The organism is Embleya sp. NPDC001921, from assembly GCF_053594475.1.
Window position 1 is genome coordinate 1 of sequence record NZ_JBSFEO010000060.1, and the last position, 57,671, is coordinate 57,671.

Genomic DNA, 57,671 nt, shown 5'->3' on the forward strand with positions numbered 1-57,671 from the left:
GCCTCCCCCCCCCCCCCCCCCCCCCGGGCGGGGCCCCCCCCCGCCCCCCCCCCCGGCTCGATCCGCGGTACTACGGAGCCGGCACCGAGGACAGCTCGTCCGCCAGATCGTCGAGCCCCAGCGAACCCTGCGACAACGCCGCCATGTGCCAGGCCTTCAAGTCGAAGGCCGCGCCATGGGCCTTCCGGGCGTTCTCGCGACCCAGGAGCCAGACGCGTTCGCCGAGCTTGTAGCCGATGGCCTGGCCGGGGATGGTCAGATAGCGGGTGAGCTCGCTCTCCACGAAGTCGGCGGGCCGGCTGCTGTGCATACCGAAGAACTCCTGCGCCAGTTCCGGGGTCCAGCGCTCGCCGGGGTGGAACGGGGAGTCCGCGGGGATCTCCAGCTCCAGATGCATCCCGATGTCGACGATGACGCGGGTGGCGCGCATCATCTGGGCGTCGAGGTAGCCCAGGCGCTGCTCGGCGTCGGTGAGGAAGCCGAGTTCGTCCATCAGGCGCTCGGCGTACAGTGCCCAGCCCTCGGCGTTGGCGCTCACCCCACCGATGGTGGCCTGGTAGCGGGACAGGTTGCCCGCGACGAGCGTCCACTGCGCGAGCTGGAGGTGGTGGCCGGGCACACCCTCGTGGTACCAGGTCGACACGAGGTCGTAGACCGGGAATCTGGTCCGGCCCATGGTCGGCAGCCACGTGCGGCCCGGACGGGAGAAGTCCTCGGACGGCGGCGTGTAGTACGGCGCGGCGGCGCTCCCGGGCGGGGCGATGCACGACTCGACCTTGCGCACCTGCGGCGCGAGTTCGAAGTGTGTGCCGTCGAGGCGGTCGATCGCCTGGTCCATCAGGCCCTGCAGCCAGGCCTGGACCTCGTCGACGCCTTCGATGTGTGTGCCGTGCTCGTCGAGGTGGGCGAGCGCGACCCACGGCGTCGCGGCGCCGGGGAGGACCTTCTCGGCCTCCTCCCGCATCTCGCCCAGGATGCGGTGGTACTCCGACCAGCCGTAGGCGTAGGCCTCGTCCAGATCGAGGTCCGTGCCGTTGAAGAAGCGCGACCACAGGGCGTACCGTTCGCGCCCGACGATGTCGGGCGCGTCGGCGATGGTGGGCGCGTACACGTCCCGCATCCAGTCGCGCAGCGCCGTGACGGCGGCGGTGGCGGCGCGTGCGGACTCGTCGAGTTCGGTGCGCAGGGCCTCGGGTCCGGCGGAGGCGAAGTCCTCGAACCAGCCGCGGCCGTTGCCGTCGGTGTCGGCCCACTCGCCGAGCTGCTCGACGCACGTCGCGGTCGGGCGAGGGCTCGCGTACAGCTTGCGCTCCAGGCCCAGGGCGAGCGAGGCGCGGTAGCCCTCCAGCGCGCCCGGCACCGCGCGCAGGCGCTCGGCGATCGCGGCCCAGTCCTGCTCGGTCTCGGCGGGCGTCACCGGGAACACCTCGCGGACCTCGTGCAGCGGCGTACCGAGGTTGCCGACGGTGCGCAGGCCCTCGCCGGCCTCGTGCACCGCGAGTTGCGCGGTCAGCCGCTCGCGGAGCAGGCGCGCGCAGCGCCGCTCGATGTCGTCGTCCGCGCCGGGCAGTTGCTCGGCTTCGGCGAGCCTGGCGAGGGTGGCCCGCGCGAGTTCGGCGCGCGCCTCCTGGCCGGCGGGGGAGAGATCGGGCAGCTTGGCGGAGCTGGCCGGGACACCGAGGTAGGTCCCGATGACCGGGTCGAGCGCGATGAGTTCGTCGACGTACGCGTCGGCGACCTGACGGGGCAACGAGGGGCTGTTGTCTGACATGTGGACATCCTCATACGGCGAGGGCACCGACGTCACGCGGAGTTCCCATCCCATCCGCGATCACCCGTGCCCCAGGGGCACGCCGAGATGCTCACCAACCGTGAGCGTCTGGACGCGCTCGCACACTCCGCCCTATCGTGTCGTCGCTACGACGACACGATGTGGCGTCACCGAGGAGACGACTCCGACCGAGGAGACGACTCCCTCGGGGCACCAAGAGGATGGGGCGCGAGGGGACGGGGCACACGGACATGGGGTACGACGAGCGCGACCCGGGGCCGACGTTCGGCACGGCATCCGGCCGTGTCCCTGCCGCCCCGACCGGCTTGGACACCGGTGTGGCCCTCGGACGGATCCGGGACGCGATGCGCGCGGTCGGGGAGCCGACGCGTCCACCCGGTACGTCCGACCCGCCGCTGAGCGCGCACCAGGTGCTGGTCGCGCTGACACTGCTGCGCGAGCTGCGCCTGGAGATCGCCGGCTGGGAGCCCGATCTGATCGAGGCCGCCCGGCGGTTGGGCACAAGCTGGGCGGATCTGGCGCCGGCCCTGGGCGTGGCCGGCCGGCAGGCGGCCGAGCGGCGCTACCTGCGGCTTCGACCCGCACCCGACGGTTCGACGGCCACCGGCGACCAGCGGGTGGCCGCCGAGCGGGACCGGCGGGCCGGTGACCGGGCGGTGGCCGGCTGGGCTCGGACGCATGCCGCCGGCCTGCGGCAATTGGCCGGGCAGATCGGCGCCCTGACCGACCTGCCGGTCGGTGCCGAACCCGAACTGGCCGCGCTCCGGCGGGCGCTGGGCCGGGACGATCCCGCGGACCTGCTGGGTCCGCTGGCCCAGGCCCGCGGCCATCTACAGCCCGGCCATCCCGCGCTGGCCGAGCGGGTCGGCGCGGTGGTGCGCAGCACCGCCGAGGTGCGCCGGGCGTGCGATCACCGCCGCCGGACACGGCAGCGGTGAACGTCCCGCGTGTTCCCGGTCCACGCCATATCGGTACATCGTCATGTTTGCATCCCGACATGTTTCATCCCGAAAGGAGACCCCAGGGTGGGTAGCAGCGTCGAAACGCTGGAATTCCAGGCCGAGACCCGTCAGTTGCTCCAGTTGGTGATCCACTCGATCTACTCGAACAAGGACATCTTCCTGCGCGAGCTGATCTCGAACGCCTCCGACGCACTGGACAAGCTGCGGCTGGAGTCCCTGATCGACTCCGACCTCGAGGTCGACACGTCCGACCTGCACATCGCCTTGGTCGTGGACAAGGACGCCCGCACGCTGACCGTCCGCGACACCGGGATCGGCATGAGCCGGGACGACATCGTGGACCTGATCGGCACGATCGCCAAGTCCGGCACCGCCGGTCTGCTGGAGAAGATCAAGGAAGCCAAGGACGCCAAGGACACCGTCGCGGCGCAGAGCCTGATCGGGCAGTTCGGCGTCGGCTTCTACTCGGCGTTCATGGTCGCCGACAAGGTCACCCTGCGCACCAGGCGGGCCGGCACCGAGGCCGGCACCGAGTGGGAGTCCGACGGCGAGGGCACCTACACCATCGGGGCCGTCGACGACCTGCCCGTGGGCACCTCGGTCACCCTCCACCTCAAGACCGCCGACAGCGAGGACGGGCTGGCCGACTACCTGGCCGATTGGAAGATCCGCCAGATCGTCAAGCAGTACTCGGACTTCATCCGCTGGCCGATCCGGATGGCCACCGAGCGCACCGACGCCGACGGCGTCACCACGCACGGGGTCGACACGCTCAACTCGATGAAGGCGCTGTGGGCCCGGCCGCGCAGCGAGGTGACCGAGGCCGAGTACAGCGAGTTCTACCAGCAGATCAGCCACGACCGGCTCGACCCGGCCGAGACCATCCACATGCGCGCCGAGGGCAACTTCGAGTACGAGGCGCTGCTGTTCATCCCCTCGCAGGCACCGTTCGACCTGTTCTCCCGCGAGACCAAGAGCGGCGTGCAACTGTACGTCAAGCGCGTGTTCATCATGGACGACTGCGAAGCGCTGATGCCGAACTACCTGCGCTTCGTCAAGGGTGTCGTGGACGCGCACGACCTGTCGCTGAACATCTCCCGCGAGATCCTGCAGCAGGACCGGCAGATTCGCGGCGTGCGCCGGCGCCTGGTCAAGAAGGTCCTCGGCGCGATCAAGGACATGCAGGCCAAGGACGCCGAGCGCTACGCGACGTTCTGGGCCCAGTTCGGCCGCGCGCTGAAGGAGGGCCTCTTCGAGGACCCCGACAACACCGAGGCCATCCTGGAGCTGGTGTCGGCCGCCTCCACGCACGACGCGGAGAAGACCACCACGCTGCGCGAGTACGTCGAGCGCATGAAGGACGGTCAGGACGCGATCTACTACCTGACCGGCGAGACCCGCGCGATGGTGGAGAACTCGCCGCACATGGAGGCCTTCACCGCCAAGGGGTACGAGGTCCTGATCCTCACCGACCCGGTCGACGAGGTCTGGGTCGACCAGGTCCCGGCCTTCGACGGGCACAGCCTCCAGTCCATCGCCAAGGGACAGGTGGACCTCGACGAGCCGGCCGACGGCGACGAGGAGGCCGGGTCGGAGAAGGCCAAGCGCGAGCAGGACTTCGCCGCCCTGCTGCCGTGGTTGACCACGACGCTGTCCGAACAGGTGAAGCAGGTCCGGCTGTCGTCGCGGCTGACCACGTCGGCGGCGTGCATCGTCGGCGACGCCAACGACATGACCCCGACCCTGGAGAAGATGTACCGGGCGATGGGGCAACAGATGCCCCCGGTCAAGCGCATCCTGGAGCTCAACCCGGCGCACCCGCTGATCACCGCGCTGCGCTCGGCGCACGAGGCGAACGCCGACGACCCGGCGCTGGCGGACGTCGTCGAGCTGGTCTACGGCGGCGCGCTGCTCGCCGAGGGCGGCGACCTGCCCGACCCGGCCCGCTTCACCCGTCTGCTGACCGACCGCCTGGCCCGCGGCCTGTGAGCGACGACCGGCACCCGGCCACGGCCTGAACCATTGGCCGAGCGGCGACCATGCCGACGGCACCCACCCAGGCCCCGGAACCCGAACACGGGTTCCGGGGCCTGTGGCCGTGCGGGGCAGCCTTGTACGTACGGGGTCCATGGCGCGGTCGCGGTGGTGCTCTCGATCGGCCGGGTCAGCGGATTCGGTCGTAGACGACGGACACCGTGCCGTGTTCGCCCGCGGTCTGGCTGACGAGTTCCCACTTCCCCGCGGGCAGGCCGTCGTCGAACAGGCGCGGTCCGCCGCCGAGGAAGAGGGGGAAGACCGTGAGCGCGAGGCGGTCGACCTCGTCAGCGGCCAGCAGGGCCTTGATGACGCTCGCGCTGGCCAGTACGAGGATGTCGCCGCCCTCGGTCGCCCGGAGGTCCTTGATCGCCTCGGCGGTCGGCTTGTCGACGATCGTGGTCCGCTCCCAGGGCGCGTGGTCGAGGCTGCCGGAGAGGACCACCTTCTCGGCGTCGACGAGCCACTTCGCGAAGCCCACGTCGCGCGGGTCGGCGCCCTCCATGTCGATGACGGTGGGCCAGAAGCCGAGGAACCCCTCGGCGTTGACCCGCCCGAGCAGGGCCGTCGTGGCCGGTTCGCAGAGGGCGGTCATGTGGTCGCGGGCGACGTCGGTGTGCGCGTACGGCATCACCCAGCTCATGTCGAGCGGGTTGTCCGGCCCGGCGTAGTGGCCGTCGAGGGAGAGGGCGATGTTGGTGACGACCCTGCGGTTGGCGGTCTGCTCGGTCATTTCGTGCTCCTTGTGCGGGTGTCGTGCTCGGTGTCGTCGGTGCCGTCGGTGTCGTCGATGCCGTTGCCGGTCCCGACGGTGTTCTGTGCGTCGGCGGCGAGGATCGCCGCCAGCTTGTCGAGGCTCTGCCCGAAGCCGATCTCGATGCCGGCGACGAAGTCCGCGGAGTCGACGGTGCTGTCGGTGATCCGCCAGTGCGCGTCGAGGTCCGTGCCGGTATCGGTGGGCCGGAGCACGAGTTCGACATGGGAGGTGAAGGCGAGGCCGCCGTCGGGAAGCAGCGGGGAGAGCCGGTAGGCGAGGCGCTCACCGGGGCGGACGTCCTCGACGACTCCCTCCGCCCGCCCGGCGACCGGCTCGGAGCCGTCGACGTCCTCGGCATCGCGGTACTCCAGGACGACCCGCCCGCCCGGTCGCGCCTCGAAGACGAGTTCGGAGACCCGCAGGTCGTCCGGCGTCCACCAGCGGGAGAGCGGGGCGGTCTCGGTCAGGTGGCGCCAGACCGACTCCGGGCGTCCGGGCAGCGACCGGCGGAACCCGAACGAGCGGCCGTCGGCCCACCCCGTCTCGTCCGCGGCGAGCCGCTCGGCGCGCAGGCTGAGCCCGTGGCGGTCGTAGGGCGAGTCGGGACCGGTGACCCGTTCCGCGGTGTCGGCGAGCCGCACGAGTGCGGCCGCCAGGTCCCGCAGCGGGCCCGGCTGGAGGGCGTACACGCGGCGCTGGCCGGTGCGCTGCGAGGTGACCACGCCGGCGCGCTCGAGGGTCTGCAGGTGCTTGGTGGTCTGCGGCTGGCGTGCGTCGGCGAGTTGGGCGAGGACACCGACCGAGCGGGGTCGCTCGGCCAGCAGGCTCACGAGCCGCCATCGGGCCGGATCGGCCAGTGCGGTGAGGAGTGCGTCCATGCCAAGCAGTATTCACGACAGCGAATATTCGAGTCAAGGAATATATCTGTTCTCCTTCGCACGCATCGACGGCGAGATCCCGTGCGACGGCGCCCGGGGTTCGGATTCCGCGAAATGATGTGGCCGGACAGGATCGAGACGAGTGGACGGACACCGCGTATGGAAGCCGGCAAGACATCGCCCGAGGCCCTGATCGCGTCGCTCGACGACGCGAACGCCCGACTCTTCGTGCGGCTGCTCGGCCGTCCCGATGGCCGCGACATGCTCTATCGCATCAGCGGAACCGTGCACAACCACGTGCCCGGTGACGTTCACGGCAAGGCATTCCCGCACGGCCGGGCGCTGTTCGGCGTCGAGGGCTACAACATTCGCCGGCTCGTCCACACGCCGGGCACCGACGACCTGCACATGGTCTCGCGCGAGATCGTCTTCTACACCGATCCGAAGGACGGCAACGTCCTGACGGAGTGGACGAACCCGCTCGACGGGCGGACCCGTCCGCTTCCGCCGATCGCCAACGACCGCGTGCAGTTGTCGTATCGCATCCGCGCCGGCGCCCTGTTCGCGCTGTTCGGCCCCGCCGAGGTTCCGCTGGCCGGCTCCGTCGCGCCGCGGCGGGTGCACCGCAACCTGGTGTGGACCCTGGACGTGCCTCCCGTCTACCGCCTCGCCGACCGATACGGCGTGGACGACGACTTCGGCCTCGCGAACTCGACCTACACGTCATGGGAGTTGTTCGACTTCCTCGTGCACGAGGACGACGCCCGCGCATACTCCGGTACGGACGCCGGCGCCCGGACGGGAGCGATGCCGGTCACCAACTGCTGGAGCCGGATCTGCCCGTACGTGCCCGCGATGGGCATCGCGGAGAGCGAGACGCCGGGCAGCCTCGTCTACCACGCGCGCGCATGGACGCTGGACGGCTTCGACGCGCTGGAACCGTGGCTGGCCGACCTCGTACGCACCCGGCACCCGCTGTACACCAGCGCCCCCGACGCCCCGAGCGCCGGACCCAACACCACCACCTGGACCGCCTTCCACGCCACCGAGCTGGCCCCGCGCGGCCTCACCTGGCGCGAGTGGCGCGACTCGACCCCCTGAGCCGCGCCCGCGCTTCCGGCCGTCAGGGTGTGAGGGGCAGGCGGTCGCCGGTGGCGCCGACTTCCAGGGTTGCGTAGTCGGGGTGGTCCAAGCGGTGGTGGACGTAGATCTGGTCGGCCCACGGGGGGTCGAGGGGCGTGAACGCGCGCAGGCCCAGGACGCGGCCGATCACCCGGTCCGGGTGGGCGGCGTTGAATTCGGCGATCGCGGCGGCCTCGCCGATCCGGTCGATGGTGCCCGGGAGATCGTCGAGGTAACAGGTGACCCGGGGCAACAGGTGGCCGTGGCCGGGCCGGCGGAAGAGATCCAGCGCGGTCGCCGTGGAGGTGTAGTGATCCAGGTCCAGGGAGATGAACCCGACCGGGTGGGCCCGCAGTTCGCGCTCGTGGGTGTCGAGGTAGTCCGGCAACGTCCGCGCGAGGTCGCCGATCACCAACTCGGTCTCGCCCAGCCGGCGGTGCAATCGCTCGTGGTCCATCGTGTAGAAGCCGGGACCGAACAGATAGGGCAGATCCCGGGGATCCTTGGCCGGCGGCATACCCGCCCCGCCGTCGAAGCCGACCACCCGCACCGCGACGCCCGTGGCGGCGGCGTAGTAGCGGGCGTGCTCGGCGAGGGCCAACAGCCCGTTGCCGCCGGCCACCCCGAACTCCACGACCGTCACGCCCCGATGCCCCAGACGCGCGGCCGACTCGGTGGCCCGGCGCACCCCGTACGCGTAGTGTGCCCGCTCCACCAGGCCGAACCGGTACGCGGTCGCCGACCCGACACCGGGAAGCCGGCGTAACACCCGGTTCAAGGCCGCGTGTCGGGTACCGGACTTCGACCAGTCCCACACCACATCGGCCCACCCGCCGGAGGGCCGACGACCGAACGGATGACCCTTTTGCGCACTCGTACCCGAACCACCCCTGCGTACCACGGACATTCCCCCTCGACCCGACGGACCATCGTCGAGAGCCTTCCCGCTTCCCTCCTCCGCCCAACCCGGCGGTCGATCGACGCCGGTTCAGGTCAGGCCCGGGCATGAACGTACGGCGCGATGCCGGTGCCGGTGCCGGGAAGCGCAAGCCCGCGGTCGCCGATCCGCCACGGCACGGCCGCCTCCCGGGCGAGGGCGGTGGCGAACAACGCGCTGCCGAGCTGTACGGCGGTGACCCGGACCCGAAGACTCTACGCAAGCGGGCCGAGCCGGGCCCGACACGGTTCCGGCCACCGCCGTCCCTCACGCCTGCGGCGGGGTTCGCCGAGCCGAGTCCGTGAGCCGGTCGGCCAGCGCCACGACGAGGTCGCGGAGTTGATCCGGTCGCTCGACGCGGAACGGCCGGTCCAGCGACGCGAGCACGGCGGGCAGCCAGTCGAGTCGTTCCACGCGCAGCTCGACACGGGACCAGTGCCCGGCGTCGGAATCCGCGTCGGTCTCGGGTGGCGACTCCGACACGATCGCGATCCCGGCGGGAAGTCGGGTGTGGATCTGCTCGGCTGTCCCCTGGATCCGCAGGGTCACCTCGTGCCGGTACGGAGTGCCGGCCAACCCGGTCAAAACGCGCTCCGCCGGGTCGAACTCGGCAGGCGGCTCGAACGCGCCCGGCAGGGTCCGCGCGCCGGCGATGCGATCCAGCCGGAACGTCCGCTCCTCACCCACCGCGACGTCCGCGCCCGTCACGTACCACCTGCCCGAGTGGGCGACGAGACCGTACGGGTGCAGCGTGCGTTCGCTGCGTCGGCCGTCGGCGGCGATGTACCGGATCGAGATCGGCCGGTGATGGCGCACCGCGTCGGCGACCGAGAGCAGGACCGCGCTCTCCGGGACGGTCGGCTCGCCGGGTTCGGCGGTGAAGGCGAGCGTGCCCAGTACAGCGTCGAGCCTGTGTCGCAGCCGCTCGGGCAGTACTCGCCGGATCTTCGCCGCCGCCGTCTCGCCGGCCGTGCCGGTGGTCGTCGCCAGACCGGCCCGCCGGCCCGCGATCAGTCCGAGCAGTACAGCGAGCGCCTCGTCGTCGCTCAGCATCAGCGGTGGCATGCGGTAGCCGGAAGCCAGGCGGTAGCCGCCATAGCGGCCACGCACGGACTCGACCGGTACGTCGAGATCGATGAGGTGGTCGACGTACCGACGCACCGTGCGCTCGTCGACACCGAGCCGCTCGGCGAGTTCGGCCACCGTTCGCAGGCCGCCGCCTTGCAGGAGCTCCAGCAGGGTGAGCACGCGAGCGGTGGGTCGGGCCATGACCGAAAGTCTCCCGTGAATACCGGGCGGATTGTGTCCGGTATCGATCGTAGCGTGTGATCGCAAGCACCGACCGATCACCGATCACCGATCACCAGCCGGGAGAGTCCCCATGAACTTCGTCTCGATCCGCATCATCACGGCCGACGTGGCCCGCCTCGTCGACTTCTACGAGCGCGCCACCGGCGTGCGGGCGGACTGGGCCACCGAGGACTTCGCCGAACTCAGGACCGCCTCGGCCACCCTGGCGATCGCCGGCACCCGCACCGTCCCCCTGTTCGCGCCCGGCTCCGCCCACCCGGCGGACAACCGCAGCGTCATCATCGAATTCCTCGTCGACGACGTGGACGGCGTGCACCGGAACCTGACCGGCTTCGTGGCGGACTTCGTCAACGAGCCCACCACGATGCCCTGGGGCAACCGTGCGCTCCTGTTCCGCGACCCGGACGGCAACCTCGTCAACTTCTTCACCCCGGTCACCCCGGCCGCCGTCGCGAAGTTCGCGCGCTGACGCCGATCCCGGCGATCGCGCGGCATTGCCGTGGTCGCACCGCGCACCGCCGTCGCGATGGACCCACTCGGCCGGGACGCCGTCACCGTACGCGAACGGCGCCCGCCGATATGACGGCGTCGGGTGCGCTCAGCGCGCCCCCGGCCGAGGCCCCGCCACGCCGGCGAAGGACGGCCCCACCGCACACGGGCGAATGTCGACGTCCCGCCAGACATCGCCGGTCATGTACGGCTCGACCGTCAACCAGGCGTCGAGTTCGGCGCGCGTGGGGAAGTCCAGGACCAACATCGATCCGATCATCCGTCCATCGGCGTCGAGGATCGCGGTACCGAACAACATTCGTCCCGCGGCAACCATCGTGTCGCCGAGTTCGATGTGACGCGGCCTGGCCGCGAGTCGACGGGCCGCGGCGTGTTCGTCGGTTCCGTCGTGAGCGATCAAGAGGAATTGCATGCGGGTCATCCTCCCGCAGGACACCCGCCGATCGACATCCACCCGATCGATCGGCACCCACACCATCGATCGGCGCCCGCACCATCGATCGTCCGCCACACGGTGAGTCGTCGCCCCCGGGTCATCGAGCCACGGCCGAGCAGTAGTCCGCGTCCGTGGCAAGTAGGTTCCGATGGGTGTCCTCGGCCGTGATGACGCCGTCGTCCAGGACCAGGACCCGGTCCGCGACGTCCAGGAGGGCCGGGCTGCCGGTGATCACGACGGTCGTGCGGCCTCGGCGCAGCTTCGCGATGTTGCGCGCGATGAGCTGTTCGGTGACCGCGTCGACGGCCGTCGTCGGGTTGTGCAGGACGAGGACGTCGGTGTCGGCGGCGAGGGCGCGGGCCAGGGAAAGCCGTTGCCGCTGGCCTCCGGACAGGTTCGCGCCGCGGTCGCGGACGCCGTAGTCGAGTCCTTCGCGGTGCAGGGCGACGACGTCGGTCAGCATGGACGCCTCGACGGCCTCGGGGATCATCCGGCTGCCGCCCGACGGGTCGATGTTCGTACGGAGCGTGCCCGCGAAGATCTCCCCGTCGTACGGGTTCACCAGCATGTGTTCACGGACCGCCTCGATCGACAGGCCCGCGATCTCCCGCCCGCCGACCCGTACGACTCCCTCGTAGGCGTCGGGCGGGACGTGTACGGCCAGGATCGACGCGAGTTCGGCCGCCGCGCGCGGCTGGTAGGCGGCGAGCGCCACGAACTCGCCGGGGCCTACCCGGAACTTCACCTTGTGCAGCGACCCGTATCGCACACAGTCGATCTCCAGGTCTCCACCCGCCGCCGGGCGCCCCGGCCCCGGGGTGGTCACCGGCGGCGCGGCCAGCACCAGCGCCATCCGCTCGGCCGACGCACGCGCGATCATCACGTATTTCGGCATGTCCGAGAAAAGCTTGAGCGGTTCCATGATGAACTGCGCCAGCCCCACCGCCATCACGAGTTGGCCGATCGTGATCGAGCCGTCGAACGCCAGCAGACCCGCCGTCACGGTCACCGCGACGGCGAGGATCGCGTTGAGGGCCTGGGCGGTGCCCGCGTACACGCCGTTCACCCTGGCGACGGTGATCGCCTGGCGCCGCGCCTCCGCGCTGACCTTTCGGTAGGACAGGAACGCCGCGTGGTTGCCGCCGAAGCCGTGCAGCGGGCGCAGGCCGGTGATCAGGTCGGCGACCTTCGCGCCCGCCCGGGCCACCCGGGCCTGCTGTTCGCGCGTACTGGCGCCGATGCGCTTGGACATCACGCTCAGGATGGTCAGGATGGCAACGGTTCCCACGATCACCAGCAGGCCGAGCCGGACGTCGGCCAGGCCCAGTGCGACCGCCGCGACCAGTACCGCGACCAGGGAGCTGATCAGCAGCGGCACCACTTCGATGATGTCGGCGGTCTGGTCGGCGTCCTCGGTGGCGATGGTGAGCACCTCGCCGGACTTGAGGTCGACGTCCCTGGCCACCGGCTGGAGACCGCACGCCGCGACCTCCACCCGCCAGTGGTGCGCCTCGGTCGTGTTGGCCTTCTGCAGGATGCGCATCCCGAACCGCCACGACAACGACACGGTCGTGATGATCACGGCCAGCGCGGCGATCGACAGGGCGAGTGAGCCCAGGCTCCGGTCCCGCAACGTGTGTTCGACGATCAGACCGATCGCGATGGGGAAGGCGGTCTCGCCCGCCTGGTACATGCCCATGAGGACGGTGCCCCAGGTCATGGCGCCGGCGTTGCGACGCATCGCGGTCCGCAGGATGGCGGACCCCGAGCGGGGCCGCTGCGTGTCGGGAGTGTTCATCGAGGTGACGGGTATTCGCTTTCCGGTCGGCGGAGTTCGCGGGATTCGCGAAGCTCTCGGGGTTCGAAGGGTTCGCGGAGTTCGCGGGGTTCGAAGGGTTAGCGGAGTTCGCGGGGTTCGAAGGGTCCGCGGAGTTCGCGGGATGGACGGGGCCGCCCGTCAACCACCTTCCCGCCAGGCCCGCCACAGCCGGGCGTAGCGCCCGCCCAGCGCCACCAACTCCTCGTGCGTTCCCTCCTCCACGACGCGTCCCGCGTCCAACACCGCGATCCGGTCCGCCGCCATCGCCTGGGTCAGCCGGTGCGCCACGAACAACGTGGTCCGGCCCGCGCACGCGGCTCGTACGGCCCGCTCCAGTTCGGCCGCGCCCGCGCTGCCCGCCTCCGCGGTCGACTCGTCGAGCACCACCACCGGCGACCGGCCCAGCACCAGCCGGGCCAACGCGATCTGGGCGACCTTGGTGACGTCCAGGCGTTCGCCGCCCTCGCCGACCGCGGTGTTCGGTCCGTCGGGCAGCGCGTCGACCCACCCGTCGGCGCCGACCGTACGCAACGCGCGCCTCAGTTCGGCGTCGGTCGCCTCCGGCGCGGCCAGCCGCAGATCGTCGGCGAGGGAACCGGAGAAGACGTGCGTCTCCTGGGTCAGGATGCTCACCAGGGCCCGCGCCCCGGCCTCGTCCAGATCGGCGAGGTCGGTCGACCCCACGCACACCGAGCCGGCCTGCGGCGTCCCGATGCCCGCGATCAGCGCGGCCAGCGTCGACTTGCCCGCACCCGTCGCTCCCACCAGCGCGAGCGAACCACCGGCCGGGATCGTCAGGTCGACGTCCCGCAGAACCGGCTCCTCGGTGTCGGGATAACAAAACGTCAGCCCGCGCACCGTCACCGAGTACGGCGCGCCGTCCACGAACGCGGCGCCCGCGGACGCGGCTTCCGCGGACCCGACGCCGGCAGACGCAACACTCGCGGACACGCCCTCCGCGGCCCCGACGCCCGCGGACGCCACACCCGCGTCGCCCACGAGCCGATCCTCGCCCGCCTCCTCCAGCACCCCGACCAGCCGGGTCAGGCTCGCGCCCGACTTCTGCGCCTCGTCGAAGGTGAACATGATGGAGCCCAGCGGGGTGAACAGCCGATGGAACATCAGCGGGGCTGCCGACACCTCGCCCAGGGTGGCGGCATCGGCCTCCAACAGGGCGTATCCGACCACGATGATCAGGACCAGCCCGATGAACTCGGCGCGGTTCTCCCGGCCGACGAACCGGCCGAAGAACCGGAACACCTCGATGCCGAGTTCGCGCACGCGCCACGACTCGCGGGTGACCTTCTCCCGGAAGGTGTCCTCGAGGCGGTACGCCCGGACCGTGTCGATGCCGTCCAACCCGCTGATCAACGCCTGCGCACGGTCGGCCTGCGCCACCCGCTGCTTCCGATAGAGCGGGGCGGACCGGGGCAGATACCAGCGCAGGGCCAGCGCGTACGCGGGCAGCGCGCCGGCGCCCGCCAGTCCCAGTCGCCAGTCCAGTCCGAACATCCCGCCCGTGGCGATGACGACCAGCACTCCGGCCGAGAACACCGTGGGGACGGCCGCTCGGATGCCCTTGGACAGCACGGCCACGTCGTCGCCGACCCGGGAGAGCACGTCGCCTCGGCCGACCTGCTCGATCCGCGCGCTCGGCATGCCCAGCACGGCCCGGACCGCGCCTTCGCGCAGCCGCGCGAGCAGGTCCGCGCCCAGCCGTCCGATCAGGTACGTCGACGCCGCGCCGGCCGCCGCGCCCAGGAGCGCGGCGGCCACCAGCAGCAGTCCGATGGTGACCAGGATCGAGCGCGATTCGCTCTCGATCACGCCGTCGACCACCCGGCCGAGCAGGAGCACGGGAAGTACTTGGAGCGCCGCTCCGGCCACCGTGGTGAGCACGGTTCCGGCGGTCAGCCACGGCACTTCGCGGCAGTGCGCCACGACCCATCGGGTGGCCCGGCGTCCGGTCGCCGTACGCAGGCTCGCCGGCGCCGGGCGCGTGTCGGTGGTACTCATCCCCGGCCCGAGGCGGACCGGGGACGGATTATGCCGATCGACATGACTAGCCGGCCGCCTTGACGAGTTCGTCGATGGCGTACGGCAGGGACAACAAGGTGCCCTGGGACATGGCCGCGCCCACCGCCGGGCCCTCGCCGTCCAGCAGGTACGACACCTTCCCGTTCTTGACCGCGGGCAGGTTGGTGAAGAGCTGGAACTTCTTCACCGCGTCCAGGTCCGCCTGGTCGTTGATGACGAAGACGCGGTCGACGTTGAGCAGGTCCATGCGCTCGGGGGAGAGCACCGTGAAGAACTTGCCGTCCGCGATCTTGTCGATCTCCGTCGCGCCCTTGAAGCCGATGCCCGTCAGCAGTCGTCCGCGCACGTCGGTGGTGGTGAACGGCGCGAGCGAGTCCTTGTACCAGGACACCGCGACGGCGGTCTGGTTCGCGAACTCCGGGTGCGCCTTGCGGGCCGCGTCCAGCTTGTCCTGGATGCCCCGCACCATCTTGGTGCCCTCGTCGGACTTGCCGAGCGCCTTGGCGATGTGGATCGCGTTGTCCTGCCACGGCGCGCTGAACGGCTCTTTCTCGGCCTTGGTGCGGCCCACCGTCGGGGCGATCTTGGAGAGCTTGTCGTAGGCGGCCTGGTCGATCTCGGAGTAGACCGCGATGATCAGGTCCGGCCGCAGCGCGGCGATCTTCTCGTAATTGGGGGCGGAGTCCCCGTTGTTCATCACGACCTCGGGGCGGGTGTCGCCCCACTTGTCCTTGGTCCAGGCCCACTGGGTGTTGACGTCGGGGGTCTTGCCCGGCGGGTTGGGGTACTGGTCGACCATGCCGACCGGCTTGATGCCGAGCGCCAGGATGGCCTGGTCGTCGGTGTAGCCGACGGAGACGACCCGCTTGGGGGCCTTGGCCACCTTCGTGGATCCGAACGCGTGCTCCACCGTGACCGGGAAGACGCCGTCGGCGGCGGCGACCGGGGCGTTGCCGCTCGACGTGTCCGCCTTCTTGTCCTTGTCGTCCGAGTCGGAACCACAACCCGTGAGAAGGCCGACTCCGAGCGCCGCGGCGGACAGGATCGCCGCCAACCGTCGCCGGGACCCCGTACGCGTCGTTCGATGGTGGAGCATCCGAATCCCTTGCTTTCGTGCCGTTCGCCGCCCCTCTTGTTAAAGGGCAGGCAAACCATACAGGTACAACTTAGGCAAGGCTAGCCTAAGTTATCGTTGGTCTTCCTGTTTCTGATCTTCACCGGACGCCTGGCCGAGCAGCACGTGCGTGCGGCCGATCGGCACGATCAGCGGCCGGTCGCCCACCGGGTCGTCGATCACTCGCGCGCGCAGCCCGAACGCCTCGTACAGCAACTCGGCGGTGATCACGTCCCGCGGATGCCCCTGCGCCAGGATCGCCCCCGCCTTCATCACGATGAGGTTGTCGCTGTAGCGCGTGGCCAGGTTGAGATCGTGCAGGACCATGACCACGGTGCGCCCCGCCTCGTGCAGGTCGTCCACCAGGTCGAGTACGTCGATGGCGTGCGCCAGGTCCAGGTAGGTGGTCGGCTCGTCCAGCAGCAGCAGGTCGGTGCCCTGGACCAGGGTCATCGAGATCCAGACCCGCTGACGCTGACCGCCGGAGAGCGCGTCGACCGGGCGGTCCGCCAGGTCGGCCACCCCGGTCATGGCCAGCGCGCGCTCCACCACGGCGGCGTCGTCCGACGACCACTGGCGCAGCCAACTCTGGTGCGGATGACGACCCGTGGCGACCAGGTCGGCCACGGTGAGCCCCTCCGGCGCGACCGGGGCCTGCGGCAACAGCCCGAGCTTCTTCGCCACTTCCTTGGTCTTGAGCCTGCCGATGTCGTCGCCGTCCAACAGGACCATGCCCTTGGTCGGCTTGAGCAGCCGCGACAGGGTCCGCAACAGGGTCGACTTCCCACAGCCGTTGGGCCCGATGATCGTGGTGACCAGCCGCGGCGGTATCACCACGTCGAGGCCGTCGATGACGACCCGGCCGCCGTACCCCACCGTGACGCCCTCGGCTGCCAGCCGTGACACGTCGTCGACCTCGGACCCGCCTTCGACCTCGGTCATGAACTGAGCGGCCACTACGTCCCCTTGTCTTGGATTTGCCCGACCATGTGCCCGCGGAATCCGCGGGATCCGCTGTGTCCGCCGTCTCGGCTCGTCCGGGTTCGCGGCTGCCCGCACCGGCCGTGTCGGCTGTGTCCGCTGTATCGGCTGTGTCCCCCGTGTCGGCTACCTGAGATTCGCCCGCACCAGCAGATACACGAGGAACGGGCCGCCGATCGCGGCGGTGACCACGCCGACCGGCAGGGTGATCGGCAACGCCGTACGCGCGACCAGGTCCGAGCCGATCAGCAACAACGCGCCCACCAGGCCGGAGGCGACCATCGGTGGTGTCGGGCATCGCGCCAGACGCATCGCCACCTGTGGCGCCACCAGCGCGACGAACGGGACGGGCCCCGCCGCGCTCACCGCCACACCGGCCAGCAGTACCGCGCACAACAGCAGGACCGCGCGCACCGCCGAGTATCGGACGCCGAGCCCCGCCGCGACGTCGTCGCCGAAGTGCAGCGGCTTGAACTGGAACGCGACGACCGCCACGACGGTCATCAGGACGAGCATGCACCACAGCGCGATCCGGACCTCGTCCCACGATCGATCCTCCAGCGAGCCGACCAACCACGCCTGGGCCCGGGCCACATCCCTGATGTCGGCGGAGACCAGCAGCCAGGTCGTGACGGCCTGTGTCACGGCGCTCACCGAGATGCCGATCAGGATGAGACGGAGGCCGTCGATCCCGCGCCGCCACGACAGGACGTACACCAGCAGACCCGCGCCCAGACCACCCGCGAGCGCCGCCGCGGACAGCCCCACCGAGCCCGTGATCGCCGCGGACGCCCCACCCGAGACCGTCACCAGGAACACCGCGACCGCACTGGCGCCCCCGGTGACGCCCAGAACGTCCGGGCTGGCCAACGGATTGCGGGCGATGGACTGGGTGATCGCCCCGGACACCCCCAGCGCGATCCCCACCACGAGACCGGCCATGGCACGCGGCATCCGCAGGTCCATGATCACGAACTCGTCGACCTGCTCACCCCGGCCGAAGATGGTGGCGACCACCTGCGGCAGGCCGATCGGGAAGTCCCCGATGCCGATGGACAGGCAGAACACCAGGAAGGTCGCCGCCGCCAACAGCAGCGTGACGAGCACCATGCGGGGTCGCCATACGAACGACACGTGCCCCAGCCGTACACCCGGCACCGGCGATCGTTCGACGTCTGTCGCGCTCATGTCCTCTTGAACTTTCCGCGCCACACCAGGGCCGCGAAGAACGGGGCGCCCAGGAGGGCGACGACGACACCCGCGTCCAACTCGCCCGGCCGCGCCACGACTCGCCCCACGACATCGCAGACCAGGAGCACGACGGCCCCGAGCAGACCCGCGTACGGCACAAGCCAGCGGTAGTCCGGCCCGGTCAGATACCGGGCCACGTGGGCCACCATGAGTCCCAGGAACGCGATCGGACCGCACGACGCGGTCGCCGCGCCCGCCAGCAGGGTGATCGCGACGATGCCGATGATCCGGCTTCGCGCGATGTTCACGCCCAGCCCCCGCGCCACGTCGTCACCGAGGTTGAGCAGGTTGATGGTGGGCAGCGTGGCCAGTGCCAACACCAGCCCGACGCCGACGAAAACGGCCGCCGGCCGGATGACGTCGAATCCGACACCGGTCACCGAGCCCGAGTTCCACAATCGCAGCGCGTTCAGCGACGCCTTGTCCGACAACGCGACCGCGGTGGTCATCGCCGCGAGGAACACCGTGATGCCCTGCCCGGCCAGTGCGAGCGTCAACGGGTTGCCGGCGCCCCGGCCGATACTGGCCAACCCGAACACGACGACACCGGCAACACCCGCGCCGAGAAAGGCGAACCAGACGTACTGCGTCGGGTCGGCGAACCCGAACACGGAGACCACCGAGACCACCGCGAAGGAGGCCCCGGCGTTCACCCCCAGCAAGCCCGTGTCGGCGATCGGGTTGCGGGTGTAGCCCTGGATCAACGCCCCGCCCACCCCCAGCGCGACGCCCGCCACGATCGCGAGCACCGTCCGGGGCACCCGCACGGTCTGCACGATGAGCCTGACCTCGTTCTGCCGTTGGTCCGCGTCCGGCGCGGCGAACAACCCGTGCCACACCTCGGCCGGACTCAACGCCCGCGCACCGACCACCAACGACACGAGCGCCGCGACCACGAGGACCGCCACGAGCGCGGCCAGACCCAGCACCCGCCGGTTCCGGACCTCCGCGCCGGTGGGCACGACGTGTACGACGGCGGCCTCGCCCGAATCGACGCGCGTCATCCCTTCGATCCATCGGGGACACGCGACCGACGAGCGCCGAACTTCCCGACCGGGCCCCGCACATCGACACGCACGCCGTGCCCGCCGAGGACGACCGGCGCGGCGTTGTCGAACGATCCGAGGCGGAAGCCGGCGAGGTCGAGGACCAACGGTGCGTCATCAGGAAGACCCTGCGACATACCACTCCCATCGTGCGGGGCAGTCGCCTGTCAGGCGTGCGAAAGATGCGAAAGGTGGGCACGTCGACAGAGCGGCACGCCGGGACTTAGGTGAGCCTAAGTTAATCCCATGAAACTGTCGATAGGGCAATACGGACACTTGATCACCGGGGCCCGGCAGTCCGGAACCCCGGCCTGCGCGGATCACGGGTACAGCGGGCCGAAGTTCGCGTCGGTCCAGGGTGCGTGGACGGGTGCGTGGGGCCGGTCCCGCGTGTCCCAGACGTGGGTGTGCCGGGTCGTGTCGTCCAGGGGTGGCCAGCCGGGGTCGCCGTCGGCGGCGAAGGCGGCCCAGGTGCGCACCATGCGTTGCGAGAGTCGGCGGTCCGCGTCGTCGGGTGGGCCGCCGATGAGGAATCGCACCTCGTCGAGATCGAGGTTGCCGAACGCGAAGGGGACGTCCGCGCAGTGCCAGGCGCGCGGCACCGCACCCGGGGCGTTCGGACGGCGGGCGAATCGGGACAGGAAGGCCCGGCCACCCGCGCGGGCGTGCCGTTCGGCCAGGCGCCGGCTGTACTCGCCGAACATCACGTCGCCGAGAATCGTGAGGTAGACATCCAGGACCGGCGCCTGCGGCATACCCGTGCGGTACGCGGTCACCAACGCCTCGGACAGGCCGAAGTCGGCCGCGAAGACCTCCAGTTGCCGTTCGGTGGTGACCTTCGCGCTGCTGCCCACGGCGTCGAGGAGCCAGTACTCCTCCGCGGTGTGGCAGACCAGCAGGTCCACTTTCCGCGCCCGGCCGTCGGCCAGACCGGTGAGGGGGTCGGCGGGCAGCACGTCGCCGTCGACCACCGGTGCGTGGATGACCGGGTCGTAGTGCCGGCGGCCGGAGTGTGGATCGCGCCGATAGTCGTCGACGACCCGATCGCAGGCGGCCACCAGCGCGCCGGGCGTCGCCGCCGTCAGCGCCTCGGCGGTGGCCGGGCGGCCCGCCGCGGCCGCGACCTCGGCGGTCGTCGCGGCGGCGAACTCGCGTGAGTGGATCGGGGCCGCGGGGCTGTGCGCGATGACGCGGCGGAACAGGCCCCGAGCGCGTTCCATCACCATCAGGCAGGCCGCGGCGGTGGCGCCGGAGGACTGGCCCGCCACCGTGACGTTGTCGGGGTCGCCGCCGAAGCCCGCGATGTTGTCCCGGACCCAGCGCAGCGCGGCGACCTGGTCGAGCAGGCCCCGGTTGTCGGGAAGGCCGGCGCCCGCGCCGCCCGGTACGTGCCCGAAGCCCTCGAAGCCCAGCCGGTGGTTGGCGGTGACCACGACCAGTCCGGCCCGGGCCAGGGCCACGCCGTCGAAGTCGGGCTGCGCGGAGGAGCCGAAGGTGTGGGCGCCGCCGTGGATCCAGACCAGGGCGGGCAGCCGGGTGCCGGCGGGGGCCGGGGTCCAGACGTTGACGGTGAGCACGTCCTCGTCCCCCGGCGACCACACGGGTGCGCCCGGAAGGCGTGCCGATTGCGGGGCGATCGGCCCGAAGCTCGAACCGTCCCGGATCCCGGTCCACGCCGCCGGCGCGCGGGGTTCGCGGAACCGGTCGACGCCGAAGGGCGGGGCCGCGTACGGAATGCCGAGGATCGCGACCACGTCCGGAACGCGTCGATGCCCGCGCACCGCGCCGTACCGCGTCGCGAACACATCGCCGACCTCGGCCGCGCCTCCGCCTTCGAAACCGACACCGCCGCCGGCACCGGCACCGGCACCGACGTTGGTGCCGGCGTCGGCATTGACCTCATATCCGGCATTTACACTATTGGCGATGTTCCCGAGATCCACCCGGATCACCTTTCGACGCACGACCGACCGCCGCCCCCGCGCACGACGCCCCGAGAAGAACGACGCCCCGCGCCGCACGAAGAGCCATCGACCGGCGACATCCCGCAACCCGCGCACGCGCTCTTGCTGAAACTTCTTGCAAGCCGATGTGAACCTAAGCCCGCCCTGACACCACGTCAATATGCGGCAACCCCAAGGCCCTTCCCGTGAGAGTGGTCTCGACCGGGGACAAAACGGAAGCCACGAGAGCCGGCTCCACCCCGCGACACCCCGCCTCCGCCACACACCACCCCGGCGTCGGGCCGCCCGCACGACCTCATCCGCACCCGACGCGCTCACCCGACGACAATCCGCAAAACGTTGCGGAAATATCTTGCAAGCTCTTCCACTGAGGGACCTCCCGTTGCTACGTTCCTTCCCGCAGTCCGGTGGCCGCCCCGGCCAACGGACGGTCCGAAGCCCTGGTGGCCGGACCCATTCCCGAGGAGTGCAGATGCGACGGAGCATTTCCGCGGCGGCCGCAGCCGCGGCGCTCACGCTCACGCTCACCGCATGTGGCGGTGACGATGGCGGCGCCAAGGGCGGACAGCCCGCGGCGGCCAAGGACCCCGCGGCGGTGTCCGGCACGGTGACCTGGTGGGACACCTCCGACTCCACCAGCGAGGCGCCCGCCTACAAGGAACTGATAGCCAAGTTCGAGGCGGCGTACCCCAAGATCAAGATCAAGTACGAGAACGTCCCGTTCGACGACGCCCGCGACAAGTTCAAGACCGCGGCCCAGGGCGGTACCGGCGCGCCGGACGTGCTGCGCGCCGACGTCGGCTGGAACCCGGCCTTCGCCGAGCTGGGGTACCTCCAGCCGCTCGACGGCACGCCCGCGCTGAACCGCCGGGAGGGCTTCCTGCCCAGCTCGTTCGCGAGCACCCAGTACAAGCAGAAGACCTACGGCGTCCCGCTCGTGACGGACACCCTCGCGCTGCTCTACAACAAGGAGCTGCTCGCGAAGGCCGGCATCACCAAGCCGCCGGCCACGTGGGACGAGGTCAAGGCCGCGGGCCTCGCGGTCAAGGCCAAGACCGGGAACGCGGGCGTGTTCATGAAGCCGCAGGGCTTCTACGCGCTGCCGCTCATCTACGGCGAGGGCGGTGGGCTGGTCGACGTGCAGGCGAAGAAGATCACCGTCAACGACGACAAGGCGCAAAAGGCCATCGGCATCGGCAAGGACCTGATCGACTCCGGCGCGGCGGTCACCGACGTGACCAAGGATGCCTACTCGAACATGCAGGCCATGTTCAAGGAGGGCAAGCTGGCCATGATGATCAACGGCCCCTGGTCGATCAGCGACGACCTCAAGGGTCCGGCGTTCGCGGACAAGGCCAACCTGGGCATCGCCCCGGTCCCCGCCGGCAGCACCGGCAAGGCGGGCTCCCCCACCGGCGGCCACAACCTGGTCGTCTACGCGGGCTCGAAGAACCTCGACGCTTCCTACCTGTTCGTCGAGTTCCTCACCCGGCCGGAGAACCAGGCGTTCACGGCGGAGAAGAACCACGTGTTGCCCACCCGGGCCGAGGCGTACTCGATGGGCGCGGTCCCCTCCGATCCCACCATCACCGCCTTCCGCGCCGCGCTCGACACCGCCGTGCCGGGACCGCCGCTGGCCCGCGCGAGCGACCTGTTCGACCCGATGGACACGACCATGGAGAAGATCTACAGCGGTCAGGTCTCGACCAAGGCCGGTCTCGACGACGTCGCCAAGGCGGCCCGGGGCATCCTGCCCGACTTCAAGTAGCGACGACGGGCGTCTCCTCGCACCCGCACCCGGGCCGAGGAGACGCCCGGACCGCCATGTCCGACCGGCGGCATCCGCCCCCCGCGTCCGACCGGCGAGTCCGGCCCCCGACGTCCCGACCGGCGTGTGCGACCCCGCGTACGTCCGGCGGTCCGCGCACGTCGCACGGGTCGGCGCGGTGCTCGATCCCCGCGCCGACCCGCCCCAACCCCCAGGCACCGCACCGTGGCTGACGCTGCGTCAGGAACACGGACGGTGCGGTCGCAGGCTATGAGGCAGGACCATCATGACCACCACCATCGAGGCACCGGAGTCCCCCGGGTCGCCCTCAGTCCCCGAAGGCAAGACACCGCGCAAACCCGCCGCGGGCCGCTTCCGTCGGATCCTGCGCCGGCTGCGCCGGTCGTACGACTCGCACTGGTACGCCTGGGCCATGGTGCTCCCGGTCGTCCTGGTCCTGGGTGTGCTGGTGGGATACCCGCTCGTCCGCGGGCTCTACTACTCGTTGACCGACATCAACGAGGCCAACATGGGCCGCACGATCGGGGTCAACCACATCCCCGCCACCTACGAGTGGGTGGGCCTGAAGAACTACCGCGACGTGCTCTCCGGCAGCGACGGCAACTTCTACCCGAAGCTGCAATGGACGATGATCTGGACGGTCTCGTGCGTCGTCCTGCACTACACGCTCGGCCTGGGCCTCGCGGTGCTGCTCAACCGCAAGGTCCGGTTCAGCGGGATGTACCGGATCATGCTCGTCGTCCCGTGGGCGGTGCCCGCGTTCGTCTCGGCGTTCGCGTGGCGGCTGATGCTCAACAAGGACAACGGCGTGATCAACTCGATCCTCGGCGGCGCGGGCATGGACCCCGTCGACTGGCTCGGGCAACCGACCACGGCCAAGATCGCCGTGATCATGGTCAACGTCTGGATCGGCGTGCCGTTCAACATGGTGGCGATCCTGGGCGGGCTCCAGTCGATCCCCCAGGAGCAGTACGAGGCCGCCGAGATGGACGGGGCCACGCCCTGGCAGCGCTTCCGCTACGTGACCCTGCCCGGCCTGCGCCCGATCAGCGCGACGATCATCCTGCTCGGCGTGATCTGGACGTTCAACCAGTTCGCCGTCATCTACCTGGTCACCGAGGGCGGGCCGTTCGGCTCCACGGAGATCCTGGTGACGTTCGCCTACAAGCTCGGGTTCGCCAACATCCGCGACTACGCCGGGGCCGCGACCTACGGGGCGATCATCCTGTCGATGCTCATCCTGTTCGCGACCGCCTACCGTCGCACCCTCGACCGCAAGGGGCAGGCGGCATGACCACCACGACACCCCGACCCGTCCGGACCGAACCCGCCGCCCCCGGCCGGCGACCCGCGGCTCGGCCGCGCAGGCGGGCCCGCGGCGAACGCGGCCGGCTCGCCTCGATCGCGCTGCACACCGCTCTCCTGATCGCGAGCGCGATCGGGATCTTCCCGGTGCTGTGGGTTGCGCTGACCTCGCTCAAGCCGGGCGACGACTGGCAAAAGCCGGGCAGCTTCGCCGGGTTGTCCCTGGCCAACTACCGAGACGTGCTCTCCGACGGCTCGTTCGTGCGCTGGTTCGGCAACTCGATCGTCGTCGCGCTCGGCACCACGCTGCTCGGCGTGTTCATCGCCGCGAGCGCCGGCTACGCCCTGTCCCGGATGCGATTCCCCGGCCACAAACCGCTGATGTGGGCCTTCCTGGTCGTGCAGATGTTCCCGGTGGCCGTGCTCATCGTGCCGATGTACACGATCATGGCGAAGCTGCACCTGATCAACACCTACGGCAGCCTGATCCTCGCCTACTGCACCGTGGCCGTGCCGTTCTGCGCCTGGATGCTCAAGAGCTACTTCGACACGATCCCGCGCGAGATCGACGAGGCGGGACGGGTCGACGGGCTGACCCCGTTCGGCACGTTCTGGCGGCTGATCATGCCGCTGGCCCGGCCCGGCCTCGCGGTGACCGCGTTCTACAGCTTCCTCACCGCGTGGGGCGAGGTCGCCTACGCGACGACCTTCATGAACGACCGCAAGCACTACACCCTCGCGGTCGGCCTGAGCACCTGGGTGGGCCAGTTCAAGAGCGAGTGGGGCCTGATGACCGCGGCCTCGGTGCTCATCACCATTCCCGCGGCGCTGGTCTTCTTCTTCGTCCAACGACACCTGGTCTCCGGCCTCACCGCGGGCGGGACCAAATCCTGACCCCGACACCGGGGCCCCGGAACCGGCCGCCGCACACCCGGACACCCTCCCTTCGCACCTCACCGCACCGCACCGCGTCGCAACGCAACGCACCGTGAGCCGACCGTACGACAGGACGACAGGACAGCCATGAACCTCCCCCTGACTCTCCCCGAGCCATCACGGACCCGGGAAAACCCCGGGCCCTGGTGGCGGGACGCGGTCATCTACCAGGTGTACGTGCGCAGCTTCGCCGACGGCAACGGCGACGGCGTGGGCGACCTGCTGGGCATCCGCACCCGGCTGCCCTACCTGCGCGACCTGGGCGTGGACGCGCTGTGGATCACTCCCTTCTACGCGTCGCCGATGGCCGACGGCGGTTACGACGTCGCCGACTACCGGGCGGTCGACCCGACCCTGGGCACGCTCGGTGACATCGACGCCCTGGTACGCGAGGCGCACGCACTGGGCCTGCGGGTGATCGTCGACATCGTGCCCAACCACACCTCGGACCGACACGCCTGGTTCCGCGAGGCCCTCGCCGCCGCACCGGGCGACGCCGCGCGCGAGCGCTACATGTTCCGCGACGGTCGTGGCGCAAACGGCGAACTCCCGCCCAACGACTGGGAGTCCGTCTTCGGCGGCCCGGCCTGGACCCGGCTTCCCGACGGCTCCTGGTACCTGCACCTGTTCGCCCCCGAACAGCCCGACCTCAACTGGCACCACCCCGAGGTCCGCGCCGAGTTCCTGGACATCCTCGCCTTCTGGCTCAACCTCGGCGTGGACGGCTTCCGGATCGACGTCGCGCACGGCATGTTCAAGGAACCCACGCTCGCCGACATCGGGCACGACCGGCAGATCTCCCTGCTCGGCACGCAGGCCCTGCCGTACTTCGACCGCGACGAGGTACACGAGATCTACCGCGACTGGCGGGCCCTGCTCGACACCTACCCCGGCGATCGGGTCGCGGTCGCCGAGGCCTGGGTGCCCGACGCCGCGCGGCTCGCGCTGTACCTGCGCCCGGACGAGCTGCACCAGGCCTTCAACTTCCACTACCTGGGCACCGACTGGTCGGCGCCGGCCTTCCGCGCGGTGGTCGACGACTCGCTCGCCGCCGTCGCGGACGTCGGCGCGCCCGCCACCTGGGTGCTCTCCAATCACGACGTGCAACGGCACGTCACCCGCTACGGCGGCGGGCCGCTCGGGCAGGCCCGGGCCCGCGCCGCGGTGCTGCTCACCCTCGCGCTGCCCGGCTCCGCCTACCTCTACCAGGGCGAGGAACTCGGCCTTCCCGAGGTCACCGACCTGCCCGACGAGGTCCTCCAGGACCCGCAGTGGGAACGGTCCGGCCACACCGACCGCGGTCGCGACGGCTGCCGGGTGCCGATCCCGTGGGACGGCGCCGAGGCGCCGTTCGGCTTCGGTCCGCCCGGGTCGCGGGAAAGCTGGCTGCCGGTACCCGCCGACTGGCACGGGCTGAGCGTGCAGGCCCAGCGCGGCCGGCCCGAGTCGATGCTGGAGCTGTACCGCGAGGCCCTGCGCCTGCGCCGCGCCCTGCCGGGACTGGGCGGCGGAACGCTGCGCTGGATCGACGCGCCGGACGGCTGCCTCGCCTTCGAGCGCGGCGCCGAGTTCGTGTGCGTGGTCAACTTCGGCGCCGCGCCGGTGACGATCCCCGCGTACGGCCGGCAACTGCTCGCCGGTGCGCCCCTGGTCGCGGCCGAGGCGGGCGGCGTGCTGCTGCCGGCCGACACCGCGGTGTGGTGGGAGCGGACGACAAAGTGAGCCGTGCACCGTCGGCGGCGCCGTGTGCGGGCACGGCGCCGCCGACGGTGACCTCGGCGCGCCGGCGCCCGGCCGTACCCCTTCCGTTCGTCGCGATGGCCGTCCGGGCGGGCCGCGTCCCGCCCGGTCCGCCGCCGGCCCGGTCCGCCCCGCCCTCGCGGGCCGCGTCCCGCCCTTCGCCCCGCAGCGTGCTGACGACCCGTCACCTGTGTCGCAGCAGGAGGAATTCCCCGACATGACTTTCCCTTCGTCCGGTCAACTAGAGTCGTCTCCCATGACCCCCAGGCTTTCCGACATCGCTGCTCAGGCAGGTGTGAGCGAGGCCACGGTCAGTCGCGTCCTCAACGGAAAGCCCGGCGTGTCCGCGGCCACCCGGCGGGTCGTCCTGGCCGCCTTGGACCTGCTCGGCTACGAGCGGCCGACCCGGCTGCGTCGGCGCAGCGCCGGCCTCGTGGGGCTGATCACGCCCGAGCTCGACAACCCGATCTTCCCCGCGTTCGCGCAGGTCATCGAAAGCGCGCTGACCCAGCGCGAGTTCACCCCGGTGTTGTGCACGCAGACCCCCGGCGGGGCGACCGAGGACGAGTTCACCCACCTGCTCATCGAGCGCGGGGTCTCCGGGATCATCTTCGTCTCGGGCATGCACGCCGACACCACGGCGGGTATCGAGCGCTACACGAAGTTGTCGGCCGAGAACGTGCCGATGGTGATGATCAACGGCTACGCGGAAGGCGTGGACGCGCCGTTTCTCTCCACCGACGACCGGCTCGCGATGCGGCTCGCGGTCAGCCATCTCGTCGAGCTCGGGCACGAGAGAATAGGCCTGCTGTCCGGGCCGCGCCGATTCGTGCCGGTCATCCGCAAGGCCGAGGGCTTCCTGCGCACGATGGCCGAACTGCTGGGCACCGACGAGGACGACGCCCTGCTGGAGAACACCATCTTCTCCTTCGAGGGTGGTGCCGCCGGCGCCCGGACGCTGCTCGACCAAAACGCCACCGCCCTGGTGTGCGGGAGCGACGTGATGGCCCTGGGCGCGATCACCACGATTCGCGAGCGCGGCCTCTCGGTCCCGCACGACGTCTCGGTGATCGGCTTCGACGACTCGCCGTTCATCGCGTACACCGACCCGCCGTTGACCACCATCCGCCAGCCGGTGCAGGCCATCGGACTGGCGGCGGTCCGCGCGCTCTTCGACGAGTTGGCCGGTATCCCGGCGCCTCGGTCGGAGTTCGTCTTCCGCCCCGAACTCATCGTGCGCGGGTCGACGGGCTCGGGGCCGAGAATCCAGCGCTGAGCCGGCGAGCCCGCCGAGCTGCCCCGAGCCCCGAACCCGCCGACGTCCGCGCTACCTCTCGAGCACGGGTGCCCGCGGTGTGAAGCGAAGTGTGTCGTGTTCCGGGTCCACGCCCGTGCCGATCTCCGATTCCAGGCCGTGCACGGTGATCTGGTACTCCTGGTCGACCTTGAACTCGGCCGTGACCACGATGTGGAACGGCGACTTCGCGTCGATCCGGGCCTCGACGACCGTGACCGCCGGGGTGATCACGTAGTTGCCCGGGGGCGTCACGGTGTCCGGGTCGGGGGTGAGGTTGACCGCGAGCGTCAGCACGTCGGCGGTCGCGGCGGCGTCCTCGAGCGCGATCCTGGTGAGCGGCGGGCCGCCCGCGCACTCCGGGAAACCCAGGATGGAACTGTAGGCGATGCACGACCGACGACACGCCAGCGACGGTTCGTCGAATCCGGCCGCCGGGTTGCCCTTGGCGTTCTCCTCGGACACCAGGTCGAACAGCGCGTCGAACTGCTGCTGGGCCGCGGACACCCCCGGCAGCCACGCGTCGTCCCACCAGAACGTGCGACTGATCCCCTGGAAGGCGTCGTAGTCCGCCCGACCGGTCACCGTGAAGCCGCGGCTGTCCAGCGGCTCCGCTCCGGAGAATCGATTGGCGCCGTGCGCGACGGCCATCACCATGCCCTCGAAACGCAGTACGCCCGACCTGGCCAATCCCCCGGTCACCACCACGGTGTTGCGGCCGAACCGGCGGAGCGCGTAGACGTTGGGTTCGATGCGGTTCCAGTCCAGGTACAGATCCACATCCGGGTAGAAGCCGCGCAGGTGTTTGAAGACCGTCTCCACCATGAACTTCGGAATGGGGTTGCCGATGCTGGTCTGCTTCCCGTTCCGGAGCACGTCCTCCGCCTGCCCGGGGGTCAGGAACTTGGCGACGTCGTCCTGGAGATAGTCGCTGGTGTCGCTGTAGACCGTGAAGGTGCCTTCCCGGCCGGCGACGGCCTCGCCACCGCAACCCGACGTGCCGAACACGAACGAGGCCTGGTGTTTCTCCGCGTCGTGCGCCCGCGCGTAGGCCGGATCCCATATGTGCGGTCGCTCGGCCGCGTCCCGCGTCCACCGGTCGGCCATCAGCTTGGGCCGCAACTGCAGGTAGTAGTCGCCGACCACGAGTCCGGCGGCCTGCAGCAGATGGCCGCCCTCGGGGTCCGCCGATCGGCCCACGCCCAGGTGATGGAAACCGCCGCGATACTCGCCGATGGCGACCGAGCGCACGGGCACGGCGGTTCCGTCCGCGCTCATCAGGCGATCCCGTACGTGGAGTTGGGACGCCTGGACCAGCTTTCCGTCGAAGAGCACGACGGGTTGATCGGGGGAGCAGACGAACTCACCGGTGGGCCCGTCCTCGTGACCGAACGACAGGTGCACGGTGAAGTGGCTGTCGCCTCCGCCGGTCCCGTTGCTGAAGGTGACCGGCGCCGGGGCCCAGACGAGCGCGCCGCCCCGATCGAACGAGCCGCTCAACACCTGCTCGCCCTTGGCCACCGTCTCGATGCGCTCCAGGCCTCCTTCCGGCAGCTTGATCATCGTGCCGTGCGCCATGCAGGCACAACAACAACCGCAACTGTGCACCGATCCGCCGGCCGCGATGCAATCGCCCGCGGGGTCCCGGGAATCCGGGTAGTACGTGATATCGCCATTGCCGAACAGGCAATAGGTCGTCTGGATCGGAAAGTTCGACCCGACATGCACACACATGTCGTGGAGCGTCTGGGCCACTCCCTCGCAGTGGTGCGCCAGATCCCCCGAGACCTTGTTGCAGGCAGGGATGTGATATCCCTCCTCGATGTTCTTTTCGCAGGTTGCCTGGTCGTACGGATCCGCCATGCTCCCTCTTCCTCTCGACAGGCGGGGTCGGGTTCTCCTACCCCCAGCTGTAGCACCACAGGTGCTCGGGATTGTCGGAATACAGATCCAGGGACGAATACCAGGTGGCCACCGGCGTCGGGGATGCCTTCGGATTCGACGCGTCGGCCTGGACCACCTGGAGCAGGGTCTTGCCCGGGCTGGAGGCGGACAGGCAGATCGCGTACACCGCGCCGGTGCGCGGGTGGACGGCGAGCGGCGCCACCACGTACGCGTCGGGAAGCGTGATCACCGCGGCCCGGTTCTCGACGAACTCCTCGACGTCGGCCACCACGATCCCCCAGGTCCGGCCCTTGCGGACGAGCGCGCACACACGTTGCGTCGGCTGCGCGGGCACCACCACGGGGCGCCCCTGGAACTCCCATCCCTCGGGAACCGTGATGTCGGCCGCCGACACGAATTGATCGACGTCGAAGCGCTTGACCGGCCCGTGCACACCGTCGGGAGTCCCGACGACGTAGTGATCCCGGGAGGTGGTGACCAGCAGGAGTCGGCGCGCCACCCCGAAGTCCACGCCGCCCACGCTCAACACCCCGGCGTCACCGTGCCCCGATCCGGGATGCAGATCGCCCCACACCAGGGAACTCGTGGGGCCCGTGTCCTGCAACCCGAATAGAACCTTCTCGTCCTCACCGACCACGAAATCCGAGAACGGGGTCGACGACGGGGTGCCGATCGAGAACCAGACCGGATCGACGAGATAGCGTGAACCGTCGGTCGGAGCACCATATTTGTCGACGGTGGCGGAATCCATGCGGGCGGCGAACAACGCCTGGCCCGGCGCCGACCAGAAGAACGAACGGTATTCCTTCCTGGTGGAATCCCAAAAGCTGCCGAAGACCTTGCCGTCCTTGCGCGCGATCTCCAGACACTGACCGCCGTCGGAGAAGTACGCGAGGTTCCAGGTCGTGTCGAACGTCAGATCGGAGTGACCCGCGACGTTCGCACGAGACGTCCCGGTCGCCGACGTCGCCTCGAACTCCCCGCTGCCGGGGGCCAGGTATTCGCGAATCTTGTCCGAGGGGTCGTTCGTCTCCCCGAGAAAGTGGTACGTGCCGTCCGTGATCGTGAGGCCCACGAGCTTCAGGGCGTCGATGTCCGCGTTCTGCATCGGGTCTCCTTCGCGTGCTGCCGGAGGCCGCCGAGGGCGACGATTCGTGATCCCCGTGTCCCGGCCGGCGTCATCGGCCGGTCTGCGCCACCGGCTCCCCCCACCTGGTGTGATCCGGCCGGTGCGGATCGGGTGCCGGGCAGTGCTCGGAGGGCAGGCGCGCCTTGCGCGAGGCCACGCAACCGCACAGCGAGCACGTGGACTTGTCGGTCAGGCCGGTGGCGGCGAGGCGTTGGAGGGCGCCGCCGCGGCCCGCGCTCAGGTGCGGGCACGCGCCGCACGCCCGGGTCCGGGCGGCGTACACCTCGTCGGAGACGACGGTGAAACCGGTACGCGCCCAGCGCGCCAACGCCGTGGCGCCGCGCGCGAGCAGCACCTGGGCGGGCAGGGGCCGGTCCGCGGCCGGTGGCGGCTCGGCCAGTACCTGGTCGAGCAGTTCGGGATCGGTGCGGCAGGTGAGGATGTTGCGGGCGTAGGTCTCGTCGACCACGGCGGCCCGGAGTACGTCCTCGGACACGGGAGCGTCGAGGCCGAGGATCCGGCCCAGCTCCGCCCGTTGGGATTCGATGTCTTCTTCCGGCTCGACCGCCACGAAGGAACAACCTCCCCGATCGTCGGATCTCCCCACGACGAACCCGGCGGTATAGGCAACGAGTCCGTATCCACCACGAGTTCGTCGAGCAACCTGCCGCCATCGAGCCTGACGGCGCGCCTGCGCAAAGGCAATCCCCCACGCGGTTCCATCATGGTTTGGCGCGTTTGTGTCGTGGCTATGTCTTGGTCGTCCGGGCGGAGCGCGCCGATCGATCCGGGTCGCAGAGGATCGCCGAGGATCGCGAACTTCCTTACGGGCAATGGCAGATCGCACGACCGGCCGATCTCGGACAACGCCGAAACCAGACAACGCTGCGAGGCGAAGGAGACCCGACGATGAGAAGTGCGCCGACCGCGATGGCCGCGGGCCAGGGACCATCCGGTGAACCCCTCGTCTACGTCTTCGACGGGAACGACCTGGTGCGTCGGATCCTCCAGGGCCCGGACGGCAAGCCGATCCAGGAGTGGACCGATCAGGGTATTCCGCACCGATATCCCTTCTCCGCGACGGGAATCGGCTACCGCACGCTGTGGCCCTGCCTGTCCGAGGCGTTCGACGGGCAGAGCCCCGTCGCGCTGTTCCGACTCGACGAGGAGGTGGGCCGGTCGGACTACACCTTCCACGCGGTGCTGCCCGTCGGCCCGGGCCACTACCGACGGGTGTCCTGGCTGCACACCTCGGGCGAACTCAAAGCCCGCGACACCGACCCGTTCCGGGTGCCATCGACCCTGACGCTGACGGCGGCCTGCGAACTCGCCGATTCCGACGTCCTGTTGTTCGGATCCACGGCCGACGAGAAGTGCGCCTACGCGGTCTGGGACTCGACCACGCACACTTCGGGCCGGGTGTCCGCCGTCCCCGGGCTGGGCACCCCGGTGAGCGCCGCCTTCCTGGGCTACGACACGCAGGACGGCGAGCAGGTGATGCGCGTGTACGCGGGAGCGGACGGACGGGAGGAGCACGCGTTCACGGTGACGGCGAAGAACACCGGCGACTCGGCGTACGTGTTCACCCCGCGTCCGACGGCACCCGAGTTCCTCGCCGCCGCCGAATAGCCCGCGCACGGTGCGGGCGCGCCGCGTCCCGGCCGCGTCGCGGCGGCCGGGACGGGAGCTCAGCGCACGAGTCGCCCCCCTCCCCAGGGTTGCCAGTCGAGCACGATCACGTACCACGGGAGGTCCGGGTGCGGATCGGGCACCCCGGTGGCCACGGTGACCACGTGTCCCGCCGGTACCGGCAGCGTCGTGGTGCGCGCGCCGACCCCTGCCGACAACGTCAGCGCGTACACCGGATCGGTGCCGGCCTGCGCCCGCAGCGCCAGATCGAAGGTCAGCCGCGTGTTCGCGAACCGGGAGCGCGCGGTGGCCAGAAGCAGCCCGTCGGTGTGCGCGGTGAACGTGTCGCCGTCGATCCCGGCGCTGCGCCAATCGTGCGAGGTGTACCCGGCCACCGGCCCGCCGGTGTGTTGTCGGCCCAGGAGCCGGACCGTCCCGTCGGCCGAGAGCCGACCCGCGTTGATCGCGGGGCCGGCCACGAGCACGAAGGTGCTCAGCGCGGCGGTGGTGGTCGGGATCGTCGTGTCCTGCGGGGTGAGCAGCGCGCTCAGTACACACGCGGTGTCCGCCACCGGCGTCAGCGTCCAGCGACCCCCGCAGTGGGTCACGTCGTGGCTGACCGGCGTGCCGTGCTCGGTGCTGTGGGTGAGCGTGTAGGTGGCGTCCACCCCGGCCGGTGCCTGTGCCGTCCAGGTCAGGCCGGTGTGCTGGTGGTCGGGGTCGACCATGTAGGGGTCGGGGCGGAAGTCGCGGAAGACGAAGCCCGCCGGGTTCTTGTTCAAGGTCAGCGACGCCGTCCGGGGCCGGTCGTCGACCGTCTCGCGGACCTCGATCAAGACCGTTCCGGTGACCCCGTTCACGGTCAACCCGCCGACGGTCAAACCGAGTTCGCCGTTGGCCGGAAGTACCGCGTCCGGGTCGTCGGCGCTCATCGACAGGTCCAGGTGATCGGTGCCGGCCTGCGCGTCGGAGCTCCAACCGTCCGTGACGGACAGGTCCACCCCCTGGTCGTCCTGGGTGGTGAGTTGGCCGGCCCCCCGACCGCGAGGCACCCGCAGCAGGATGTCGGTGCAGGCGACCGGTCCGCCGGTGTTGTTGCGCGCGGTCACGGTGAAGCCGGTGTCGCGGGCCTCGGCGTCGAGATGGTCCGGGTCGATCGTGTAGTCGAGCAACGCGGCGTCGGAATCGGCCATGGGTGGTGTCCTCATCCGGGGTGCGGGGTGAGATCGCCGTTGCCCAGCGGGATCCAGACGATGTCGGCGCGGGGCCGGTCGCCGGTGAGCGACACGGTCAGGTCCGCGTCGGTGGGCACCGGCAGCAGGGTGTCGACGTGGACCTGGGCCTCGTCCGCGTTCAGCACCCGGGTCAGCGGCGATCCGCTGCCGGTGGGGCGGATGTCGATCGTCAACGTGGCGCGCGCGCCCGCCGTGAGCGTGGTGACGTTGGCCGCGAGGAAGCCGTCGGTGGCCGCGGTGTAGGTGGTCCCGGACGGGCCGGGGACCGGGACGTCCCGAGGGGTCCGCAGGAGGGTGGTCTTCCCGGTCGCGGACAGCGCGCCCGCGAAGACGTCGCCGTCGGTGACGATGACGGAAGTCACCGCCCGGTCCTCGATGTTGCCGGGTACGGAGACCACGAGCAGGAACGCGGTCGCCGCCCGGGTGAGGTCCTGCGCGACGAACGAGCAGGCCGCACCGACCTGTTCGGGCACGATCGGGGTCGGCTCGCCCGGTTGGTCGGAGCGCCACAGGGTGTAGCTGCAATCGCCCTCCGGGCCGTGCCAGGTGAGCTTGACCGACGCGCCGTGTGCGATCTGCGGGCTGTCCGGCGCGAATTCGGTGATCAGCGGGTCGTCTGCGGATTGCTCGTCGAGGGGCGGGGTCATCGATCCTCCGGGGATGCGCCGGACTGCTTCTGGGTCAGGGTGAGGTAGCCGCTGCGGGCGTCGGGGGCGGTGTTCCGCAGGCGGGCCTGGCCCGTGCCCGCGGCGAGCGTGTAGTGGTCCCACGCCGCGGGGTCGGCCTGCGCGGCGCCCGGGCGCGGCGGTGTGGCGAAGTGCCAGTCGCCGGCCGCGTCGGGAGTGGGCAGGGTCAGCTGCGGCAGCGCCCCGGTGTGCGGCGGCCGGGTGTCGGCGGGCAGCGTACGGACCAGGACGGGGGCGATCGGCACGGCCAGGGTCAGCCGGCTCAGGTGTTCGGCGACCGCGGCGGGCGGGACGCGCCGGCGCACCACGGGCAGGATGTCGGTGTGCGCGGTGATGGTCGCGTTCGGGTCGACGAGGGCGGTGAGGTACGCGGCGTCGCGCGGGTCGACCGTGAGCGCGGCGGGCCGGGCCGGCACCGTGAGGTCGGAGCCGTCGTGGATCGGCGTGGTGTAGCGCCCGACCGGCCGCGTCGGCGGGTGCACGGCGTGCAGGAGCGTGTAGTCGGTGCTGCCCGGTTGGGCCGGAAGCGGGTCGGCGGCGGTGAAGTAACCGATCACGCCGTCGTCGCGGTCGCCACCGGCGCCGACGCGTACCGGCCAGCGGCGGTCCACCCGGTGCGGGTCGGTCTGGTCGGCGGACGCGAAGACGCGGTCCCAGTGCGGGTCGGTGCGCGGATCGCCGGCGAGTTCGAGGTGCACGCGCAGGCGTACCAGGGCCAGCGCGCGGCCGGCGGCGAGTCCGGCGCCGATGGGGGTCGGGCCGGGGCGGTGCGCCGTGGACATCAAGGTGGTGTCGACGGTGTCCGCGAGGTCGATCAGCCGGCCGGGGCGTTCGGTGCCGGGCCGGGTGCCGGCGGCGATGGCGTCGGGATCGAGGTCGACCAGGGCCTGGAGGAAGCCGGCGAGCGCGGGATGGGCGGCGCTGAACGCGCCGTCGTACAGGGATTGCGGGGTCGGCCGGGGCGAGTCGGGCAGCGGCAGCCAGGTCACCGCGTCCCGGCTGCCGTCGGAGGCGGGTCCGGCGAGGTAGCGGACCTCGCCCAGCGCCCGACCCCGCGGATCGTAGACGGCGAGCACCCAGTGCGTGGCGGGGTGCGCGCCCACCCCGGTGCGGCGGGTCACCAGCCAGCCGGCCACCGGGGTGTCCGCGACCAGCAGCGGGTCGCTGTCGGTGTCGACGACGTGATCCAGGTCGGTGGTCGCCGCGGTGTAGGACAGCGGGGTGACGCACAGCCTGGCCGGTTGGGGCAGGCGCGGGGCCAGTTCCACCAGTCTGGCGCCCTCCTCCCCGGGTACCGGGTGCCGGGGAATCATGCCGTCCGGCCGGATGAGCGGATAGTTGCCCTCGTTCGAGCGGTCGACGACCATGACGGCGCGCCCGAAGGTGTCCACGACGTTGAGTTCGCTCAGCCGGAACTGGGCCGCCGGGATGGGCTGGTAGGTGCCCCGCTCGGGATCGGGGGCGTACCCGGCGGCCTGCGGCAGGAACGGGGGCAGCGGGTCGAGGTGGTACCCGGGGCTGCGGTGCAGGAGCGCGGCGCGCAGTCCGGTCAACCGTTGCGAGGCCAGGTTCCAGGTGCCGGCCAGCCGGCGGAACTCGTCGAACGTGTCGGGCGTGTCGGGGTAGGTGGAGCGGTAGGCGTCGATCCGCCGTTGCAGGGTCTTCACCGGCACGGCGCTGATCAGGCTGCGCCCCTGCAACTCGAACGGGTCACCGGTCGGGGTGCTCCTGAGCCGGCGCCGGCTTCCGTCGAAGTCCCACAGCGGCCGGCCGTCGGCGTCCTCGAACGGCAGCGGGTGGCAGACGATCTTCCAGGCCAGGCTCAGCGGACGCCAGGGCTGTTCCCACACGGTGTCGGTGATCGGCCAGCGCTCCTTCGCGGGGGCGGACACGCGCGCGTTGGCGGACAGTCGGGTACCGACGGCGAGGTCGCCGGCCTCGCGCAGGTAGTGGGACAGGGCGTGCAGCGTGTACAACTCCCGGGCGAGCGCGGTCAGCGCGGCGCGCATCGAGGCGGGGAGGTCGGCGACGGCGGTGTCCCAGCGCGGGGGCACCGGCGGAGAGTCGGGCGCGGTGGCCGTCCAGGCGGGTGAGGCGCCGGCGTGGGCGGCGTCGACCGAGGCCGTGGTCAGCGCCTCGCCCGTGTGCCGGCAGGGCAGCGCGGTGGCGGTGGTCGCCGACGAGTCGGCGAGTGGCGTACCGGCGCCGCGGATCAGCAGGGTGGGGTCGTTGGTCGCGTGGTAGGGGTCGTGCGGGCCCTGAGAGAGGTCCCAGCCCTGGGGGAGTCCGCCGCGCAGGCTGTCCCGGAGGCTGTCGCGGGTGCTCCGCAGGGTCGACTCCCGGGCGCCGGCGGCGACGAGTCGGGCCACGGTCGACTCGGGCCTGTTCGGGTCGAGTTCGGCCTCGCAGGTGTCGATGTCGAAGTCGGGCTTGTCCGAGGCCTCTGCGTACAGGCCCTGGAGCCAGCACAGATCGCTCACCCGGATGGTGAGCGAGTCGATCCGGTCGGTGGTGTCGTCGAGGGCGCGTTGCGCGCTGTTCAGCGCGGCCAGTTCGGCCCGGGGGTAGGGCGGGGGCTCGGCTTCGCCGGGGTGTTCGGGTTTCGTGTCGGTGTCGGTGCGGGTGAGTTTCCACCAGGTGCCGGCTCGGGCGGGGGCGAACCAGTCCTGATGGGTGGCCGTGTGCAGGAGTTCGCCCTCGGCCTCGGGCGTGACGGCGTCGTCGAGGGAGGCGAGGTGACCGGTGTGGAAGGCGTGGAAGTCGGTGCCCGCGCCGCGATCGACGCCCCCGTCGGCGTCGGCGGCGTCGGGCGGAGTGGGCAGGCTGTCGGTGACGAGCGCTGCCATGGCATGGCCCATGTCGTGCCCGACGGCGAGCTTGATGTCCTGGTGGCCGTCGGGTTTGCCGGACTCCGGCGCGATCTTCGCGTCCTTGTCCCAGCTCAGCGCCAACACGGTGCCGCCGTACAGGGAGCGCTCGCCGCCGGCGAAGCCGGGCTCGGGGGTGATCTCCCAGCCCAGGTGGCCGAGGGCTTCGTGGGAGCGCGCGGCGACGGGTACGGAGCCCGCGAAGAAGCTCAGCAGGGCATCGATCTGCCGCGGGTCGACCGGATCGTCGGCCGCGTCGGTGTGCCAACCGGCGACCAGGTAGCTCAGATCGGCCGCGGGCAGCGCGGCGGGGTTGCCCGCGCTGTCGCACAGCGGGTCGTGGAAGGAGAACACGTCCGCGCAGTAGGGCTGGAAGGCGGCGAAGGCGGGCAGCCCGGGTCCCAGGACGGTGAGCGGTTTCAGCGTCGTGGCCGGCGCGGGCGCGGTGGGTTCCTCGGTCAGCGACTCGTTGCGGCCCAGCCACGTTCGCGGGCCGACCCGGGAGGTCGCGCCGCCGGAACTCGCGGGTTTGTCGCACAGGAAGTCGCTGTGCACGAGCCAACCGGCCGGCTGCGGGGAAACGTCGGAGGCCGTTCCTCGGGGGTGGTGGTAGCGCAGGATGATCCAGCGGTTGGGCACGCTGGGGTACCACAGGGGCGCGTCGCGACCCTCGGTGAGATCGGCCCGGCCCTTGGCGAGGGCGGGCGGCAGGTGCCAGTGCAGGTAGACGCCCTGCTCCCGCTCGTGGGTGCCGAACTTGCTCACGGTGTCCATGGGGCGTGGTTCGGGATCGCGCCAGTGGCTCTTGAACGCCAACGACTGCCGCCAGAAGTGGTCGTTGCCGACCACCTTCGTCACGCACAGGGCGTCGACGGTCAACGGGACGACGACGATCGTGGCGTCGTCGGGGGTGCTCTCGCGCACGGGTTGTCTCCTTGGTGCGCGCGCTGCGCGCGGACGGCGGGGGCGACTCGGGGCGCGCGCGGCCTTCGGAGCGGGCCGCCTCGCGAGGCCGGCTCAGGGCTTGGGTACGAAGACCAACTCCCCGGCCGAATTGAGCAGTTGCAGGGCCAGTCCGGCGGGAGTGAGGGTCGGCGCGCCGTCCAGTGCCGCCTGAAGCAGGTCGCGCAGGCACGGGCTTCCCTCGGCGACGCGCAGCACTTCCCGGGAACGCGGCGAGGATCCGTCGGTGCCGCGCAGGCACGCGTCGAGGCCGGTGGCCTCGCGGAACAGCGGCTTGCCCAGGTCGGCGCCGTCGGGCACCCGCAGGTTCAGCGAGCCGCCGTGGTTCATCGTGTCGATGCCCAGGCTCAGGCCGTGCGGTGGTTCACGCAGCGTGACGCTCGCGGGAAGGGTGTCCCACAGCAGGAGCGCGACGTCGGCGAGCGGCCGGCCGACCCGGGTGGTCAGGGCGGTGTCGCCCGCGTCCGTGGCCTCGATGATCAGGTCCGGCCAGTAGCGCACCAGGGGCGAGCGCACGAACGCGCCGAAGACGGGCAGGTCGGGCTCGCCGGCTTCGGTCAGCGCCTGATGGAGGATCCGGTCGAGATGCACGTCCAGGGACGTGGTCGTGCCCGTGCGGCGGATCCCGGCGAACAGGGCGTGCATCCACGCCGGGTCGATGTGGAAGAACCTGGCGGTGCGCTCGGGCAACATGCCGGCGTGCGGCACGAGGTGGTCGAACGGTACGCGTACCAACCACTGTTCGGCGGGTCCCAGGGCCTGCGCGAGGTGGATGGCGTGCTTGTCGGCCACCCGGCGCAGGGCGGCGGCGGTTCGGGGCGTCGCGGGGTCGCGACGGGTGTCGGCGGTGTCGACGTCGCCACCGGCGTTCTTACCGGCGTCCGCGTCGGCCCTCGCGTCGGCCCTCGCGTCGGCCCTCGCGTCGGCGATCAACTCCGCAACGATGCGCGATAGTTGCTCCGCCCCGCGTCGCGTGTGGGTGTCGGTCGCGATCCGTCGGGCCGAAGCCGTCGCCGTCGCCGTCGGCTGCTTCTTGAGCCCCTCGTCGATCTCCGGGGCGAGTCCGCCCTCGACCAGCCGTTGGAAGCGCAGTCGGGCCGTCTCCGGTTCGTCGTCGTCCGCCTCGGAATAGCCACCCGCCCGGGAGCCGGCACCGCCCGCCGCCACGCCGCGTCGCAGGGTGGCCAGGCCGTGTTCGCGGTAGCTCTCCAGCGTGCGCAGCAGCGTGGGGTCGGCCGCGGCGAGCACTTGGCCCAGGGCGTACGCACAGGCGTAGCCGACGTCCCACACGCCCTGGTCCTCGATCCAGATCAGCGCGGCGTCCGGGCCGGTGAGGGGTTCTCGGCCGGCGGGCAGCGGCTGTGGCGGGACGGCGGTGCACGGCCCTCGGTACCACGCGGGCGTGTGTTCGCCGGTGGGAAGTTGGTAGGCGACCGGTACGTATCCGGCCGCCAGCCGATCGGCGACGTGCCCGGTGGTGCTGCCCCGGGGCAGCCGCAGCCGGTTGTCCACCCTGCTCGCCTCGGCCAGTTCGTCGGCCAGGGTCTGGAAGTCGTGGCCCGCGTCTCCCGGCGCGGTGCTGTCGAAGCTCCACGACCACAGCGCGGTCATCCGCACGGCCGTGGTGTCCCGCGGGGGCGCGGTGGTTCCGCCGAGGAAGGTGAAGTCGGTGTGGCCCTCCAGGGAGACGAGTACGGCGGTGTAGCGGCACGGGCCGATCCGGGGGAAGCGGTTGGCCGCGAGTACCGCGTGCCGACCGGGCTCGAAGTCGTCCACCACGTCGGCGGCCTCGAACCGGGCCGCCGCGGTGACGTCACGTACGTGCACCAGCCAGCGCAAGTCCTCCCGCCTGGGTAGCAGTTCCTCCAGCGCGTCGAAGCGCAGATCCACGGTTCGGCACGGCAGGGTGAGCCGGTCCGCGAGGGCCTGCCGGTCCAGGGCGGGGGCCAGCACGTGCGCCGGCGGGTCGAGCAGGTCCCGCACGGTCCCCGCGCGGATCGCCTCGCCCGTCACGGAGTCCGCGACCACGTCGTCCCCGGTGACCAGGAGCAGCGCCATCCAGGGATCGGTGTCCCCGGTCAGCGTTCTGGCCCAGGGCAGGCCGCTGCTGTTCAGGACCAGGTGGGGCAGTGTCGTGTCGAAGCGTCCGGACGCGGTGGGCGGCGGGTTCATCGCGATGACGTCCGTCGGTTCCAGGGTGAACCGGGCGGCGTGCACGGTGAATTCGGCACTGTCGGTGAGCGTCGTCAGCGTCGAGCCGGTGTCGTCGACGATCGGCTGGGTGGCGGTGAGCGTGTAGGCGCCGGCCGAGAGCGCGGGCCGGTCGTCCCCGACGAAGGTGACGACCAGGTCGGTCGGGGCGGTGGACAGCGCGTGCGGATCGGTCATCGGGACCTGCCGGAGTCGGGAACGAGCATCGGGTCGGTGGTCAGCGTCGACCACAGGCGCGTTCGGTAGCCGGTGAGCGCGTCCAGCGGCGGCGCGGCCGGATCGCCGGGCGCCACGCCGAGGGCCGTCCACTGGGCGAACAGGTCGCGGCGGGCGGCCACGGCGTCCGCGGTGTCGATCGTGTCGGCGACCTTTTGCCGGGTGCCGTCGAGCGGGAGGTCGCCCTGGGGCCGCTCCGGGACGGGCAGCAGCCCGCGCGCCCCGCCGTCGAGTTCCAGGCGCGCCTTGGGGATCGGGCCCACGGGTGGATCGGCGCAGGTGGGTGCCGGCGGGGGTGTCGCCCGGGCGCCGATCAGCGCGCCGTCGATCAACTCCGCGTCCGCCGGGTGCACGGGAGGGGTGGCCTGGGGGTTCTCCAGCAGGGGTCCCCACACGCTCGCGGGGACGCCACCGGTGTCCGGGGTGATGGTCCACGTGTCCAGGTCGACGCGCTTGCCGTCCCGGGTGAGCGCGAGGGTGCAGTGCGCGGTGACGTGGGTGTGCATGGGTCGCACCGGAACCTTGCCGCCGCCGGCCGCGAGGGCGATCTCGCGGCCGGCCGAGCACGCGGACCCGGTGGCGGTCTCCCGATCCAGCGCGGTGCAGGGCACGGGGGTGCGCACGGCCAGTGCCAAGCGCGGGACGGCCACCTCCCCAGGCTCGCCCTCGGCATCGGCGGGCGCCTGCTCGTGCAGCAGCCCCGAGGCGATCACGACCTGCAACTCGCGCCCGGACAACACTCGTTCGTGAAACTGCTGCCAGCTCAGCGCGGCGGCGTCGGCGGGCCGGTCGGCGCCGAAGCGGATGTGCAGGTTCGGCACCACCGGGAGTTCCACGCACGCGACGCCGCCGGTCGGTGGCCCCCACAGGGTCAACTCGACGGACAGTTCCAGGTGGTGGGTGCCCAGGAAGCGGATCTCGACGCCGACCTGGACCCCGATGTACAGCTCGAACCGGAACGGCTCCCACTGCACGGTCGCGTTCATCTCCGCGCGCAGCCAGGCCGACACCACGGAGGAGGAGTACTCCACCCGCAGGATGCCACCGACCTGCAACATCGAGGGGGTCACCGCCGCGTACGCCTCGCCGCGGATCCCGACGCAGTCGCTCGGCTGCCACACCACGCCGATCCGCTCCACCGACTGCGGGTAGTGCGCGGGTGGGCGGTAACCGGGGTGGTAGCCGCCGAAGGTGATCACGAAGTCGCCGGCGTGCTCGGACGGCGGCAGCCAGGTGTAGATCGCGAAGCCGCCCTGCACTCGGCAGTCCTGGTTCACCAGGTAGGACTGGGTGGGGTCCAGGGCGCCGGACAGCGACAGTTCGCCGGTGGACAGGCGGTAGACGGCGCGTAGCCCCAGGGTGAGGCAGACGTACGGCCGGCTGTTCTGCGGGAAGCGGATCCGGGCGGTGCCCAGGACGGCGACGAGTACGTCCTCGCTCGAGACCTGTACCGCGACCACGGCCGTGGCCTCGACCAGCTTGAAGACGTTGAAGGTCACGCCGATCGCCACCCACACGTGATCACCGGCGGGCTTGATCAGCGCGTCCAGCTTCTCCAGCACGGCGGCGGCGCCCTTGTCCACCGGCATCGCCCGCTGGTCGCCGATGCCCGCGACGAGCGGGTAGCGCGCGACGTCCTCGGGCCTGTCGGGAATGCTCAGATCGGAGTTGTAGCCGAACCCGCCGATCAGTCCGGTGATCTCCACCGGGTCCAACGGAATGTGCAGGCCACAGACTTCGCCCACCACGAACACCGTGGTGCGGCCGTCGGCGAGTTCGCCGTACATGCCGGCCGCGAGGAACGCGAGTTCCGGCGTCGTGACCACCAGGATCCCGCTGATCGACAGGGTCAGCGGTGGCGCGGGGTGGGTGTCGCGGATCAGTGCGCCGGCGATGGTCGTCGGGCCCACGGCGTACGACAGGCCCAGCCCGTCGAGCAGCCCGGAGATCGCGAACGATCCGTCCATCGCCACGGCCAGGCCCAGGCCGATGGCGTCGAAGGTCAGGCCGACCGCGCCCAGCGAGGCGTCCACGAGCAGGCACAGTCGTTTCGTCGCGTCGGTGCGGTAGGCGAGGCCGACTCGGTGGAGTTGGAGGGGACCGAGGGCCTTGGAGACGTCGAGCCATACGGCGGTGGGGGGTGCGGACGGGGCCGGGGCGGGGGCCGCGGCGGGCATCTGCGCGGGGAGGGCGGGGTGCTCGTTGTCGGACGGGGTGGCGGACGGGGTGGCGGACGGGCTCGCGGATGCGGCCCGCGGATCGGTGGTGGTGGCGGGCGCCGGGCTTGGGGACTCGGTGGGGCCGCCGAAGGTGATCCACGCCTGCCGCTTGTCGCCGGCCACCACGATCTCCGCGCCCAGCGATGCCTTGCCGGCCAGGGCCGACGCGTCCAGGTCGAGCGCTGTGCCTTCACCGGGGCTCAGCAAGGTCAGGAGTTTGTCGGCCAGTTCCTTGCCCGGCGGCCGGTCCCCGGTGCGCGCGACGAGGGCGACCCGGGTCACCTCGGCGGCGGTCGCGGGTAGTCGCGGACCGACCACCGGCAGGTCGGCCAACGTCAATCGCGGTCGAGCCGCGGCGGCCAGCACCGTCACCCGCTGCCCCGCGACGGGGTCGCAGGCCGAGGCCACGCCCACCTGCCATTCCCGCTCCAGGGCGGTGCCGGTCAGCGACAGCCCGAGTTCCACCTTTCCCTTCCCCGTGGGAAAGACCAGCCGCAGCGCCCCCGAGGTGAGCGCCGGCACCGCGTCCATCGGCAGGTCGTCCCACGCGTCCCCACCCATACGCCCACTCCCCTGTCGTCCGACAGCTTCCGGGGACGCCCCGCCACGCCTGCGGCACACCGCTTGCCGCCTCGGGAGACGCCCGGTCCGAGTCGCGACCGCGAGGTACCGGCGCAACTTCGCAGAGATCGAGTACCGTTGGTTGCCCGACCATCACATTACGAAACCGAGTGGTCGACGCAACAGCCTTGGGGAATCCCGGTCTTCGTGGTATCGGAAAGCCGAGCGCGCCTCGAACACCCTTGCTGCCGACGGAAGTTGCCCAATTCCAGCGCCGACGTGGCGGGTTCTCGTCGGGCCGGACGTGGGGTCGTGGTAGGCCGGACGTTCGGTCGCCGCGGACCACGAGGGGCGGTCGCCACCGGGCCGGACACCCGCGTGTCGGATCGTCCGTACTACCCGTGAACGACGCCGGCGGGCGACTCGTCATCGGCGCCGAGCAGGTGTACCAGGTCGCCGAATCGCACCGGATCGCCCGCGAGCATCTCGGCGTCGAGTTGCCATCCTCCGCCGTCCTCGGCGAACGTCCCGGTGAAGTACGTGGCGTGGGCGTCGGGATCGGAACCGGGTCGGCAAGCGATGTGCGCGCCCAAGACCAACCCGTTGTCCGAGGTGTACTCCAGGAGTACGCCGATGTCCGTGTCCGTTCCGGCGAGTTCGATCCCCATGGTCAGGGCGAACTGCCACGACACCCAACTCCCGCGGTCGCGCACGGTCTCGATGCGCGCATCGCGCACCCGCAACTCGCGGAGCTGCTCGGGGATCTCCGGCCGTGCGCCCCATTGTTGCGCGGCCCAGTCCAGGAGATCGCCGATATCGAGCTCGTCCACGCTCGCGATGAATTGCCGGCATCCGCTGTCGTCCGCCCAGGAGTTCACCAGGTCCAGGGTGACCCTGGTCGAACCGATGGTGATCACGATCGGGTCCCCGCCGGCGTCGGCGCTCGCGCCGGTCGTCTCGGCCGCGTCGGCCGCCCGAGGCACGGGTGCGACCTCCCTGGCAGGCGTCAGGGTTCCACCTGCCGTGACCTTGGTCTTGCGTCCGCGAACCTGCCGCAGTGCGTAGGGGAGCTTGTTGTGATCCCACAGTTTGGGATCGACCGCGTGGTTGTGCTCCATGGTCGCGTACCCGGGTGACAGGAATCGGTCCCCGGACGCGATCACGGCCCACGTCTTGTCGGCGACCCGCTGCGGCCACTTGGTGTCGTACAGCGTCGCGTATTTATCGAAAAAGCTTGCTATGTAACCCAGTTCGGTACGGTCGGGTGGCTCCGCGCCCGCGGGCCGCGCCTTCACGAAGCCCGCGGCGGCCCGCATCTGTCCCAACGTCGTGCGCGCCTCGGGCAACCGCACATGACGGACCAGGTACTCCTCGTAGTTCTCCCCCGGATCGTCCACGCGACGGGATCGGTTCGGCGCGTTGGATCCCGATGGCCCGATCACCAGATTCCCGCCGCACCACGCGAGCATCTGGGAGAACTCGTACGCCTGGTCCCTGAATCCGGTGCCGGCAGGGTCGTGGACGATCGTCTTCAGTCGCAGGGCCCGCAGGAACGCGGTCAGTTGTTCGAGGTCCGCGGGGGCGGGGTCCCACGGCAACGTCCGAGCAAGCTTCTCCAATTTCTGCAGGTACCGCACGAGTGCGGGCCCGGGCTTCGTCGCGTCATCCCGGTAGTAGGCGTCGACCGCCCTGTTCCAGCATCGTGCGAGCATGTTCCACGGCACGATGTGATGCCTCGCGAGTTCCACTCGTTCCGGAGCGCCCGCCGCGGCCGGCACGTCGAGGTTCGCCACCGTGCGATCGTGCATCACCTCGGCGTTCTCGTCGCGATATGGATGGTTCGGGCGTGCTTCGAACACGAGGTTCACCCTGCTCGGCTGCGATGCACCGGTCATCATTCGCCTCCATGAACGCGCGAGTAGACCCGAACCCACCGATTCCCCGAACGGCTCACTTCCCCACCGCCCGCTCCGGCGTTGCCCAGCCACCCCCCGCACCACACCCCCACCACCCACTTCACTCGAACGCGGTCACCCCACCGTCCCGGGCCGGGTGGGGTCGTTTCGAGCCGGGGCCATCACACGGCACCTGGTTCCGATCCCCCGAAGGCAACGCCGGTGGGCCCACGCCGCCGCGAACCCACCGAGACGTCGCGGACAACCGATCACAACACCCGGGTCGCCCGCAGGAGGCGCCATACCGCCGCCACACGAACACGATCCTGGAAGGCCACGTACTCGGGTTCACACGCGTGCGGGGCCCACTTGAGTTTGAAGGCCGCCTGCGTCCTCGCCGGGTAGAGCTCGCGCCCGGGCCTCGCCCCCTGCCGGATCGCCCACCCGAGCAGTCCGGACGCACAGGCCGGTTCGTGCTCGTCCGCCAGTCCGACGAACGGCGCGAACCCGAGGTGCAGCCAGCCCGCGCCCTCCTCGGTGAAACGACCCAACGCCGTGAGGTTGATCAACTCGTGGGTGCCGACCGGGGCCTGCGGGCGACGTCGGGAAAGGTCGCACAACCACCCCGGTCGGCTTCCCCAGGCCGGCGCGTACGTGATGTAGGCGACGGTCGCTCCGCGGTGGCGCGCCACGAACGTCCGTCGCAACGTCCGGCCGATCCCGCCGTGTTCGCCGACCATGAACGCCAATTGCCGCACGTAGCGCCCCTTGTCACGCAACCACTCCCGGTCGATCTCGTCCAGGGTGCGTTGATCGGGCAGCGCTTCGGATCCCACCTCCGTGACGGTCACCCCCTCCCGCCGGGCCCGGGAGACGTTCTGGCGGACCTTGGCGAGGGCCTTGCCACGCAGCGTGAAGCGGGACAGGTCGATGCCGTACGAGACACCGAGCTGGTTGATCACGAATCCGCGGTCGGCGTAGACGGCGATGTCGTGGGAGCGAAGCTGAACCGCGGTCAGCGACTTCGGCCGGCCCGGGCCGTGGCCGAGCGTGTGCAGGTATTCGTCCAGGAGGCGTCCGCGTTCCGCGGGCGCCGCGAAGGGTCCGGCGAACTGGATGTGATGCGGGTACCCCGGCCGAAAGGCGACGAGCCCGGGAACGCCGCTCCCGTAGTAGTGCCGCGTCCGGGAATTGACCGCCAGGAAGGCACTCGGATGGTCGGCGTAGGTGCGCAGCACCCCGATCGCGTTCCGCTCGCTCGCCACCGGCTTCCGCGCACCCGACGGCGGAACGGCGGCGACCTCGGCCGCCGCCCCTTCACTCGGCCCCGGGGTCCGCTCGCCCGACGCCGGGACGGCAGCCTTCATCGCCGCCCCCATACGACCGTCCGCGCGGGCCGGCCCCCCGCGGACTCGACGGCGCCGGAGCCGGGGAGCGTCGTGGGTACCGCCCACATCGGGTCTCGCCGTTCCGCGCCGGAACGGATCCGCGAACTCGTGTCGTTGTCTCGTGCCGCGACGAAGGACGGCTCTTCTCTGCCGAAGGTCATGGCTTCCCTGAACTTGGGGCGATCATGTCGCAAGGACAAACGATCCGTCCGGACGTGCCGACACGCCCTCCCCCGAAATCGCCCGCGAGTTTCACTCGATCCGTCCCCCACACCACCTCGGGCCCCGACCGGAGCGCCGCCCCTGAGCCCCCGAGGACGCGGACGCGGCGCGGCAGCGGCTTCACCGCCCGTCGGCGGGGTTTCCGGCCGACATGCCACCCGTGCTGCGTCGGCTCGGGTCCGGGGTCGTCGTCGCCTCGATCAGGTTCTCCAGTTCGGGGTCGGCCCAGGGGAGTTCAAAGGTCAGGGGTGGGCGGTGTCGGCCTGTGGCGATGTCCTCGAGAATGTCTCGGGGGCTGACCTCGGGACCCAGCAGGCGGGTGGTGGCGGGGGCGTGGCCGGTCCAGGCCCAGCGCAGGGACGCGCCGAGGCTGTAGATCTCGGCCGCGGTGGTGAGGGTGATGTCGACGTCGGGTTTGGTGTCGAGCAGTTCGCGGGCGATCTCGGGGGCGGTGGATTGGTCCATGCCGCCTCGGTAGGGGCCCGGCAGGGGGAGGTCGCGGTGGTGGGTGAGGTCGTGGTCGATGAACTCGATCGCGCCGTCGGGGGTGACGAGGATGTTGGCCGGTTGAATGTCGCCGTGGCGCCATCCCGCGGCGTGGAGCCGGTGGAGGGCGGTGAACGCGTGGCGGGCGATGCCGCGGAGCCGCCGCGCGTGCCCGGGTGTCGGGGTTTCGCGGGCGGCCAGGCCCCAGTCCCACAGGGTGGTGCCCGGACGCCAGGGGATCGCGGTCCACGCGCCTCGGGCGAGGCGTCCGCTGGTGGCGTCGACGGGATGCAGGCCTCGGGCGTGCAGGAGCGCGACGGCGCGGGCCTCGTGCAACAGCGGTGCGGCGTCGGCGGGTTCGGTCGCCGTCTTGATCTTCCACTGCCCGGCTCGCCAGGCGGCGGTGTGGTCCTGGGTGAGCGGGCGTGGGGGGTCCTCGATGCCCAGGTGGCGCAGGGCGGTGGCGAGCAGCGGGTCCATCGTCACATCCTCGCGGGTGCGCGCGTGATCGGCGTGGCCGCCGAGCCGCCGCCACGGGGCGACTTCGGTCGGGCGCACGCCGATCACGCGCGCGTCGTCAGTCGTCCTTCTTCCAGCGACCGGCTTCCTGGGTGCCGGTGTAGTTCGCCATCGCCGCGGGGTCGGCCGTGTGGATCAGCGGTGTTCCGTCGGCGACGACATTGAGGCCGAGATCGGGATCGAAGCGGTGGTCGGGCAGCGGACGGCGGTGCTCGCCGTCGGCGGGGGCGGGCGCGGTGGCCCTGCGGGTGAGGATCAGGGGTCGAACCATGAGGCTTCTCCTGTCCGTTCGGTGCGGGCACCGGGCGTCGGGACGTGCCGACCGGGCCGTACTCCGAGTGAACCCCGCGTTGCCCCGCGGGTACAGAGTCCGGTGGCTTAAAAGGTGGGAAACGGCGAGCGCCGCCGCAGCCGAGTTCGACCCGGCACAGCCCGCTTAAACGACTTGCCGTTCGTTATAGGCGATAACACCTCGTCGGGACGTGCCGTCGCGCGACCACCACCGCGCGCTCCGCCACAACCACGGACACCCGCCGTGCTGCCCATCGGCAGCACGGCGGGTGTCGGTCATCTCGGGGTCCCGGTCGGTCGGTCCCCTCGAGGCCCCGTCAGTGGACCTTCACCAGGTCGGGCCCCGGTACTTGCTCCCCGGCGTCGGCCGCGGCCCGGGCGTCGATGTGCTTGCGCAGGCTCTCGCCCTCCACGTCGACGTTGGGCAGGATGCGGTCGAGCCACTTGGGCAGCCACCACGCGGACTTGCCCAGCAGGGCGAGCACGGCCGGGACGACCGCCATGCGGACCACGAAGGCATCCAGGAACACCGCCGCGGCCAGGCCGAAACCGATCATCTTGATCATCGAGTCGGTGGCCCCGATGAAGCCGGCGAAGACCGCGATCATGATGATCGCCGCGGCGGTGACCACGCGTGCGCCGTGCTTGAAGCCGCTGACGATCGCCTCGCGCGGGCTCTCGCCGTGCACGAACGCCTCACGCATTCCGGTGACGAGGAAGACCTCGTAGTCCATCGCCAGGCCGAACACCACGCCGATCAGGAAGATCGGCATCATGCTCATGATCGGGCCGGTCTGTTCGACACCGAACAGTTCGTTCAGCCAGCCGTACTGGAAGACCATGACCACCGAGCCGAGCGCCGCGGCGACCGACAACAGGAATCCGAGGGCCGCCTTGAGCGGCACCAGGATCGAGCGGAACACCGCGATCAGCAGCAGGAAGGCGAGCCCGACCACCAGGATCAGGTACGGGAGCAGCGCGTCGTTGAGCTTCTGCGAGAAGTCGATGTTCAACGCGGGGGTACCGCTGACCAGCGTCCTCGACCCGCTCGCGGAGTCGGCCTTCTTGACGGTGGAGCGGATGTCGTGGACGAGCGTCTCGGTCTTCGGGTCGCTCGGCTTGGTCGTCGGCGTGACCTGGATGGTGGCCAGGTTGCCGGCGTCGTTGAAGGCGACGGCGCCGACGGACGCGACGCCCTTGCCCTTGAGGGTCTCGACCTGTCGGCGGACCGCCTCGGCGGCTGCCGGACTGTCCTTGCTCTTGGCCGTGTCCACGACCAGCATCAGCGGACCGTTGAACCCGGGGCCGAAGCTCTCGGCGAGCATGTCGTACGCCTGGCGCTGCGTGGTGCTGGTCGGCTGCGCGCTGTCGTCCGGCAGGCCGAGGTTCATGCTCGCCGCGGGCAGCGCGACGGCGCCGAGCCCGACCACGGAGAACAGCAGTACCGCCACCGGGTGGCGCAGGACGAAGCGGGCCCAGCGCGAGCCCATGTTCGGCTTCTGGTGACCGTGGCCGAGACCGGCCTCGTGGTTGGCCGCGCGCTTGCGGTCCTTGCGGCCGAAGATGCGCTTGCCGGCGAAGCCCAGCAGCGCCGGTACGAAGGTGAGCGCGACGAGCACGGCGATCACGACGGTGAAGGCGGCGGCCAGTCCCATCTCGGTGAGCACCGGGATGTTCACCACGGCCAGGCCGGACAGCGCGATGACGACGGTGAGCCCGGCGAAGACCACCGCCGAACCCGCGGTGCCCACGGCCCGTCCGGCTGCCTCCTCCGGTTCACGCCCCAGCCTCAGCTCGGTGCGGTATCGGGAGACGATGAACAGCGCGTAGTCGATGCCGACCGCGAGACCGATCATCATCGCCAGCGTGGACGTGCTCTCGGAGAGGTCGAAGATGCCGGCCACCGCCGTGATCCCGGCTATGCCGATGCCGACCCCGAGGATCGCGGTGAGCAGCGGCAGCCCGGCGGCGATCATCGCACCGAAGGTGATCGCGAGCACGACGGCCGCGACCCCCACACCGATGATCTCGCCGTTGCCGACGCTCGACTCGGCGACCAGGGCGTCGCCGCCCACCTCGACGGTCAGCCCCGCGCTCTGGCCCTGCTTCACGGCGCCCTTGAGGATGTCGCGGGACGAGTCCTTGAGCAGGTCGGCCCCGACCAGGTAGTCCACCGTCGCGTACGCGGTCCTCCCGTCGGCGCTCAGCGTCGAGGCCGAGAACGGGTCGGAGGCGTCGGCGATCTCCTGGGTGCCGCGCAGTGCGCCCATCGTCTTCTCGACGCCGGCCTTGTTCTGCGGGGCGTCGATCCGCTGCCCGTCGGGGGCCCGGAAGACGATGCGTGCGGTGGCCCCGCCGCCTCCGGAGTCCGGGCTGCGCTCCTCGAGCAGGTCGAGGGCCTTCTGTGCCTCGATCCCGGGGATCGAGAACGGCTTGGCGGCGGGCTTGGAGGCGGATGCGGCACCCACGCCGACGGCGACGAGGACCGCCACCCAGATCAGCAGAGCGAGTCGCCTCCGGCGGAACGTCAAGCGCCCGAGTCGATACAGGAAGGTAGCCATGGAAACGGATCTCCGGGTCGGTCGAGGGGTCGACAACGGCCCGCGGGCCCGGCCCGGGGCGGCAGGCATCACCGATCGGGCGGAACGCGGAAGTGTCGGTGCGCCGAGGCAATGCCTGCGGACGTGCCGGGAACTGCGGTACGAGGGGTCAAGGCAAGGGAGGACTCACCACGGCGGGCGGGAGTCCGCGCGCTGCACACCACCGGAGCGGGTGCCGCGTGTCGGTGAAGCGATCGGGTCGGGCGTGGAACGGGGCGGATCCGGGTCAGGCCGGACAGCGTCCGCCGAACGACCGGGCAGTCGACGGACGCCGGCGGCCCGCCGGACGATCGTCGTGGGTGCCGGGCCGACGGTGCGGATACTGCATGCGGCGAGTCTCCTGACTGGGCGGTGAATGCTCCACCGACCCGAGGTCCGCGAAAGATTGGTGTATGGGTCTGACTCTAGAAAGTATTGCGGCCGGATCACCGCGCCGACTCCCCCGCAGGGCTTGACGTCGCGTACTACGAGGGACGTAGAAACGAAGCACTACTACCGCCCCTGCACTGCGCCCGATCTCCACCCTGTTCCCACCCGCGCCGCCGAACGGTCGCGCTGAATGGGTTCACCATCGCAAACCGTGAACGTCGTCCGCCATCGGGTCCACCACACCGACGACGGCAGCGGGGATGGGCGGCGGCCTCTCCGGGCCCGCCACCCATCCCCGCTCCGGGGCCGAGGAGCCCCGCACCGCACAAGCGTCAACCCGCGTCGCGGAAGGGCCCCGTCACCTCGAACGTCACTCCGGCCGCCGGGGAGTCGGAGGTGCCGCGCTGAGAGGAGAAGTACAGCCGCCGCCCGTCGGGGGAGAACGCCGGGCCGGTGATCTCGGAGCCGTCGTGGCCGGTCACCTGGAGGAACGGCGCGACCGTGTCGTCCGGCGTGATCAGGCAGATCTGCAGGTCGCCGCCGTCCTCGGCGACGAACAGGTCGCCGTTGGGCCGCCCGGTGATGTTGTCCACCCCGGTCAGCGGCGCGGACCCGGCGGGCACCAGGTCGTCGTCGTACGCGATGTCCAGCACGCTCGTCGCCGCGTCGTACACCCACACCCGGTTGTCGCCCTTGGTGGTGAACCACACCCGCCCGTCCCGGTAGTGCGCGCCCTCGCCGCCCTTGAAGCGGCGTGCCTCGGCGACCTGGTTGCGCGTCCCGGCAAGCCAGTCGCCGGGTCGGGGTACGGTCCGCCAGGTCACCGGACCGGTCACCGGTGCGGCCGGAGCGCACAGCACCTCCAGGCGTCCGCGCGAGAGGTCGCCCCACGTGTCGGGGGTGAATCGGTAGAAGCAGCCGTCGGATTCGTCCTCGGTCAGGTAGATCACGCGACGGTCCGGGTCGGCGGCGGCGGCCTCGTGCTTGAAGCGCCCCATGGCGTCGCGCTTGACCGCTCCCGTGCGGCCGTACGGATCGGTCTCCCACACCCGCCCGAACGCGATCTCCTCACACGAGAGCCAGGTTCCCCAGGGTGTCGCCCCGCCGGCGCAGTTCACGTTCGAGCCGCCGAGGATGGAATAGGCGCCGACGATGCTCCCGTCCGCGGCGAAGCGCAGCGCCGAGACCCCGCCCACCAGCGGGAGTTCGGAGTTGGAGACGTAGATCCACCCGGCTCCGTCCCGGAAGCAGGCGCCGCCGTCCGGGGCTCCGTGCCACAGGTGGGTGGTTCCCGTGACGAACCGTCCGCTCCTGGCCACCACGCGCGAGGTGAACCCGGCCGGCAGCCGTACTCCGTTGGCGTCCGGGAGCGCGAGCGCGCCGTAGGGTCCGGTTCCCGGCTGCGCGGGCCCCGCGTGCGCGGCGGATGCCCACAGCGAGCCGCCGAGCACCAGCCCACCCGTTCCGACGGCGGTGCCCCGCAGAAATGTACGCCGATCCATGTCGTACTCCTCCCGGCGACGGCCGGAACCGCCGCGTGCGACTGGCGTTACCAGTGGGTACGTTACGACCGAAGTACTGTCACGGGATACGTACACGAGTGAACTCCCGGTGACGATCGGGCGTCCGGGCCGCCCCGTCGGCGCGGGACGCTCGCCGGGAGGACGAACCGGCCGACGCCCTCGGCCGACCGGGGTGGCGATGCGTGTCGCGTTTGTTCAATCCGTGCCGGCAGTCGCGCGTCCAGTATTCACGCATGACCGAAACGATCAGTGAGCTTCTCCGGTACGCCGCTCGCGAGGCGGTCGCGGTGGTCGGCGCGATCACCGACGAGGAGTTGCGCCTGCCCACGCCCTGCGCCGACTACGAGGTGCGCGACCTGCTCGATCACCTCTACCAGGTGGTCGTGAACTTCCAGGCCCTGGCCGCCAAGGAATCGGCGGACTTCTCCACGACTCCCGACTTCCTGGTCGGCGATTGGCGGGCGGGCTTCGAGGCCGAGACGACACGGCTCGTCGCGGCGTGGGCGGCGCCCGGTGCCGAGGAGGGCATGTCGGGCGGCATGGGTCTACCCGCGCGCGTCGTGGGGTCCATGGCGCTCCTCGACCTGACCGTGCACGCGTGGGATCTCGCCCACGCCACCGGCCGGGAGTACACACCGCCCCCGCGGGTGATCCCCCCGTTGCACGAACTCGTCGACACGATGGCCGTGACCGCGCGCGAGATGAAGGTCTTCGGCGAGCCCGTACCGGCCGCCGAGAACGCCTCACCGTTCGAGGACCTGCTCGCGCGCACCGGCCGCGACCCCCGCCGGCGTCCTACGCCCGCGAGGGCGTGACCACGACCGGCGCCGCCCCGGCACGCCCCGCCGCCGCACCTCCGGCGCGTCTCGTCATTGCCCGACCGCGACGATCGCCGCGACCGTGTCGAGGAGTTCGAGGAGCGTGCCGGGGAACTCCGGCAGCATGCGGATGGCGATCGTCCACGCCTCCACCGAGTCGCCCAGTCGGTCGATCGCGCCCGCCGCGCGCAGGTCGCGGACGATCCACCGTTCGTGCTCTCGCGGATCCTTGGTGATCGGTACGCCCATCGTGAGCATCAGCGCCATCCCGGCCGGTGCGCAGTGGGCGCTGATGTCCCGTACGGTGAGAGTGCCGCGCTCGACGGAGTCCCGGACCCACGACGCCCGTCCGTTGTAGGCGTTGGGCCGGAATCGCAGGCCGGCGAGCAGGATTTCGCGGGGGCAGTCCGGCCGCTTGACGAGAGCGTCGACGGGGCCGAAGGTCAGCGGCCGGACCGCGTGCGCCGCGACCAGTTCCGTCCACGGGATCGGTATGCCCTCGTCGGTCAGGTACCTGATGGCGTCGCTGCCCCGGCGAATCTCCGCGATCACGTGCGCCGGATCCCCGGCGGTCGCGGCGTGCCGACGCATGCGATCGAGACCGTCGGGTTCGGCGAGCGCCTCGCGCGCGTACCGGGCCACCTCGGCGTCGAAGGGAAGGGCGGCGCTTCTCCCCTGCCGCGGCGGCGGGGTGACGTCGTCCAGCAGCGCACGCACCGCGCCCGCCCCGCCGCGTTCCCAGACCGCGACCAGCATCCGGCTCGCCGCGACCGCGGTGTGCACCCGGGTGCGGCCCAGGATCAGCCGGACGACTCGAGGGTCCCCGGAGAACAGGCCGGTCATCAGGCGCCTTCTGAACTCGAGCAGGCTCAGCCGGCTCAGGGTGTACAACAGGTCGTCGGTCGTCGGCACCGCGCCGCGCTCGCCGTGACGGTCCACGCCGGCCAGGACGCGCACGCGCTGGGCGTCCGTCAGCGGTGCGTCCCGAAACAGCATGGCATTGACGTCGGGGTCGTCCAGGTCCAGCAATTCCTCGACGGATTCCGGAACCTGCTCGGTACACATGGCTCGCGCGAGGTACACCCGCCTCCCGTGCACGGCGGCGATCCGGGCACGGGTGGCGGCGTTCGTCGACGCCGACGCGAGTACGTCGCGCAGCGCGGGCAGGTCGAGGTCCGGCACGAGGGCGTCGCGCACGTCCTGCGGCACGGCCCGAAAGAGGGTCAGGAATCCCGCCCGCGCCGGGTCGGCCGACCCGGTCGACCCGGGCGACGCGGCATCGGTTGCCTCCCGTGCGACGTGGTCCGGGGCGGCGCCGTGCGGTAGGACATCGCCCCCCGCGATGCCGTCCGGTCCCGACCCGCTCCCGGTGCGTGCCGCCAGGACATCGGTCACGAGCGCGGCCGACGACCCCGCGTACGCGCCCAGTCGGGTGTACACCGCCGCCCATGCCGCGCGGTCCGCTCCCAGTGGCGCGACCAGTTCGGCGAGCGCCTTCCGGGTCCCGGGCTCGTCGGCGTCCAGGCACCCCAGGGCGTCGACCGCGGGCGCGATCTCGGCGAGGACGCGCTCGGCGGACAGCAGGCCGTGTCGGTGCCGGCGGCGGATGAACTCCGGCCACCACTTGGGGTCGTGCTCGAGTTCGGGATCCACCGACAGGTCGTCCGGCAGCCGGTGGGCGAGCCGGGCGGTGCCCGCACGATCGTGCCGGTACGCCTCGCGCACGAGGTCTTCGGGGCAGTCGGGTTCCCTCACCAGTCGGGTGAGGACGATCGCCGGGTGCGGGTTGCGCGCGTGTTCCGCCCGGACCAGGTCCCAGTCGATCACCGTCGAGCCGCGCTCGGTACGGGCCCGCCGGGTCGCCAGGAGCCACAGGCCCGTGGGGTCCGGTGGGCCGGCCGGCTCCTCGTCGATCCGGGCGAGCAGTCCGGGATGCCCAAGTTCGCCCTCTTCTTCCCGCGCACGGCGCGCGAAGTCCGCGAACTCGGCCGGACCGACCAGGTCGCGCAGCCCGCGCACGCGGTCGAGCAGCAGGTCGGGCGGCATCCGCGAGCCGATCCGCACCAGCGTGGCCGCGAGGACCTCGCCGAACGGCGTGTACAAAAGTTCGTGCCGGAAGACGTGGTCCCCCGCGACGAGCCACGGGACGAGGCCGTCCGGTGCGCGCCAACCCGGATCGGCCGGGTCGGCCGCGGCCATGACCGCCGCCATCACCTCCGCCCGGTCCCAGTCGTTGCGCCGGAACGTGCACAACGCACGGCCCAACTCGGGCCGGCCCAGCCGGGCGAGCGCGCACAGCACCGCCGTCCCGACGAACTCCGCCTCCGCCAGGGCAAGCTGCAGTTCCACATCACCCGATGCGAGCACCACGTCCACGAGCGCGGGCGGCGCTCGATGCGTCTTCCCCAACAACTGTGCGCACTCGGAGCGCAGTCGGTCCTTCAACGCCTCGGCGTCACCGGGCCGAACGGCGCGAAAGGCCGCCGCCACGCCGGCGTGCGTCGCCTCCTCCTGGTACCACCAATCGACGAACGCCCCTCGTTCCACCGCCATGGCCGGGACGCTACGCGATCCACCCCGCCCCCGCCGCGAGCAGGCCCCGCCCGCACCCCGCCGGACGGATCGCCGCCGCACGCGGTCGCCGCACGCGTGGTCCCGGATCGAGCTCGGGTCATGACGAAATCCTCTGACCACCACCGGGCGGGCCCATACACGGTGTACGTGCGCGGGCCCGCCCGGGTGTGCGCCCCGAGCGCCCTTCGGAGCGCGAACTCCGTCCGGTGGCAAGGCTGTTACACCTCTGCGGCAATCGTGGGCAAACCGCGGGTCGGCCGACACCGAATCAGAGGTGTCACGGCAGGCCATGCCGTGCGATGCCGAGGGGGAACCCCGCCATGAACCACCACATGCACCGCCATCGGTCCGCCGCGGCGCTGGTCGCGGTCGGCGCGCTGCTCGCGGCGGGCAGCGTCGCGCTCACCGACGCCGGCCCGGCCACCGCGTCCAGCCATCGCGAGGCACCGCTGATCGCGGCCAGTCCGCAACTGGACAACACCGACGTGTACGCGTTCGTCAGCCCCGACCGTCCGGACACCGTCACGCTGGTGGCCAACGTCGTCCCGTTCCAGGAGCCAAACGGCGGCCCGAACTTCCATCCGTTCGCCACCGACGCGCGCTACGAGATCAACATCGACTCGGACGGCGACGGCAAGCCGGACGTCACCTACCGCTGGACGTTCCGCGACGAGGACCGGCGCGGCAACGACACCTTCCTGTACAACAACGGGCCGGTGACCTCGCTGGACGACGAGAACCTGCTGTTCCGGCAGCGGTACACGCTCCAGGAGATCCGCGGCACGAACTCGCGCACGCTGCTGGACCAGGGACGCGTGGCGCCCTCGCGGGTGGGTGCCGCGTCGATGCCCGACTACAAGGGCCTGCGCGACGCCGCGCTGCACGATCTGCCGGGCGGCGGGCGGGTGTTCGCGGGCCAGACCGAGGACCCGTTCTTCCTGGACCTGCGGGTCTTCGACCTGCTGTACGGCGGCAACCTCAAGGAGGTCGGGCAGGACACGGTGGCCGGGTACAACGTGAACACACTGGTGCTCCAAGTCCCCAAGGCGGCACTGGCGTTGCGCAACGACCCCGAGCGCAACCCGGTCGTGGGGGTGTGGAGCACCACGTCGCGGCGCGGCATGAACGTGGTCGTGGCCGACGGCAAGGACCGCGACTGGGGCCGGTACGTACAGGTGTCGCGGTTGGGCAACCCGCTGGTGAACGAGGTCGTGGTGCCGGCCGGACTGAAGAACCGGTTCAACGCGCTGACCCCGGACCAGGATCGGACCGTACCCGAGCTCGTCGACCGGGTGACCCAGCCCGAGGTGCCCAGGCTGATCGAGAAGATCTACGGGATCAAGGCCCCGC

General features: G+C 71.1%; 40 protein-coding genes (1 of these 40 running past the window's edge). 12 read left to right on the forward strand and 28 right to left on the reverse strand.

The genetic code is table 11. The features are described from left to right. Window positions 1-70 precede the first annotated feature (70 nt). Window positions 71-1,771 carry a DUF885 domain-containing protein gene (locus tag ACWCPW_RS44605; RefSeq protein ID WP_449767355.1) on the reverse strand — a complete coding sequence of 567 codons (1,701 nt, stop codon included), beginning with the start codon at window positions 1,769-1,771 and terminating at the stop codon, window positions 71-73. Window positions 1,772-2,109: 338 nt separating this feature from the next. Here ACWCPW_RS44605 and ACWCPW_RS44610 point away from each other — a divergent pair, with 338 nt between their 5' ends. Further along, a complete protein-coding gene (locus tag ACWCPW_RS44610; protein ID WP_449767356.1) occupies window positions 2,110-2,730 on the forward strand; it encodes a type III effector protein in 621 nt (206 codons plus the stop codon). 87 nt (window positions 2,731-2,817) lie between these two features. Further along, window positions 2,818-4,743, forward strand: a complete 1,926-nt coding sequence (htpG, locus tag ACWCPW_RS44615; protein WP_449767357.1) for a molecular chaperone HtpG — start codon at window positions 2,818-2,820, stop codon at window positions 4,741-4,743. A gap of 175 nt (window positions 4,744-4,918) precedes the next feature. Here the strand turns inward: htpG and ACWCPW_RS44620 are convergent, their stop codons facing one another. After that, window positions 4,919-5,521, reverse strand: coding sequence for a dihydrofolate reductase family protein (locus ACWCPW_RS44620; RefSeq protein ID WP_449767358.1), 603 nt, complete (start codon window positions 5,519-5,521; stop codon window positions 4,919-4,921). Further along, complete coding sequence (locus ACWCPW_RS44625; RefSeq protein WP_449767359.1) at window positions 5,518-6,423, reverse strand: metalloregulator ArsR/SmtB family transcription factor; 906 nt, start codon at window positions 6,421-6,423, stop codon at window positions 5,518-5,520. Before ACWCPW_RS44625 ends, ACWCPW_RS44620 begins: the two co-directional genes overlap by 4 nt. Before the next feature lie 159 nt (window positions 6,424-6,582). Here ACWCPW_RS44625 and ACWCPW_RS44630 point away from each other — a divergent pair, with 159 nt between their 5' ends. After that, complete coding sequence (locus tag ACWCPW_RS44630) at window positions 6,583-7,524, forward strand: DUF1838 family protein (RefSeq protein ID WP_449767360.1); 942 nt, start codon at window positions 6,583-6,585, stop codon at window positions 7,522-7,524. A gap of 22 nt (window positions 7,525-7,546) precedes the next feature. Here ACWCPW_RS44630 and ACWCPW_RS44635 read toward each other — a convergent pair whose 3' ends face one another. Together ACWCPW_RS44635 and ACWCPW_RS44640 are read right to left on the reverse strand one after the other, a co-directional pair. Then, complete coding sequence (locus ACWCPW_RS44635; protein WP_449767361.1) at window positions 7,547-8,446, reverse strand: hypothetical protein; 900 nt, start codon at window positions 8,444-8,446, stop codon at window positions 7,547-7,549. 303 nt (window positions 8,447-8,749) lie between these two features. After that, the gene (locus tag ACWCPW_RS44640; RefSeq protein ID WP_449767362.1) at window positions 8,750-9,751 is read right to left on the reverse strand and encodes a helix-turn-helix transcriptional regulator; all 1,002 of its coding nucleotides are present in this window, start codon (window positions 9,749-9,751) and stop codon (window positions 8,750-8,752) included. A 112-nt stretch (window positions 9,752-9,863) separates the two neighbouring features. Between ACWCPW_RS44640 and ACWCPW_RS44645 the strand changes: the two genes are divergently transcribed. Next, window positions 9,864-10,262, forward strand: a complete 399-nt coding sequence (locus ACWCPW_RS44645) for a VOC family protein (RefSeq protein WP_449767363.1) — start codon at window positions 9,864-9,866, stop codon at window positions 10,260-10,262. Between the two features lie 129 nt (window positions 10,263-10,391). Here ACWCPW_RS44645 and ACWCPW_RS44650 read toward each other — a convergent pair whose 3' ends face one another. The 8 genes from ACWCPW_RS44650 to ACWCPW_RS44685 form a co-directional block, all read right to left on the reverse strand. Then, a complete protein-coding gene (locus tag ACWCPW_RS44650; RefSeq protein ID WP_449767364.1) occupies window positions 10,392-10,715 on the reverse strand; it encodes a YciI family protein in 324 nt (107 codons plus the stop codon). Between the two features lie 121 nt (window positions 10,716-10,836). Further along, a complete protein-coding gene (locus ACWCPW_RS44655; protein ID WP_449767365.1) occupies window positions 10,837-12,537 on the reverse strand; it encodes an ABC transporter ATP-binding protein in 1,701 nt (566 codons plus the stop codon). A 159-nt stretch (window positions 12,538-12,696) separates the two neighbouring features. Then, window positions 12,697-14,574 carry an ABC transporter ATP-binding protein gene (locus tag ACWCPW_RS44660; protein WP_449767366.1) on the reverse strand — a complete coding sequence of 626 codons (1,878 nt, stop codon included), beginning with the start codon at window positions 14,572-14,574 and terminating at the stop codon, window positions 12,697-12,699. A 46-nt stretch (window positions 14,575-14,620) separates the two neighbouring features. Beyond that, on the reverse strand, window positions 14,621-15,691 hold the full coding sequence (locus tag ACWCPW_RS44665; RefSeq protein ID WP_449767367.1) for an iron-siderophore ABC transporter substrate-binding protein: 1,071 nt from the start codon (window positions 15,689-15,691) through the stop codon (window positions 14,621-14,623). Between the two features lie 90 nt (window positions 15,692-15,781). Continuing rightward, window positions 15,782-16,651 carry an ABC transporter ATP-binding protein gene (locus tag ACWCPW_RS44670; RefSeq protein ID WP_449767368.1) on the reverse strand — a complete coding sequence of 290 codons (870 nt, stop codon included), beginning with the start codon at window positions 16,649-16,651 and terminating at the stop codon, window positions 15,782-15,784. Between the two features lie 165 nt (window positions 16,652-16,816). Next, window positions 16,817-17,878: a FecCD family ABC transporter permease gene (locus ACWCPW_RS44675; RefSeq protein ID WP_449767369.1), complete on the reverse strand. Its 1,062-nt coding sequence runs from the start codon at window positions 17,876-17,878 to the stop codon at window positions 16,817-16,819. Further along, window positions 17,875-18,945, reverse strand: coding sequence for a FecCD family ABC transporter permease (locus ACWCPW_RS44680; protein WP_449767370.1), 1,071 nt, complete (start codon window positions 18,943-18,945; stop codon window positions 17,875-17,877). The genes ACWCPW_RS44675 and ACWCPW_RS44680 overlap by 4 nt, the downstream gene beginning before the upstream one ends. A gap of 362 nt (window positions 18,946-19,307) precedes the next feature. Next, complete coding sequence (locus tag ACWCPW_RS44685; protein ID WP_449767405.1) at window positions 19,308-20,792, reverse strand: carboxylesterase/lipase family protein; 1,485 nt, start codon at window positions 20,790-20,792, stop codon at window positions 19,308-19,310. A 631-nt stretch (window positions 20,793-21,423) separates the two neighbouring features. Between ACWCPW_RS44685 and ACWCPW_RS44690 the strand changes: the two genes are divergently transcribed. The 5 genes from ACWCPW_RS44690 to ACWCPW_RS44710 all read left to right on the forward strand — a co-directional run bounded on the left by ACWCPW_RS44690 (window position 21,424) and on the right by ACWCPW_RS44710 (window position 27,997). After that, a complete protein-coding gene (locus ACWCPW_RS44690; protein ID WP_449767371.1) occupies window positions 21,424-22,719 on the forward strand; it encodes an extracellular solute-binding protein in 1,296 nt (431 codons plus the stop codon). A 286-nt stretch (window positions 22,720-23,005) separates the two neighbouring features. Then, the gene (locus ACWCPW_RS44695) at window positions 23,006-24,034 is read left to right on the forward strand and encodes a carbohydrate ABC transporter permease (protein WP_449767372.1); all 1,029 of its coding nucleotides are present in this window, start codon (window positions 23,006-23,008) and stop codon (window positions 24,032-24,034) included. Further along, window positions 24,031-24,939, forward strand: a complete 909-nt coding sequence (locus ACWCPW_RS44700) for a sugar ABC transporter permease (protein ID WP_449767373.1) — start codon at window positions 24,031-24,033, stop codon at window positions 24,937-24,939. Before ACWCPW_RS44695 ends, ACWCPW_RS44700 begins: the two co-directional genes overlap by 4 nt. 129 nt (window positions 24,940-25,068) lie before the next feature. Continuing rightward, window positions 25,069-26,703, forward strand: a complete 1,635-nt coding sequence (locus tag ACWCPW_RS44705; protein ID WP_449767374.1) for a glycoside hydrolase family 13 protein — start codon at window positions 25,069-25,071, stop codon at window positions 26,701-26,703. Window positions 26,704-26,977: 274 nt separating this feature from the next. Further along, window positions 26,978-27,997 (forward strand): LacI family DNA-binding transcriptional regulator, encoded by a 1,020-nt coding sequence (locus ACWCPW_RS44710; protein ID WP_449767375.1) that lies wholly within the window; start codon window positions 26,978-26,980, stop codon window positions 27,995-27,997. A gap of 51 nt (window positions 27,998-28,048) precedes the next feature. Here the strand turns inward: ACWCPW_RS44710 and ACWCPW_RS44715 are convergent, their stop codons facing one another. The 3 genes from ACWCPW_RS44715 to ACWCPW_RS44725 all read right to left on the reverse strand — a co-directional run bounded on the left by ACWCPW_RS44715 (window position 28,049) and on the right by ACWCPW_RS44725 (window position 31,620). Then, on the reverse strand, window positions 28,049-29,878 hold the full coding sequence (locus ACWCPW_RS44715) for a hypothetical protein (RefSeq protein ID WP_449767376.1): 1,830 nt from the start codon (window positions 29,876-29,878) through the stop codon (window positions 28,049-28,051). A 37-nt stretch (window positions 29,879-29,915) separates the two neighbouring features. Further along, window positions 29,916-31,028, reverse strand: coding sequence for a hypothetical protein (locus ACWCPW_RS44720; RefSeq protein WP_449767377.1), 1,113 nt, complete (start codon window positions 31,026-31,028; stop codon window positions 29,916-29,918). A 70-nt stretch (window positions 31,029-31,098) separates the two neighbouring features. Further along, entirely contained in the window at window positions 31,099-31,620 is a 522-nt protein-coding gene (locus ACWCPW_RS44725) for a hypothetical protein (RefSeq protein ID WP_449767378.1), read from the reverse strand. A 338-nt stretch (window positions 31,621-31,958) separates the two neighbouring features. On the opposite strand from ACWCPW_RS44725, the gene ACWCPW_RS44730 reads away from it, so the two are divergent. Then, window positions 31,959-32,678, forward strand: a complete 720-nt coding sequence (locus ACWCPW_RS44730; protein WP_449767379.1) for a hypothetical protein — start codon at window positions 31,959-31,961, stop codon at window positions 32,676-32,678. A gap of 59 nt (window positions 32,679-32,737) precedes the next feature. On the opposite strand, the gene ACWCPW_RS44735 is transcribed toward ACWCPW_RS44730, so the two are convergent. From ACWCPW_RS44735 to ACWCPW_RS44785, 11 genes are all read right to left on the reverse strand, one after another. After that, window positions 32,738-33,871, reverse strand: a complete 1,134-nt coding sequence (locus ACWCPW_RS44735) for a hypothetical protein (protein ID WP_449767380.1) — start codon at window positions 33,869-33,871, stop codon at window positions 32,738-32,740. Window positions 33,872-33,882: 11 nt separating this feature from the next. Next, the gene (locus ACWCPW_RS44740; RefSeq protein ID WP_449767381.1) at window positions 33,883-34,560 is read right to left on the reverse strand and encodes a hypothetical protein; all 678 of its coding nucleotides are present in this window, start codon (window positions 34,558-34,560) and stop codon (window positions 33,883-33,885) included. Next, window positions 34,557-38,390 (reverse strand): hypothetical protein, encoded by a 3,834-nt coding sequence (locus tag ACWCPW_RS44745; RefSeq protein ID WP_449767382.1) that lies wholly within the window; start codon window positions 38,388-38,390, stop codon window positions 34,557-34,559. Before ACWCPW_RS44745 ends, ACWCPW_RS44740 begins: the two co-directional genes overlap by 4 nt. Window positions 38,391-38,483: 93 nt before the next feature. Further along, window positions 38,484-40,817, reverse strand: a complete 2,334-nt coding sequence (locus ACWCPW_RS44750; protein WP_449767383.1) for a hypothetical protein — start codon at window positions 40,815-40,817, stop codon at window positions 38,484-38,486. Beyond that, complete coding sequence (locus ACWCPW_RS44755) at window positions 40,814-43,636, reverse strand: DUF6603 domain-containing protein (protein WP_449767384.1); 2,823 nt, start codon at window positions 43,634-43,636, stop codon at window positions 40,814-40,816. The genes ACWCPW_RS44750 and ACWCPW_RS44755 overlap by 4 nt, the downstream gene beginning before the upstream one ends. A 395-nt stretch (window positions 43,637-44,031) precedes the next feature. After that, window positions 44,032-45,531: a hypothetical protein gene (locus tag ACWCPW_RS44760; RefSeq protein WP_449767385.1), complete on the reverse strand. Its 1,500-nt coding sequence runs from the start codon at window positions 45,529-45,531 to the stop codon at window positions 44,032-44,034. Between the two features lie 269 nt (window positions 45,532-45,800). Continuing rightward, entirely contained in the window at window positions 45,801-46,898 is a 1,098-nt protein-coding gene (locus ACWCPW_RS44765) for a phosphatidylglycerol lysyltransferase domain-containing protein (RefSeq protein WP_449767386.1), read from the reverse strand. A 363-nt stretch (window positions 46,899-47,261) separates the two neighbouring features. Then, window positions 47,262-48,185 carry a hypothetical protein gene (locus ACWCPW_RS44770; protein ID WP_449767387.1) on the reverse strand — a complete coding sequence of 308 codons (924 nt, stop codon included), beginning with the start codon at window positions 48,183-48,185 and terminating at the stop codon, window positions 47,262-47,264. 19 nt (window positions 48,186-48,204) lie between these two features. Then, complete coding sequence (locus ACWCPW_RS44775; protein ID WP_449767388.1) at window positions 48,205-48,417, reverse strand: hypothetical protein; 213 nt, start codon at window positions 48,415-48,417, stop codon at window positions 48,205-48,207. 337 nt (window positions 48,418-48,754) lie between these two features. Further along, a complete protein-coding gene (locus tag ACWCPW_RS44780) occupies window positions 48,755-50,998 on the reverse strand; it encodes an MMPL family transporter (RefSeq protein WP_449767389.1) in 2,244 nt (747 codons plus the stop codon). A 740-nt stretch (window positions 50,999-51,738) separates the two neighbouring features. Beyond that, on the reverse strand, window positions 51,739-52,908 hold the full coding sequence (locus ACWCPW_RS44785; RefSeq protein WP_449767390.1) for an alkaline phosphatase PhoX: 1,170 nt from the start codon (window positions 52,906-52,908) through the stop codon (window positions 51,739-51,741). Between the two features lie 254 nt (window positions 52,909-53,162). On the opposite strand from ACWCPW_RS44785, the gene ACWCPW_RS44790 reads away from it, so the two are divergent. Beyond that, window positions 53,163-53,744, forward strand: a complete 582-nt coding sequence (locus tag ACWCPW_RS44790; protein WP_449767391.1) for a TIGR03086 family metal-binding protein — start codon at window positions 53,163-53,165, stop codon at window positions 53,742-53,744. A 54-nt stretch (window positions 53,745-53,798) separates the two neighbouring features. On the opposite strand, the gene ACWCPW_RS44795 is transcribed toward ACWCPW_RS44790, so the two are convergent. Further along, window positions 53,799-56,300 (reverse strand): hypothetical protein, encoded by a 2,502-nt coding sequence (locus ACWCPW_RS44795; RefSeq protein WP_449767392.1) that lies wholly within the window; start codon window positions 56,298-56,300, stop codon window positions 53,799-53,801. A gap of 341 nt (window positions 56,301-56,641) precedes the next feature. Between ACWCPW_RS44795 and ACWCPW_RS44800 the strand changes: the two genes are divergently transcribed. Further along, on the forward strand, window positions 56,642-57,671 hold the 5' portion of the coding sequence (locus ACWCPW_RS44800; RefSeq protein ID WP_449767393.1) for a DUF4331 domain-containing protein. It continues 422 nt past the right edge of the window; only the first 1,030 of its 1,452 coding nucleotides appear in the window; it begins with the start codon at window positions 56,642-56,644; its stop codon lies off the right edge, out of view.

Excerpts from the sequence above, each read along its gene's own strand:
- ACWCPW_RS44795 (WP_449767392.1), bottom strand. The coding sequence starts at position 56,300 with ATGGCGGTGGAACGAGGGGCGTTCGTCGATTGGTGGTACCAGGAGGAG.
- ACWCPW_RS44645 (WP_449767363.1), top strand. The coding sequence starts at position 9,864 with ATGAACTTCGTCTCGATCCGCATCATCACGGCCGACGTGGCCCGCCTC.
- ACWCPW_RS44695 (WP_449767372.1), top strand. The coding sequence starts at position 23,006 with ATGACCACCACCATCGAGGCACCGGAGTCCCCCGGGTCGCCCTCAGTC.
- ACWCPW_RS44690 (WP_449767371.1), top strand. The coding sequence starts at position 21,424 with ATGCGACGGAGCATTTCCGCGGCGGCCGCAGCCGCGGCGCTCACGCTC.
- ACWCPW_RS44715 (WP_449767376.1), bottom strand. The coding sequence starts at position 29,878 with ATGGCGGATCCGTACGACCAGGCAACCTGCGAAAAGAACATCGAGGAG.
- ACWCPW_RS44650 (WP_449767364.1), bottom strand. The coding sequence starts at position 10,715 with ATGCAATTCCTCTTGATCGCTCACGACGGAACCGACGAACACGCCGCG.
- ACWCPW_RS44670 (WP_449767368.1), bottom strand. The coding sequence starts at position 16,651 with ATGACCGAGGTCGAAGGCGGGTCCGAGGTCGACGACGTGTCACGGCTG.
- ACWCPW_RS44760 (WP_449767385.1), bottom strand. The coding sequence starts at position 45,531 with ATGACCGGTGCATCGCAGCCGAGCAGGGTGAACCTCGTGTTCGAAGCA.
- ACWCPW_RS44780 (WP_449767389.1), bottom strand. The coding sequence starts at position 50,998 with ATGGCTACCTTCCTGTATCGACTCGGGCGCTTGACGTTCCGCCGGAGG.
- ACWCPW_RS44655 (WP_449767365.1), bottom strand. The coding sequence starts at position 12,537 with ATGAACACTCCCGACACGCAGCGGCCCCGCTCGGGGTCCGCCATCCTG.
- ACWCPW_RS44665 (WP_449767367.1), bottom strand. The coding sequence starts at position 15,691 with ATGCTCCACCATCGAACGACGCGTACGGGGTCCCGGCGACGGTTGGCG.
- ACWCPW_RS44735 (WP_449767380.1), bottom strand. The coding sequence starts at position 33,871 with ATGGCCGATTCCGACGCCGCGTTGCTCGACTACACGATCGACCCGGAC.
- ACWCPW_RS44625 (WP_449767359.1), bottom strand. The coding sequence starts at position 6,423 with ATGGACGCACTCCTCACCGCACTGGCCGATCCGGCCCGATGGCGGCTC.
- ACWCPW_RS44755 (WP_449767384.1), bottom strand. The coding sequence starts at position 43,636 with ATGGGTGGGGACGCGTGGGACGACCTGCCGATGGACGCGGTGCCGGCG.
- ACWCPW_RS44785 (WP_449767390.1), bottom strand. The coding sequence starts at position 52,908 with ATGGATCGGCGTACATTTCTGCGGGGCACCGCCGTCGGAACGGGTGGG.
- ACWCPW_RS44630 (WP_449767360.1), top strand. The coding sequence starts at position 6,583 with ATGGAAGCCGGCAAGACATCGCCCGAGGCCCTGATCGCGTCGCTCGAC.
- ACWCPW_RS44750 (WP_449767383.1), bottom strand. The coding sequence starts at position 40,817 with ATGACCGATCCGCACGCGCTGTCCACCGCCCCGACCGACCTGGTCGTC.
- ACWCPW_RS44710 (WP_449767375.1), top strand. The coding sequence starts at position 26,978 with ATGACCCCCAGGCTTTCCGACATCGCTGCTCAGGCAGGTGTGAGCGAG.
- ACWCPW_RS44640 (WP_449767362.1), bottom strand. The coding sequence starts at position 9,751 with ATGGCCCGACCCACCGCTCGCGTGCTCACCCTGCTGGAGCTCCTGCAA.
- ACWCPW_RS44605 (WP_449767355.1), bottom strand. The coding sequence starts at position 1,771 with ATGTCAGACAACAGCCCCTCGTTGCCCCGTCAGGTCGCCGACGCGTAC.
- ACWCPW_RS44775 (WP_449767388.1), bottom strand. The coding sequence starts at position 48,417 with ATGGTTCGACCCCTGATCCTCACCCGCAGGGCCACCGCGCCCGCCCCC.
- ACWCPW_RS44700 (WP_449767373.1), top strand. The coding sequence starts at position 24,031 with ATGACCACCACGACACCCCGACCCGTCCGGACCGAACCCGCCGCCCCC.
- ACWCPW_RS44660 (WP_449767366.1), bottom strand. The coding sequence starts at position 14,574 with ATGAGTACCACCGACACGCGCCCGGCGCCGGCGAGCCTGCGTACGGCG.
- ACWCPW_RS44720 (WP_449767377.1), bottom strand. The coding sequence starts at position 31,028 with ATGCAGAACGCGGACATCGACGCCCTGAAGCTCGTGGGCCTCACGATC.
- ACWCPW_RS44705 (WP_449767374.1), top strand. The coding sequence starts at position 25,069 with ATGAACCTCCCCCTGACTCTCCCCGAGCCATCACGGACCCGGGAAAAC.
- ACWCPW_RS44730 (WP_449767379.1), top strand. The coding sequence starts at position 31,959 with ATGAGAAGTGCGCCGACCGCGATGGCCGCGGGCCAGGGACCATCCGGT.
- ACWCPW_RS44790 (WP_449767391.1), top strand. The coding sequence starts at position 53,163 with ATGACCGAAACGATCAGTGAGCTTCTCCGGTACGCCGCTCGCGAGGCG.
- ACWCPW_RS44765 (WP_449767386.1), bottom strand. The coding sequence starts at position 46,898 with ATGAAGGCTGCCGTCCCGGCGTCGGGCGAGCGGACCCCGGGGCCGAGT.
- ACWCPW_RS44680 (WP_449767370.1), bottom strand. The coding sequence starts at position 18,945 with ATGACGCGCGTCGATTCGGGCGAGGCCGCCGTCGTACACGTCGTGCCC.
- ACWCPW_RS44740 (WP_449767381.1), bottom strand. The coding sequence starts at position 34,560 with ATGACCCCGCCCCTCGACGAGCAATCCGCAGACGACCCGCTGATCACC.
- ACWCPW_RS44675 (WP_449767369.1), bottom strand. The coding sequence starts at position 17,878 with ATGAGCGCGACAGACGTCGAACGATCGCCGGTGCCGGGTGTACGGCTG.
- ACWCPW_RS44620 (WP_449767358.1), bottom strand. The coding sequence starts at position 5,521 with ATGACCGAGCAGACCGCCAACCGCAGGGTCGTCACCAACATCGCCCTC.